The sequence below is a fragment of the Gynuella sp. genome (assembly GCF_050297175.1).
Lineage (GTDB): Bacteria > Pseudomonadota > Gammaproteobacteria > Pseudomonadales > Natronospirillaceae > Gynuella.
The window spans coordinates 1-57,671 of sequence record NZ_JBNKSF010000018.1 but is presented as its reverse complement, the minus strand read 5'-3'; the positions used below and the strand labels follow the sequence as shown (position 1 = coordinate 57,671).

Below are 57,671 nucleotides of genomic sequence, written 5' to 3'. Positions count from 1 at the left end.
CAGAGATACCACAACCACCAAACGGATTGATGCATTCGTCATTCACGGTCTGATCGTTAATGTGCATCAGCCCCACATGCAATTGATCCCCAATGGCTTTGGCACGACCGATATTCGCTGAAATCACAGCGCCGGCCAGGCCATACTCTGTGTTATTGGCGAGTTCAATGGCCTCAGCATCGGTATTGAATGTTGTAATACTCACCACCGGGCCAAAGATCTCTTCATCAAATGAACGCATGCCCGGCTTAACACCTGTCAACACCGTTGGTGCATAGAACAGCGCCTCATATTGGCCACCTGTTTCCAGTTTGGCACCTGCATTAACGGTATCCTGAACAATCTCATCGACTTTTTGTAATTGGTTTTTATTGATCAACGGTCCCAGTGCCACTTGACCACTGGTGGGATTTCCAACAGGCAGATGTTTGGCTTTTTCGACGATTTTGGCTGTTAATTCAGCAGCGATACTTTCCTGAACCAGAATGCGGCCGGAAGCCATGCAGATTTGTCCCTGGTGCATATATGCCCCCCAGGCAATGTTACTGGCCGCCAGATCCAGATCAGCATCTTCCAGAACAATCAGGGAGCTTTTACCGCCGAGCTCCAGAGCCACTTTTTTCAAATTGCGACCGCATGTCTCACCGACCCTCCGACCCGCTGCGGTGGACCCGGTAAAGGCAACCATACCAATTTCCGGAACTTCACATATAGCAGCACCGGCTTCAGCTGCGCCCGGCAAAACCTGATACAAACCTTTAGGCAGACCGGCATCTTCAAACGCCAGCGCCAGCAGATACCCACCCGTCAGCGGTGTTTGTGGATCAGGCTTGGTCACTACTGCATTCCCAGTGGCCAAGGCCGGAGCAATGGAACGAATAGAGAGAATTAATGGAAAGTTAAACGGCGATATCACTCCAACCACCCCGTGCGGAATCCGCCGCGCATAGGACATACGGTCCGGTGTCGAGGCTAATGTCAGTCCATCGGGCTGCAACGTCATGCCTGAAGCCAGTTGCAATAACAAAATGGCTTCGCGCATTTCATGCTGGCCCTTGGGAATAATACCGCCGGTTTCACGGGCAATCAGTTCAGCAAATTCATCAAAATGCCGCTGCAGATAATCGGCCGCCTTTAAAAAAATTGCTGCGCGTTCACGCGGCGGTACTTTAATCCACTCGCGTTGGGCCTTGGCGGCGTAGGTTGCCGCCGTCTGGATATCTTCTGCACCGGCCATCCCGGTTTCAGTCAAAATATCTCCAGTGGCTGGCTCATAGACCGGAATCGTTGCTGAGGCCGATACCCAGTCACCATTATAAAAAGCCCCTTTCCACGGAGCCGCGTTCAATATGGAGTTTGTCATTGTTGTTCTCCGTTCATTATGTCGATGGTTTAGTCATTTCGGCTTCCTGGGAGTCATGGCTGCGGCTGCTGTCTCATGCAGATTTGTTTCCGCAACACCATGTCGATAGCTGGCAAAGGTGTGTGGTTTTGACAGCCACCCTGCCTGAGCCTCGCCCCCTGAACGCCCGCTCATTATTTTTATTGTTTAGGCCTGTCTACACTCATTTCGTCGAACCTGTTATGGCTAAAAAGGCCCTAGGTTTCCGCCGCTACGGAATCACTCAGTTAGAGCAATCGTTATGCCCGGGAGGACAAAAAGTGCGAAAAATAGAAGCTAACCTATTGAAATTAAAGGGATAAAAAATACATCCAGTTATGTTTCAGCCCGATAAACTGGATCAAATCAGCAGCCGCTGTTAATCAAATGATGAACAATATCAATAAACCTGATATAAATTTCATCATATGCGAACATAAAAACAATACATCGCCGAGGATAAGACCATGGATTACCCTGACCGCATTTCGTTAGCCAGCATGTCCCGTCAATCTCAATCTGCCGCCAATGACACAGATTCGCAGCACATAAACATTCAACAACAACTGCAACAGACACCGACACTGGAGGACCTCACCGAATGCTTGAGGTTTTCACCGGGTGACGGACGTATCTGGCTGAATGATCAGCGCATGCAGTTAATACATACCTCGTCATTTGGCGTTTTACGCCGGGAAATCATTGAAGCCTTCGGTATAAAACGCGCACGCGGCATTATGACCCGCACCGGATACGCCTCCGGTGCCCGGGACGCAGAACTCATACGAAAACGCTGGCCAGGTGCCGAACTGACTTCAGTACTGATTGCCGGTACTCAACTACACGCGCTGGAAGGGGCCGTTCAGGTCGAAACACTGAACATCGATGTGGATGCCAAAAAAGGCCATTACGAAGGAGAATTCCTCTGGCACCACTGTACTGAAGACGAAGAACATATCGCAACTTACGGTATCGGTTCCGAACCCGCCTGCTGGTGGGAACTGGGATATGCCATGGGGTATGTCAGTGGACTGGTTGGCTCACTGGTGATCTTTCGGGAAGTGGAGTGTCGGGCAATGGGTCATAGCGTTTGCCGCATCATCGGTAAGACGGCAAAACATTGGGGCAACATCGATGAGGATATGGCTTACCTGAATGCGTCCGGTCCGCAGCCGCCTAAAGAACCACGACAGGAGATTTATCTGCCTTCAGATTCAGCACACGATCCGGTCATTAATGAGCCACAAATGATCGGTGCCTCTGCCGCATTTACTGCAGCCAGTCACAGTCTGAAAAAAGTCGCTCCGACTCAGGCAACGGTGCTGTTGTCCGGCGAATCCGGAGTCGGCAAAGAGCTATTTGCCACCATGCTGCATCGGATGAGTCCAAGAAGTCATCAGCCGTTTGTTGCATTTAATTGCGCCGCAATTCCCGAAAACCTGATCGAAGCAGAATTGTTTGGTGTTGAAAAAGGTGCTTACACCGGGGCAGTCCAGCAACGCGCCGGACGTTTTGAACGTGCAGATGGCGGTACACTTTTTCTGGATGAAATTGCCACCCTGAGCCTCGAAGGTCAGAGTAAATTACTGCGTGCGCTGCAGGAAAAAGAGATTGAACGGGTTGGCAGCTCCAAAGCCATTAAAGTGGATGTCAGAGTGGTTGCCGCAACCAATGTCGATTTACGGGAAGCCGTCGAGTGCGGTGAGTTCCGAAGTGATCTGTTCTATCGGTTAAACGTGTTTCCGATCCTACTACCTCCCCTTCGGGAACGACGAGATGACCTCCCACTACTGATCAACCATTTTTTTCACCATTACTGCCGGCTGCACGACAGAACACTCAGCGGCATTACCCAGAAAGCCACACAGGCATTATTGCACTACGACTTTCCCGGCAATATTCGCGAATTACAAAACATTATTGAACGCGGCGTCATTGATGCTGATAACGAAAACCCGGTCGATCTTCATAACCTGTTTCGTAACGAACCCATTCCCAAATCAGTCTTATATTCAGTCAACAGTGGTGGCGCTCTATCAAATACTCTCCAAAATAAAACAGAAACGTCAGAACTATCCTTCTCCAACCTGTTCACCGGGAAGGAATCCATCTCCATTGACGCACTAGAACAGCAAATTCTTCAGCAAGCCGTCAAAACCGCTGGGGGCAACCTGGCCGAAGCTGCTCGCCGGGTCGGACTTACCCGCGCCCAGTTAGCCTATCGGTTAAAAAAATCAGATAAGACATAATTGCTACATTCATGAGGCTATTTACCTACCATAGTCATATATCGACTACCGATTTATTGGCACCAAATAAAATAATCATGGAAACTTTGTTAAAAACCGTCTCCGTACACAGGCACTAGCTAAAACCCGATCTATCAAAAGTAGTGACCATAGTGTTAAAACTGTAAGTTTTTGTGAGTTGTTTGACAGCCTAAAAAGACAGACTATATTCAAAATCAGCTTTATCGGATGAATTTCGAGCAATGTCAGCAATTAGTTAGCACACTCTGTTTACTGAGCTTCAGACAGCAGGTGCCAGCTCCAATCCGAGTTAATTCAATTGCATTGTGAGAATAAGCCCATGAACATGATCAGCCCCCCTCAATTACCCCTCGAGAATGTCTGCCACTCTCGATTACAAACCAACCGGGACCCTTCCGGAAGCTAAGATCAACCAGCACTGCATGCAATTGCAGTGTCCGGTGCTATTCGCCGTTTCATAACTTAACAACTCATGTTCACTCTCTGGTTCAGAAGACGATGCCTTTTATTGCCTGATGATTAGTGGGATTTAATCTTTAAAACCGTTATTTCAAACAGGAAAACTTCTATGAGCACCCCACAACAAACTTCATTCAAGAACGATACGAATACAACCGTTACGCCGATCAGCGGTGCAAATACATCAGACACCAACCCCAAACAAGGGTACGAACAAACACTGACACAATTAACCTTCTCCGATAACTCCACCACGATGGCCGGAGGAAAAAGCGGGACCTTGAATCTCCCTGCGGATATGCCAATCGTTAACCTACTGGTCTCTCAGCCTTCGATTTTATTTCCTGTCATGTCGACCAGTGTCGGGCCGGATTACGAAGCAACAGGCGGTTGGCCAAAACCACTGACGCCTGTGAAAATTCCGAGTAATCAAACCACTGCCATGACGCAGGCATTAACGTTTCGTCAAAACATCATGGCAGCGCCGAGTTCCAAACTGGCGACAGATTTTCAGAATGCATTAACGCAAGCACAACAAGCCAAAACCGCTGACGACATGATCAGCCAGATGAATGACTTCTTCCAGTCTCAGGACTCGTACAAACTGGTCACTTACCCGGATTACACCGCAATTCAATCCTATCTGCAGGCATTTGCGCAGATGTGGGTGCAGAAAAATTCAGCCTCTGGTAACAATAGCGGCGCCACTTATTACGTATACAGCGCACCGGATGCCAGTCAAAAAGGAGCCAAATCAATAGGCACCATTCAGGCGAGCCGACGTTCCGATGCACCCGCCAACGCATCACTGACCGACTCGCTCTCCGGTTACACCATCACGCTAAAAAGCTCCGATGACAGCACCGTCAATCTGTCCTTTGAAGATGGTGCATTTTCCGACGGAGGGCCAATTCAACTCAGTGCAACATATGGCTATGCCGGGCGCTTTAATGGCAAAGTCAGTGATGTTCAACTCTGGCCGATCCTGGTCGGTACCATTCAGAGCAAGCAGGTGATTGCGATTCCACTGTCACCAGAATCCGACTGGTCAAAGTTCTGGTCCAACCTCACCTTTAGCAAAGTATTCGGCTACTTTATGGAAGCGATGGGCTTATGGATGGCGCTGGATTTTCTGAAAACCAAACTGTCTTCCAAAAAGGAAACGCTGGAAAAAGACAAAGCCGAAAACAAAGGTAGCGACCCTACCGACAAGCAAGTCCAGGATGCCGAAACGCAGGCCAATACCACCGCCGAAAATGAAGCTCAGACCAACAGCAGTCAGGGACAGGAAATTTCCGGCGATAGTTCATTTGATGTCCCGACAACCGAATCAGCCATGAATGAAGCCGTTAACAACACACGAACTGCCAGCCAAGACTCTCTAAACAGTATTGCCGAAGACAACACCAACGGCGCCATTAACCAAACCGGAGAAACGTTGGAGGAAATTGGCAAAATCGAAACCACACCGGCACTGGAAAAAGCTGGCAGTCAGTTAAATGATGCCGGCGAACCCATGCAAGCGGAGCCACCGGATATTTCCACTGCCACCACCAATATCACAGAAGCCAACCAAAACCTTTCCATCGCAACTGATGAACTGGGTAACCAAATCAGCGAAGAACAAAAACAACAGCTGGAAGATCAGATTAAAGCCAATGAAGAAGCCGCGGAAGATGCTAAAGATCAGGATGAGGAGAGCGAAGACGCCGGTAAAGGCGAAGACCCGGAAGGCGAAGGCGACCTACCGAAGTTTGAAGATTTCTGATCCAGTTCGACCTGTTATTGCAGTGTCACTTCAGGATGCTAATTCAGTGGTACCGCAACCAAAAACAAACACTCGGCGAGAGTAAAAAATTATGACAACAACAAATCATTTTACCGTCAACAACAAGCTGGACAAAGCCGTTATCGTCTATACCACAATGACCAATGTAAATCCGGATTCACCGAGCACCAATCCGGAAGACTACATTCCCACCTATACCAAAATGGGCACCGTCAGTAGCAATGGTTCACAGGAATTTTCAACCGATGAATCCATTGCCCGCGTCGTGGTGGTACGCGAATCGGATCAACTGCCGGTTAAAGTATCGGTTGCCGCTGAATGGGATCCCGGCAGCCAGACATTTTCGGTAGACAGCAGTGATGAGAAGATCGGTGAAAGTGCCTGGAGCTATTTTAAAATCTACAGTAGCCAGCCATATAACCCTATTTCACTGCAATTCAATGAACTGGTTTCAGACAATGCCAGTGACCCCAGTACACTGGATGATAAAACCGCGACATTTTTTAATAACAACGGCTATCCGGGTGTCGATTATGCCATCTTTACCTCGGTCACCTACTGGGCACAAAATCAGCTGTATGCCTTTCCCGGTACCTATTACTGCTATGAACCGGCCTCCAGCACCGAAGGTTTTATTGTACCGAAAACACAAACCGGTACGATTGTGATTGAAAATGGCACAGCCACCTATACACCCACCGGCGGTGCATCAGTCACCCTGAATTACTTCAACTCGCAACTGACCTCTCCCGGAGCCACCCCCAAGAGCGGTATTTATCTGACGTCAGTCATTCGTAACCTGGTGTGGGAAGGTAAAACCGAGAATGACATTACCTGGGCATTTGTAGGTTCATCGGGTGGGGATCAGATGATTGCACAGGATTATCAAAACCCTGCCCTGCCCTGGTACTCCATTGCATACGACATGGTATATGGCGTTTATTTCTCCGTTCAGCTTTACATGGCTATCAATGCTGCAGCGGATCTACTGAAAGCCGCTGGCAAAGGCGTGCAATGGATTGGTGAGAACGCTTCTAAAATGGCCAATAACGTGCGCGACTGGCTCAATAAAACCGGCGACAGTGCCGGGCCGGACAGCGCCATGGGCGACGATGCTGACCCGGTGAATGTTGACGTCGATACCGATACCGACATTGATATCGATGTTGATATCGATGTCGATATTGACGTGGACGTCGATGTGGATGTGGATATAGATATCGATGTGGACGTGGACTTTGGCGTCGTCGTTGATGTCGATGTCGATGTCGACATAGATGTGGACATCGACATTGATGAGCAGACAGACGTTGACATCGACGTCGATGTCGATGTCGACATTGATACTGACGTCGATATTCAACCCGGCGGCGTGTCAGGGCTGTTAAACAAAGTTGGCAGTTGGATCATGACCAAAGCGTTCCCGACTTTGATCGAAGGTGCCGCCATTTACGTGGCCTTCCAGACCGTCGATAAAGTCCTCGGTGCTTGGAAAAATCAGGATGAGAAAGACATGCAAAACCTGCAGCCCCGGCAAACAACCGGCCTGGGTGTGCTGATTAATTATATGTTTAACACCAGCGTTTCCATTAAAGAACGTTGGGATACCTTCGCCGACTATGTGTCTGAGTCCCAAGCCGATACCACCACCCTTGAAATGAACATTGCCACCATTCTGGGCACCGGCAATACCACCGCCGACAACGAATTGAACAGTTGGCGCTGGTCATCGGATGATGAACAGGCTGCTGTCAACGCCATGAAAGCAGGCGCCAATGATGCCGCCGCTTTTCAGAATCTTGGCAACTACCAGTACAAGGGCAAAGACCTGCCACTCAAAGTCGGTTGTGGCGTGGCGATGAAGTACCTCAAAGGAAAATAGCCGTTCACTGACTGCAAACAGGTACCGGTCAGCCAAAGCGCTGACCGGCGATCAACTCGACTGCCAATTGTAAGAGCGAATAAACTATGGAAACAGGACAACTTTATCAGCAACCGTTTCAGAATTTCCCTTCCCGCACAGAGCACGCTAACCGATGGCGCGAACTTGCCCAAGCCATTGCGGCCAAAGCCGATCAGATCAGCCATGATTCAGACGCAATCATCCGACCGGAGAAACCCGGAGAATTAACCATTCTGGGCTCCGGTATTGAAACCGTGGGTTTTACCTCAGCCGATGAAATCCGCATCCGCGAAGCCGACAAAGTATTCTACTGCGTGGCCGACCCGGCAACGGTGGTTTGGCTTAAGCGACTGCGCCCGGATGCCTACGACCTGTATGTGCTGTACGACGACACCAAAATTCGCTACACCACCTACATGCAGATGACCGAAGCCATGCTGCACTTTGTGCGTGAAGGGCAAAACGTGGTGGCCATTTTTTACGGGCATCCGGGGGTGTTTGTCCTTTCCACCCATCGCGCCGTACAGATCGGTCAACGCGAAGGCCATAAAGTCACCATGCGTGCCGGTATCAGCGCGCTCGATACCTTATGCGCAGACCTGGGTATCGATCCTAGCCAGCCCGGCATGCAAACATTTGAAGCCACTGACGCATTGATTCGAAAACGTCATCTGGACCCGGAGCTGCATCTGATTCTATGGCAGGTCGGTCTGGTGGGAGATCTGGGTTATCGTCGGGAAGGTTCGCTAAACAGTGGTTTTTCGGTATTGCTGGATTATCTCGAAGAAACCTACGGTCCGGATCATCAAGTCGTGAACTATATCGGCTCACGCTACCCCGGTGCCGACCCGGTACGCGACCATCATACCATCAGCAGTTTGCGCGACCCGAGCGTACAATCCACCATCACCGGTATTTCAACCTTCTATATTCCTCCCGCCAAGGTAGGTACATCCGATCCGGAAATGCTGCTTCGTCTTGGCCTGTTAAAACCCGGACAAAACATTCGCCATGCATCCTCACCCATGCGCGTCATTGATGAATACGGCCCCAAAGAACGCAAAGCGTTCAGCGACTTTGCGCGTTTTGATATTCCCACCGGTTATCACTGGCAGGAGGACACCGCCGCCGCACGATTTATTCTGGCCCTGCGTGAAGACGGAAAATTGCGTACACAATATTGCGAAAACCCGCGTGCCGCCATGTCGCAATGGGCTGGCGGACTCAATGAAAATGAACGCCGCCGATTATCCCTGCGCGAAGCCGGTGCTATGCAACTGGCGGCAAAAGGACTCCGGACCAAAGCATCTGCAGAATCTGTTCGCATGCTCCAGGAAGTGCTGACACGAGAACCCTCCGCCCGAGCGTTACTCAGAGCCATACGTGCAGCCACTGATCCACACGATGCCGCCAGACAATGGAGTGAATTTCACGGTTTTAACGTCGATTGGGCAGAAGTACCGACCGACCTGCATATTCTGTTACGCAAATCACTGTACCCCTGGACAGGTTGTTACCTGGCGAACGATCGGGAGCTGAGTATTGTCATTCACGGCCAACCCTCCAGTGCACAGGCCGACAGCATTTACGTCAATGGCGTTCGGGTTCAGGCCAGCTTTGCCAGCGGCGGTGTGATCCACTGGCAGGCCAGCCAAGAACAACACACATCCGGTATGCTGCATGTTGACCGCACAACACGAGGAACCCGTCGGCTCGTCGGTGCAGTCTGGACAGGCACCGAAAAACCCGGCACTGATGATCAACTGGTCGCTACCGAACATCACCTGCCACGTACCCTGCCCTTAGCCAGTCTGACCGGACACTACCGGACAAAATCAACCCTTGTTAGCATACAGCCGGACTTATCCTCGAAAACGCAACCCATAGCTATTCACATCAACAACAAACCCGCAGAACATTGCAGCGTGAACGCCACATCATTTAACGTGGATGGCATGGATATTTCCTTCCATGCCCGCGAGCCGGAACACACCATACCGGATTACTTTTATGGGACCTATCAGGTTCGTCTGGTGCAATCAGACAGCGCAACCATGGCCCGCATATCGCTGAGCCAGGACAGCTGCAAAATCAACGGTAAAACGGTTTCCATCAGCCAGAACAGCGACGGTGCGTTCTCCTGGAAAGACGGCCCGGCAACATTACGCATCGGCCAGATCAAGTTATTGATTGATCCGATCACACTCTCCGTGATGCTTTTCGGCACTGCCGGTCATACAGAGGATGACAAACGCATTGCCTTACGGGGCATGATTCCGGTCTCAGAAAATGCAGCCAACAACCGAAAATATCGACCTGAATATGGCCTGCCGGATTGGGCATGGCAGCACCTTATTGACCTACTGGCCAAAGCCAGTGAACAGGGTGGATTATTCTTATGGCACGGTTGGAATCGTTCAACCAACAACCTGAGACGTTTGCGTTCGGTACTGAAAACCCTGGGAGAATAATCATGACAGACGAAATTGTTGATAGACGGCAATTGACTGATCAAGCCGGACCGGTACCCAAACGCCCTTGGGTACTGTTGAGCTATGACACATCACGTTATCCGTTTGCCTATATTTTGCAACGTGACGTTTTTAAAGTGCCGAACCTTGGAAAACTTCACCAGTACGTACTCGCACATTATCGAAAGCACGGCGTCAAACGGAATCTAAACCCTGAAGACAACCTGACCTTAAGAGAACTGATGCAAGCACTGCCACAGGAATCAAATTTCTTCAAACTCTATCATGACTTTATGTTAAGAGTGCTGTCCCGATGGGTTGGTGCTTCGCTTTCCTACTCCGAAACACCCAAGATGCGGGTACATTTTCCACAAACGTCTTCGGTCAGTTCGTTTCACCACGACATTATCGTGACCAAACGCATTGATCAGGTAAACTTCTGGCTGCCGTTCAATACCGTAGACGACACCGCCACCCTCTGGCTGGAAAGTGACTACGGAGCGTGTGATTACCATCCGATCCGGGTTGAATACGGCCAGGTACTTATTTTCGACGGTGGTTATCTGGGTCACGGCACCAAGTTCAACGCAACCGAGACAACACGCACCAGCCTGGACATGCGCTTTTCCTACAAAGGATCATCAACACGCGCCGATGGTGTTCGACTCATGAACCGGATCGTGGATATAGCACAGGAGCTTCAAACCGAACAGGTGACTGAAGGCGTGATTTCTTAACTTATCGCGAGGGCATTGTAGAGAAGCCCGGACTATCCGTTACAAAAATATCAGACATATTTGAAACCTTTAGTGTTTTATTAACCCGGCAATCATTTTCGCCGGGTTAATAATGTAATGCGTAAACACAATTAAGTGTCAAACCTTTCATTGGCCTCAGACAATATGGGTCCAACAATCGGAATGTTTCACCAATGCCAGAATGGCCCAAATATCAAATGACAGATATCACAACGACTATTAAAAATTGATACTGCAGCAAGAAATCAAACACAGCTACGCTAATACTTTTGATTCTAACCACGCTCTGCATTTAAGACCACTTCCATCCAGATTTAAAAAACTGAAAACGGTGAAACGCCTTATCCAAGCCCTTCTCTGTCCATTACGACCTCAGAAGTGGTTGTGATTTGAAAACAAGCGTGCCTGCAAAAGACAAACAGTATATGAAGATTCTGAAAAAAACTAAAACGAATAAAAATTTACATAGACTTCGCAGATGTGGAACCGAATTAAATACGTCATCCAGAAAAAATTGATCTATTCTGTTTTAACACTGTACTACCTGACTTGGATAGAACGCGGACTTCTCTGAGGAATTTCGACCTCATAGCCATTGCCACTTAATCGTCTATATAAACACACATCGTCTCCTTATGACGATTTGCCAACAGTAGCTGAAACGTCTGATATGCTTAAACACATCTTCTAGAGAAAAAATAGGGTATTAATACGATAATGGATATAGATCTCTCCAACCCCCTAGACCTGCCGGTTGAATTTACAAAACGTCTTCACAGGATTGAAAACCACTGTAGAAGACATGAGTTCTCGGATGAGCTTGTTGAGTGTCGTGAAGTTTCGGCTTTGGTGCGGGATATTAATCAATACTGTAATGAGAACCGAATCATTGGTGTCCACTACACAAGGGCTTTACCGGAGAGCATTTTGGCTCAAGGGCTTCTTGTGCGAAATGGAGAAGAAATACGAAGGGAATTCTTGCAACAGCATGGCCACCGGTTTTCCGAGAAAGAGATTACGGAAATCAAAAAAAGGTGGAGTAGATATTTTAACCGAAACCAGAGCTCTGCAAGGGACGATCGGATTTTTTTTAACTTCACTGAAATAAAGCGTGGTGGAGGTGGTTCAGAGAATTTACTTAGTCTTTATGGCGGCGAGCAGGTGAGTATGTGTTTCAAGTTAGGCGAGGCGTTAAGTATCAGGCTTGGAGAAATCGGAAAGCCACTAGTTATACGGTGCGCACTATATCCAAATCAGATAAAAACCTTTATTGAACACCCATGGGGGAAAATACTAGTGTCGTCATTCCATGCAGTGATAAACCCTAATGCATGCAGAATTGACCAGGATGGATATCAGGAAGTGCCCGTGAAGCCAGAGGATGTAATCGAGGTGAGAGTACTAACAAATCGCGTCACTCGATAACAGGCCCCCACCCTAACCATTGAAATTCACTCCAACAACCGGCATTATCCGATACTGCATATTTATGAGCTTAGATTGGCGCCTACGTTCAATCTGTGACCTCAAAGATGGAGTCAATTATTATTGGCAGATTTCCTCTAACTGATACCGCTCCAAATACTGAGCAGGCATGAACTCCTTGTTCTCCAAAGACTTCAGCCATCACATCTAGGTGATTCCGCTTTTTGTTTTTTATTAGTGTGGATGTCCGGTTTTTCTGTCACCATTTTTCTGTCATACGGGTGTTTCTCCATCGGATAATCGGGTGTGTAAGGTTCAATCTCGTTGACTTAGTGAACTTGAGGCTTTGTAAATTACCCATATGAATGGTGGCATTGGTCATATGGTGACAAATACTGGGCTGCAGTTACAGGAGCTGATCATGCAATTTAAGGAGCCATAAGTAGAAACTAACAATAAACAAGCAATTGACGCGAAAAAGACCTCGCCAATGTTGCAAGTGTTTTGTCAAAAAGAGGTAAGAAATGAACAAGGGGTTATTGACGTTTTTCTGTGGGAAAATGGGTGCAGGCAAAACTACAAAGGCTCGTGAAGTCGCGCTAGAACGAAACGCTGTACTACTTTCAGAAGATGAGTGGCTTTCTTCTATTTATCCGAATAGCATCAAGACACTAGAAGATTACATTGAACGTGTTGGCCTGCTTAAACCTCAAATGAAAAAACTGGTTCAATCAATCTTGGCAACTGGAACTAACGTGGTAATGGACTTTCCGGCAAACACAATTCCCCAACGAGCATGGTTTAAAAGCATTTTTTCGGAGATGCAGGCTCCACATGAGCTAATTTACATCGATCAGCCAAATGAGATTTGCTTGGGGCAAATCGCAAAACGACGGATAGAACAACCACATAGAGCGGCAACAGATACAGACGAGATGTTTGAAGGTGTTACCCGGTATTTCGTTGCACCCACAGCTGAAGAAGGGTTCAACATAACCGTAATATCAACAAATGCGTAACAAAGCTGTGCACTGGAGCAGCAATCTATCGTTGTAGTTTATGCACTGCGCTTTCCGGTGACAGCTCATTAGGTGTAAATGATGACAAAGAAAATACACATACACCTGATAGCGATGGAATAAAGAGCGAGTTTTTGATTCCGGTCAAAACTAAATCTGGCTTTATGCTTGTAGGTGTAATAACGGGGAATCGATACAATCAAGGATTGGTTGTATACACCGAAAAAGAATTAACACCAAATATGCTTGAGGAAAAAGCAAAGAAAGCCGGTGTTGAAATTAGCGTGGGTCTATTTGAGGCATACTTATCTCAAATGCCGAATTTTAGAATTTCTAAAATGGTGGGTGTAAAGCATGGTTTGGAGTTCTGTCTAGAGTATGCATAAATCCACACTCAACAATCACATCGAAAACCCTTGCAACATTTTCGAGCGCGGCCATTTATGCAAAACGTGATCTCACGGATAAGTAATATAACCACGTCAAATGCTTTAGTTCAAACTTAGTTCCTCAAGTAACCTGCTACGCTCCCAGATCAGTCAGAACGATATTCTTGGTTGCTTTGGAGCTAGGGGCCTCTGAAAAATAGGAATGGTTTTGATGTAGGCGAGGAAGTATCACTCGCAACACCGCAATTTACGGGCGTAAATGAGGATGTGAGACTGGGGTTGACAATGTCCTGCGCGAAAATAGGCCATTTTTCAGAGGTTCCATAGATAAGAAGCAACGCCAAAGTTCAGCACAATGGTATTTATATTACGAGCTTCATAGCATTGAGAAACGGATGCGCTATGAAGAGTTGAGTCAAGCGGTACCGCTGAGCAATACACTTAACCCAAAAGGCCCGGCAATTTTTTCTCGTCTGGGAGTTTGTCTCATCCAGGTGCTGTAAGCGAAAGAGTTTTGGGAATCGCGTCAAATGCTTCTTCAACTCTGCGAATGAGCATGTCCCGGCCACCATGACCCCGAATACCTTGCGCTCCTGCTCCTCGACCGGCAACCCAATTACTGGCACCACAGCGCCACGCGCCGAGTACGAATTCGCCGAGCATGCGGAAACGGACATCCTCTCGGCTATCTATGCCGATTTTGTCTCCGAGAACATCGATCAACTGCCTTTGGGCTCGCAGCGAGGCAAGTTCCGAGTAGTCGTATAGAACGGAACTGCTTGCGTAAGCCACAATCTTTCGTGTTTGGAAGAAACGTCTGTCCCAGTCCTGGTCCATCGAGCGGAGCGTTGTCAGGAGCGTCTCTTTCAGGAAGGTGAGGAGCTGTCCCTGCACGTCGCGGTCGTGGACCTCATCGATATAAGCCTCCCAGAACTCGGCTTCGGTCGCTATGGCGACATCCTCTTTGGAAGCAAAGTAGCGGAAGAAGGTCCTCTTTGAGATATCCACGCGATCAACCAGTTCATCAAGTGTTGTCGCAGCAAAACCTTTTTCGGTAAAAAGCTCAAGAGCAGTGTTGGTGAGCGCACGTCGTGTGCGAAGTTTTTTTCGCTCCCGAAGTGGCAGACGCCGGTTGTCTGTGGTGTTAGTACTAGATTCCATGCCTCATATTAATCATATCGCACCCGAAGTGCAATTACACTTAGAAGCAAAAGCCTCTTTTTGACAAATGTCACTTAGTGGCATATTGTTCCGCCAAGCCCTGTCTCATCTATGGAGAAGTTCATGCCTGCAATGCCCATTATCGACGGAGAAGATACCTTGGAGGATCGGATCCACTACCGTGCAGCGCTGACGCTGTTGTTACTAGCCTCAACACTCGCAGTGATGGCTGGGTCGGCAATCGTGCCTGTCGTGGAACTCATGCGCAGTGACCTTGGGATAGATGCAACAGCGGCCGGCCTCATTCTCACAATGCATGGGCTGGTTATTGCCATCACCAGCCCGCTGGTGGGATGGATGATCGACCGATGGGGTGTTCGTGGGCCCATGGCTGCTGGCCTGCTGCTCTATGGGTTGGCTGGTGGTGCGGGAGTATTCGTATCCAACTATTCGGTACTCATTTTCAGCCGTGCAATTTTCGGCATCGGCGCGGCGTTCATTTTCGCCGGAACCACGGTGGCAATGCTATCGCTTTATCGCGGTGCAATCCGCGATCGTGTCATGGGCTGGCGCACCACAGCGACAAGCCTTGGCGGTGTCCTCTTTCCCATCATGGGCGGCGGACTGGCTACAGCTTTCTCATGGCATGCCACCTTCGGTCTCTATACCGTGGGTATACCATTAGGTCTTACAGCACTAGTTGTCATTCCAGGCTCTGGAAATGAACCAAGCCCAGATCACTACAAAGAATCAGTCCTCAGTTTGCTGCGACCAGCCCTTATCGCAGTTTATTTTCTCGTCCTTATACAGGCCGTCATGCTCTATGCATTGGCGATCTTTTTGCCACTGCGTTTGAGCGAACTTGGTCTGACGACTCCGGTACTAGTTTCAATCTACATGGCGATTATGGCGGCGGTGTCGAGTTTGGTTGGCGTCGTTTTTGGAAGGCTTGGCAAGCGCTTTTCTTACCTTACCCTCTTGCGATTGACTGCTTTGACGTGGGTTCTGGCCTTTTTGACTCTCGGCACATCCAGTGACTTTATCGTACTCGCCGCAGCAAGTGCCGTACTCGGTATCGGCAATGCATTGGCATTTTCCACCACTTCAGTCTTGATCGATGATTATGTGTCGGAATCCCTGCTTGGGCGTGCCATGGCCATGTTCAGCACATGTATGTTTCTCGGTCAATTTGTCTCGCCGCTTCTGTTAGGGCCACTGATGGAAGCAACTTCGATTACGACCGGCTATCTCGTTCTGTCCGGCTGCGCCACCCTTATCCTCGGGGTTCTGTTTGTTCTGCGCAACGAAGCCAATACAGCCCCGCGCACCGATGCAGGTTGAAAGCCCGCATATCTACAATGAAAACCAACAGGAAGGCATAACATGGTATTTACCCCCCCAAGACCAGATAATAATCCTCTGCTGGAAGAAGTACCCCTGAAGACGGGGATCCTCTGTCGAAATCGGGTCGCCCTTGCGGCTATGACTCATTATTCTTCTCCTGAAGATGGTTCGGTCAGCGATGCCGAACTTGATTACATTGAACGTCGCTCCGCTGGGCCGGGGTTGGTATTTACGGCCTGTGTTGCGGTCTCCCCAAACGGCAAGGCCTATGCCGGAGAACCTGCTGCGCATGATGACTCTCTGTTGCCCGGGCTGACTGCCTGGGCCGAAAGGATCAAAGGCGCAGGTGCAAAGGCAATTCTGCAACTCCATCATGGCGGCGGCGTTTGTCCCCCCACCTTAGTGCCGGATGGTGATGTTGTTTCCCCTAGCGGCATTGCTACGCCAGACCGCAGTATTGTGGTTCCGCGCGTACTTACCGACGCTGAAATCGGCAACATTATCGAGAGCTTTCGATCTGCAACAGAACGGGCAATTAAAGCCGGATTCGATGGCATCGAAATTCATGGCGGCTATGGTTATCTGCCTCAACAGTTTCTATCTCCATACACAAATCGGCGGACAGATCGTTGGGGCGGGAGCCGTGAAAAACGCCATGCGTTTCCGCTCGCACTTCTTAATACGGCACAGGAGGCCGCAAAGAAAAATGCCAAGCGTCCCTTTGCGGTCGGCTATCGCTTCACGCCGGAGGAAATCCTTGAGCCCGGTTTGACAATGGATGACGCACTGGCATTCGTGGAAGCATTGATCGCGCAAGGAACAGACTACATTGATGTACTTGTTAACGATTACCGGAGCCCGCCCCGCCGTGGCGACATGCCAAAGGATCAATCTCGTTTGTGTTTTCTTGCTGAAGCGGTTGCGGGCCGTGTTCCTCTGTTTGCGGGAGGGGAAATTCACACCGAGGCTGATGCGTTAGACGCGCTTCAAACCGGAATAGATTTCGTTACTCTTGGACGGGAGATGATCATCGACCCGGAATGGGTCCAGAAAATTACTGCAGGTGTGCCGGAGACCATCCGGACAAAACTCGAAGCCGGTCAAAGGCAGGCGCTTACAATCCCCAAGCCTTTCTGGGAAGTAATCTGGAAAACCCCCGGTTGGTTTCCTGGTGTCTCCTGATTGGAACCAAACGGTTACAACGAGCAAAGGCTTTTATTAAACCCGACAAGTAATGATGCCGATGAGAAGGTCTCCTCCTGCTTACTACATCGGTATCGTAATGTGCCGAACAAAAGGCATAACAGCTCAGGAGGAGTGCGAGATGAAACATGTCGTATTAGGGCAGGTCTGAATAGTTGATGTCGACAACACCTTGCTCATCAAATTTTCAGAATCCATCTGTTTTTTTAATTTAGAGTCTGTTTTTTCGTATAGGCTGGCATTGCCAATTCAATACGGGTTTAACAGGCATACGCCGCCTGTAATAACAGTTTTTTCCGTCATATAAACGTCTTTGTTGCCATAACCAGATTCACCAACGCACAGGATACAAATAAATGATGGGCATTCTTTGCCAAACCTTTGTACCGAACTCTGGTAACTCCAAACCGGCCTTTCATGACACCCAAAATGGGTTCGACTTTAGCACGCACGTTCAATTTGTTTCGGTTGTTGGGGCGCTATCACTCAGTGTTTACATCTTACAATTTTATTAAACATCATGTTGTTCACTGACAACAAAGCTAAGGAACCTCTGAAAAATGGCCTATTTTCGCGCAGGACGTTGTCAGCCCCCGTCTCACATCCTCATTTACGCCCGTAAACTGCGGTGTTGCGAGTGGTGCTTCCTCGCCTGCATCAACACTATTCCTATGTTTCAGAGGCCTCCTAACGAATGCAGCATTCACTTCATGCTGCATTCGTTTCAACTACCTTATACTTTCCAGATACGCACGCCAGCCTTTAAACCGGGTAATCTCCTGCGCGCCTTCAATACCGTAGGGCTCGCAAATAAATCCAGTTACCTGGGTGCCATCAGCGAGTTGAATTTTTCCAATGCCAAGTGGCGCGGGTATACCGGCGACAAAGCTGCCGAAGTTGTCTACCGGCATGGACCAGATTTCCACTTCAATGGCTTCACCACCAGTACCAGTATCCAGAATCAAGCCCGGACGGAACGGAGGTCCACCCGCCAGGGCGTACATGCGATAGACGGGCGCGGTGGTGGTTTTGGCTTTTAAGGTTGCGCCACGTTCGGTTAATTGCCAGTTCAGTGGCTGACCCTGCAGATGCGCGCCGCAGACCATCACATCAATGGTTTTTGGACTGCCCACCGGAGTTATATTGGTTGGTGCAGCCATCACCTCCAGTGTCCCTTTAGCCAACGGCAGCGTTTGTTGGATGCGGTTGGCGATGGACATCAACATGCGATCACTGAACGTTGGCCCTACCAGGGTGATGCCAAATGGCATGTCGTGATCCGTCATGACTGTTGGTACGGCGATGGAGGCCAGATCGATCAGGTTCATAAAGTTGGTATAGTAACCTAACTCACTGTTGCGTTTGATCGGCTCTTCCAACATCTCTGCGATGGTAAAATGACGTCCTGCTGTCGGCGTGAGCAGGCAGTCGATTTGGGCCATTTGCGCCAGGCAGATCTGTTTTAAATCCTGAATCCGGTATTGTGCTTTAAACAGGGCTGTGGCGGGTGGTTTACCGCCGGGGGCGATGATCTCGCGAACGACAGGGAAAATCGCATCTGGATTTTCATCAATTAATGGCTGGGTCGCCAGGTAGCGCTCCGACACCCAAGGACCTTCATAAAGCAACTGAGCGATTTCATCGAATGGTGCGTAGTCAATTTCCTGGAACTCAAAGCCCTGCTCTTTGAGTAAATTCAAAGTTTGCCAATAGGCTTTTTCGTAACCTTCGTCACCAAAGAATTTCAGTTGATGAGCTGGAATCACACCAACCTTTAACGGCCCGGTATGCAAGCCATAATGACGTGCCTGATTGGCAAATGGATTCTGGCGGCTATAACCATCTCTCTGATCAAAACCTTCTGCCGCTGCCAGAGCAATATTGGCATCATCGGTGTTGTAGGCAAAAATAGTGATGCAATCCAGGCTACGACACGCAGGCACCAATCCCGTCGCTGACAACAAACCAATACTGGGTTTCACACCCACAAGATTATTAAAACAGGCAGGAATGCGACCGGAGCCAGCAGTATCTGTACCTAAACTGAAACTGGCTAACCCAAGCGCCACGGCAACCGCCGAACCGGAACTGGAACCCCCACTGATATAGTCGTAATGAAATGCGTTATGGCACGCCCCAAGTGGCGAACGGGTACCATTTAAGCCGGTGGCGAACTGGTCTAAGTTGGTTTTACCAACCGGAATAGCCCCAGCATCAATCAACTGTTGAACCACTTGAGAGGATAGTTCCGGTGTATAAGCAAAGGCCTCGCAGCCTGCGGTGGTCGGAATACCCGCCAAGTCTATATTGTCTTTAATGGCAAACGGAATACCCCACAAAGGATGGCTATCGATGTCTTTATCCTTTAAGGCCTCCAACCACACAGCCTGCTCCGCTTCTGTTAACAGATGAATCCAGATGTTGTGATCGGCATACGCTTTGGCTCGTTCACGAATATCCGCCATCACACTGGCTGGCGTGGCACTGCCCGTCTGGTATGCTGCGCGCAGAGCGCTGAAACCCATATCGAGGGAGTTGTTAGTGCTGCTGTTTGTCATATTCACGCTCATGCTTTTTCCTCCAAAACAACAATGGCCTGGCCTGCGTTGACGCGGCTGCCGTCTTTGATTAACACATCCGATACCTTTCCGGCGGCAGGTGCGTAAATTGGAATTTCCATTTTCATGGATTCCAAAATCACCAACAGCTGCCCGGCTTCCACGGCATCACCCTGTTTTACCTGGCTTTGCCAGACACTGCCGGAAATCGGACTGTCAACAACTGTTGCGTCTTCGCTCCAGGTGATGTCGGTCGTTACCGCTTCTGTATCATCCATATCAAAGTGAAACTGCCCATTGGCATGCCAACGCGCCAGCTCTGCTTCAAAGGCTTTATTGCGATGGTGTTTAAATTCATTGATGCTGGTGTTGTTGTCAGTAATAAATGCGTTGTATTCCGATAAGGAAAAAGTGCTCTCTTCAATACGAATGGAATAGTTATCATGAGGAAAATCCTGGCGGATTTTCTCTAGCTCATCATGACTGACCGGGTAGAAACGAATCTGATCAAAAAAGCGTAACAACCAGGGCTGACTAAAGGCACTGGTTTGCCGGTAGCGATTCCACATTTGCAGGGTACGGCCGACAAACTGATAACCACCCGGCCCTTCCATACCGTACACACACAAATAAGAACCCCCGATGCCGACAGAGTTTTCCGCCGTCCAGGTTCGCGCCGGATTGTATTTGGTGGTGACCAGACGATGACGGGGATCGACAGGTGTCGCCACAGGTGCCCCGAGATACACATCCCCCAAACCCATCACCAGATAACTGGCACTGAACAAAATATCTTTCACATCGTCAATGCTGTCCAGACCGTTAATACGGCGAATAAACTCTAGATTACTCGGACACCAGGGCGCATTGGAACGGACTAATTGGGTGTACTTATCGATCGCTTCCTGACAGGCCTGATCATCCCAGGAAAGCGGTAAGTACACGATGCGGGAAGGTACTGTCAGCTCCGTCAGGTTTTCACTTAAGGCAGTTTCCGCTGTTTCCAGATGATCCAATAAGGTTTGATAATTCAGTCTCTGGCTATCGTAGTGAATCTGCAGGGAACGAATACCCGGTGTGAGTTCGCGCATGCCTGCTAATGAATGTTGCTCCAGCCATTGCATCAAAGCATGGGCCCGGAAACGCAAACGAATATCCAATATTTGTTCGCCATACTCCACCAGCAAAAAGTGATCCCCTGCTGCACGATAGACAATTTCGTCACCAAAATGATCCGCCGACAAGGTTTTCAAAATCGGCGTATCCACCTCACAAGGTGCGATGTCCTGGGTAAATGCCACCAGATTGGTTAAGGCATCATTTTGCGCTGCCTCAAGAGCGATTGCATCTTCCAAAGTCACTGGCAAAAAGCGCACTTTATCACCCGCCCGCAATTGCCCGAGCTTCCACAAATCTGCCGAAATCACAGTCGCCGGACACACAAAACCACCAAGAGATGGTCCGTCGGGTCCGAGAATAACCGGCATATCTCCGGTAAAGTCCACACTTCCAAACGCATAGGCATTGTCATGGATGTTAGACGGATGAAGCCCTGCTTCACCACCGTCCTGGCGTGCCCATTTGGGTTTCGGACCTATCAATCGCACACCGGTTCGGCTGGAGTTGTAATGAACCTCCCAGTGAGTATTGAAAAACATTTCAATGTCTTCCGGGGTGAAGAAATCCGCTGCACCGTGAGGGCCATAAATGACCCGCAATTCATGCTGATTGCCCAGTACCGGCACGAGTGTGTCTGGCAATGCCGTGCACGTATCTTCATGTGCAGCCGGCAAGGTATGCAGCACATCGCCGGTTTGGATAGCCCGGCCATTGTGGCCACCAAACTGCCCTAAGGTAAAAGTCGATTTCGAGCCCAGATAATCCGGGCAATCAAAACCACCGGCAACCGCCAGATAGGCGCGTGCTCCGTGTTCTTTGATGCGGCCAAGAGTTAAGGTATCACCGGCTTTGATACTCACCACCTGATTTTGTTCTATCACTCGCCCGTCAATTTTGGCATCAATCCTGGCACCACAAATGGCCACCCTTGTGTCAAAACTGAACGTCAAGACCGGCCCTTGCAGGGTTATTTCCATCGCAGCGGCTGATTCAGGATTATTAAGCAAACGATTCGCCAGACGAAAATGGAAATTATCGAACGGACCAGAGGGAGGCACGCCTACATTCCAATAATGCTGACGGCCCGGAAAATCCTGTAGCGTGGTTTGCGTACCACCACTGACAACATCAATACGCGCGGGCTGGTAAACAAACTCATTGAGGTAACGAGTGCTGACCTCACCACGTAATAACACCGGATCAGTGACCAGTGCTTTCAAGTAATCAAGATTGGTTTCTGTGCCATATAACACACAGTCATCCAATGCTGCTTTTAGCCGGACAAGCGCAGCCCCCCTTTCCCCTTGATGAACAATGATTTTGGCGAGCATCGGGTCAAAATAAGGCGAGACATCAATGCCGGTTTCCACCCAGGAATCAATACGAACAGCAGCATCGGCATCTTCTGCAGGCCACTGAACCTGACTCAATAAACCGGCACATGGCTGGAAATCCTTATAAGGATCTTCGGCATACACACGTACCTGTACCGCATGACCTTCCGGCTTTAACGCGACACGTTTACGATCCAATTCAGGGTCTTCCCCTGCGGCCAGCCGCACCATCCATTCCACCAGGTCTACTCCGTAAACCATTTCGGTGACACCATGTTCTACCTGAAGGCGGGTATTTACCTCCAGGAAATAGAATTTGTCGGTGTCCATGTCATAGATGAACTCTACCGTCCCTGCATTACGGTACTGAACCGATGACAATAATGACTCTGCGGTTTGATGAAGCTGTTTACGCACATCATCAGTTAAATTCGGTGCCGGGCATTCTTCGATGACTTTCTGGTTACGCCGCTGGCTGGAACAATCCCGTTCGCCCAAAGCCAATGCCCCACCCTTACCATCCGCAAAAATCTGAACTTCAATGTGACGGGCACGGGCAATAAATTTTTCCAGAAAAACGCCATCATCCGCAAAGTTATTGGCACCTAAGCGGCGTACGGAATCAAAACTGTCGCGCAGTGCTTTCTCATCCTGACATAAGTACATACCAATGCCACCGCCACCAGCCGTGCTTTTTAGCATCACCGGGTAACCAATTTCGCTGGCGGTTTGACAGGCACTGTCTAAATCGGTGAGCAGCTCTGAGCCCGGAGATAAGGGGACATTGGCTTGTTCTGCCAATTCCCGTGCCCGGTGCTTCAGACCAAACTCAAGCATTTGATCAGCGGTCGGACCGATAAATGCGATACCTTCTTCTTCGCAGCGACGCACAAAGGTCGCATTCTCACTTAAAAAACCGTAACCCGGATGGATGGCGTTGGCACCTGACTGTTTGGCGATATGAAGGATTTTTTCCATATCCAAATACGTCTCACTGGCACTGCCCTCACCCAATGAAAATGCTTCATCGGCGCGTTTAACGTGCAGGCTCTTGGCATCGGATTCGGCATATACCGCTACGGAGCCAATCTGCATTTTAGTCAGGGTACGAATAATTCGCGTCGCGATCGCGCCACGATTGGCAATTAATACCTTGTTAAACATGGTTCAACCTTGGCCGGGCCGTCCCGGAGAGAAATAAACGTCAGTGGTCGTCCACTGAGTTGACTAAGTAACCTCTGAGCTTTTTATTTATCCCACACCAATAGGTCAATCGGCGTTGGATTGTAGCCATTACAGGGGTTGTTTAATTGTGGGCAGTTGGAAATCAGTATGACGATATCCATTTTGGCGACCATTTCGACATATTTACCCGGTGCCGAAATACCGTCTTCAAAGGTCAAACCACCTGCTTCGGTAACAGGCACATTCATGAAAAAATTAATATTATGGCTGATATCCCGCTTCGATAAACCAAACTCCGGATGTTCGGCAATCGCCAGCATCCAGCTGTCGCGGCAGGCGTGCATACAGCGTTTTTCCAGGTCATAACGCACGGTATTACTTTCCGTGGCACAAGCACCACCCAAAGTATCGTGACGACCGCAGGTATCAGCAACGATTTCCAGCATCACGTGGTTTTGGTTGGAACGGATTTCAGACCCGGTGGTTAAATACACGTTGCCTTGTTCACGAAGGGTATCTGTTGCACTGTAGCGTTCAGCGGGATCATTGGCGTTATAAAACAGCGTGTCGGCCGCCTGATTACCCTCTAAATCAACAATACGAAACGTACTGCCTGCTTTCACAACACCGATAAAATAATCACCGGCATTGACGTGGTACACCGCGCTGGCATGTTCTGCTTTCAATCGGCTTTCCTGGATCATGATTGGGCCTCCTTAACGGTATCTATACTCTGATTGGACCCCAGGTAATAAAGTGCATTGTTGGCAAATCCACGTTGATTTTCAGGACGGGACATCTTACAGATATCATCCTCAGCCACGGGAGCGGCTTTTTCCAGCAGGATGGAAACCGGTTTTCTCGGGTATTCCGCCGCACTACTCAACGGATGCGGACATGTATGCAACATCACCAAAGTATCCATTTCAAAGCGCAGTGTTACATGAGAACCTGCCGGACTATTGCCTTGTACCAACGCCATATTTCCTTCAGCATCCGTCGTCACACAGCTGAACAGATTCAGATTTGCTGCGATATCAGCTTTGTTCAAACCGTATTTCGCCATTTCGACCAACATGGCATCGTGGCCGTTCTGCATCCAGTCGTTGCGATCGTTTTGATAATCTCGTTTGCCCCATTTGCGTTCAATGTGAGAGGCATGGCTATTACCACTCACGGTTTCATGCCAGCCAACAGAGTCTTCAATAATAGAGGCAAAAATGCGTCCCATATCAGAATATAGGCAATGACCTTTGGTCAGTTTAAACGTGTGCTGACATTTTAAAGTGTCTGGCGCGTTATAACGCTCCAGCAGGTTTTCAGGGTTGTAAAATACCATACCGACATTGGCATCACCCTCGATATCAGTCAGGGTCATTTGCATGCCACGACGTACTCGTAACGACCAATGGCTTGCAGCGGGGATAATGGTTTTATATTGATTCATAATGAATGGTCCTTAGTATTCTGATCCGCATTGGGGAGCGGCCTGATACGTTGATCGATTTCTTCATAAAGCGGCACTGGCATGTGGCCCACAGGCAGGTCATAGGTAATTGAAGCGCCATATGCATTGGGTGCGTGAGGGTCATGACGAAGCTTGTCAAATACCCATAATCGGGTGCCAAGATAAAACCCTTCTTTCAAGTCGTGGGTGACCATAAAAATAGTCAATTCATGCTTGCGCCAGAGATCCAATACCAGGGCATGCATGTCAGCCCGAATGCCTGGGTCCAACGCACCGAAAGGCTCATCCAACAGTAAAATCCGTGGTTTACAGATCAGCGCCTGGGCAATGGCAAGGCGCTGCCTCATACCGCCGGATAACTCGTGTGGGTAACGATTCAAAGCATGGCCAAGACCGACCTGCTCCAGCATTTCAGTGGCTTCCTGCTTTGCTACTTTTTTCTGTTTGCCAAACAAATATCCGGTGAGGGAGGATTTTTGGAATCCTTTCGCAGCAATGACGTTTTCTAATACCGTCATATGAGGGAATACAGAATATTGTTGGAACACGATGCCACGGTCTGACCCTGGTTCATTGGGAATCGGTTTGCCATCCAGCAGCAACTCACCTTTGGTGGCAGATTCGATACCCAGAATCATTTTTAAAAACGTGCTTTTACCGCAACCAGAAGCACCGACCAGAGTAATAAACTCGCCTTCCTGTACGCTCACATTCACGCGTTCAAGAATGATATCGTGGCCGTAACTTTTGCTGATGTTGGCAGCCTGAATAATCGGGGTGGCGTTTTTTTTGTTTCCATTGCGTGCTTGATTGCCATTGGAGACATTTGCATCGGCATGAATAGATCCGTTCATACACTGCCCTCCAGGCTCCAGGGAAAGAGTCGGCGATTCAATCGAACCAATAAAAAGTCGATCAAAAAAGCCAACAGAGTAATCCACGCCACATAAGGTAAAATGACATCCATCGACAGGTAACGACGCACCAGAAAAATGCGATACCCTAATCCCTCGGTTGAAGAAATCGCTTCTGCGGCAATCAAAAACAACCAGCCCGACCCTAAAGATAAACGCACTGCGTCAATCAGTTTCGGCATAATCTGTGGCAGCAGAACACGAATCAAAATCTGAGGGGTATTGGCCCCCAGAGTTTGCGCCTTAACCAACTGTTCAGAGGGAATTTCCTGGGTGCGGCGCTGAATATCCCGGGCGATAAACGGCGTAATCCCGATGGCTATCAAGGTCACTTTTGCGGCTTCGCCCAAACCAACCACAATAAATAAGATGGGCAACAGCGCCAAAGGCGGCACCAATGAAATCACCGTTAACAAAGGGGAAAAACTTGCAGTTACAACGGGTAAGGAACCCGTTAGCAAGCCAATCAACAGACCTAATACCGCCGCAATCAGAACACCGGTTCCCAAACGCATCAGACTGCTTAAGGTATCCTGCCAGAACACATAATCCCCCGTGCGACGGCTGGGTTCAAACGCCATACGATAGATAACCTCTCCCATCTGACTGAACGCAGGCAGCATTTTGTCGCTGGGGTTGACCGCCAGGCGGGCATCTGAGCTCACCATATAGATCACCAATAGCAAAACAAACGGCAGCATACCGATAAACACAGCACTGGTTCTGCCTGGTTTTAAATTAATCATTTTTTTCATGTTCAGCCCCGTAGCCTCATGCTTCTGCTTGAGCTTTTATATACAAAGCCAACAGAAGCCAGAGGCCAAATGCATGTTTCGGATTAATTACAACGTTCCGTCGGCAGCCATTTGCATGTAGGTAGAGTTGAACCGCAGCTTGATATTGTTTTTATCACCATACACACCTGTCGGCATTTCAATACCAACAGCACCGGCACTGGGTGCGCCATCGCCTAACAGGCCATGTTCAAACGAAAACTCTGCGACGTGCTTCATGGTGGTGTACAGCTCTTCACTGTTGATCAAATCAAGAGCGGATTGTGGGATGTAAAACATGTGTGTTTTGGCCAGTTGCGCATCATAACCGGCAAGATCCGTTTCTGCGGTCGCCGCCATATAAGAGCGAACTTCTTTGGCGCTGGCACTGTCACCCTGCATCTTATTCATGATTTCATACCAGGCTCCCACCAAGGCTTTGCCAAAAGCAGGATTTTCGTTAAGGGTGTTGGTATTTACGATCATGGTATCCAGAATTTCGCCGGGGATTTTTGATGAATCAAATACATCTGTTGTACTTGGCATCTGTAGAATTTCACTCACAATGGGGTTCCAGGTAACCGCCGCAGTCACTTCGCTGGTACCAAAAACAGAGGCCATATCCGCGTCAGCAGTGTTAACAACATTTACGTCTCTTTCACTCATTCCCACGGAATCCAGCGCACGGGCAAGCAAGTAATGGGACACACTAAACTGCACGAGATTAACATTTTGACCTTTGATATCTTTCAGGCTCTGCTTATCCTTCAAAATAACCGCATCGTTACCATCAGAATAATCGCCAACAATCAGGACAGTACTGTCCACGCCGCTGGCTGCTGGAATCGTTAACGCATCCATATTCGCCATGGTGCAGCCATCAAACTGACCTGCGGTGTATTGATTCATGGATTCAACATAATCATTGATTTGTACGACTTCGATATCGATACCGTATTTGTCGCCCCATTTTTTGATGATGCCCGAATGTTCAGCATACGCCCAGGGCATCCAGCCGGCATAAATAGACCAACAGACTTTAAAGTGATCGGTTGCCAGAACGTTGGCAGATAACAGAACAGAGCAAAGCAGAAGAGTTATTTTTCTTGCAGAGTTTTTCATTAAAGCCACCTTTACAGCTTGTTAGTTACACATGGAGTACCCTTGGCAAATATCGCCATGTGGTCTCCCGGGCTTTTTCCCCGCCGTGTAACCTTGAAACTATCAAGGTCGAAAGCTCTCGGACCAGACACTACAATCTTTATGTAGCCGGAACCCTAGCCTTCTATTGAATCAAATTGTGAAGCTCGACTTTCCAAGGGTACGAACTTAATTCCAAACAACGCACATACCATGCCAATCAATTGAGACTGCAGTATGGACGGGCACGACAGGAATGAATCACAAAAAAACGAAAAAAAGACAATGATTAAAATTGCCCCAATATGGGTCATGACAGAAAAATATACGACAGATTGGGTGCAATCGGCATGAAAAGACCAATCGTTTAGGGAATATAAACGTCGGACTCTTTTTACCTTTAGATACTCTTAGGGGGCCTCTGAAAAATAGGAATAGTTTTGAGCACCACTCGCAACACCGCAATTTACAGGCGTAAATGAGGATGTGAGACTGGGGCTGACAACGTCCTGCGCGAAAATAGGCAATTTTTCAGACGGTATGGACACCACCCTCCCAAAACCGGCATCTAAGTACCATAGTTGAAGTGTCATTATCAACTGATAGGAAGCGCGATGTCATGAAAGAGATTAACGTCATTGATTTGGATTTAGCAAAGAATATTTTTCAGGTATATGGCGTGAATCGACAGGGGGAAGGTACGATAAGCCGCAAACTGACCCGCACACAGATGCATCGATATTTTGCTCAGCTTTCCCCAATCTCATTGGTATGGAAGCGTGTAGCAATAGTTATTACTGGGCACGTGACTTGATGAACTTAGGTCATCAAGTCAAACGGATGAACCCGAAATGTGTAAAGTCTTATGTCAAAGGGAATAAAAATGACTGTCACGATGCCGAAGCGATTTGCGAAGCCGTTCAGCGGCCAACTATGCGCTTCGTTGAAGTGAAGTCACCCGAATCAGGTCGCGATTGCTCTGGCCAATAAGATGGCTCGCATTGCCTGGGTGATCCTGGCTCGAGAGGAACACTACCGTAGCGCAAACGCGTCGTAAACATAAAGGAGAAGCAGTCACACCAGACAATACTCATCCGGTTGCAGAAGCGATGAATGGCGAAACAGGTCGAACCGCAGCAGGTCAAACCCGAGGAACCTCTTGGCACATGATGCCGGTTTTCAAATAAGGCCCTGTTGGCAAACTCCATAGTGGCGGGCGTTATACCCATAGACAGGCCGAATGTAAGAGCGCAACCAAACCTATCAGCTACTTGTGGCTTGGCAAACCGGCGGTGTCCATGTAAGAGGTTCCTTGGGTATGGCAGGGCAAAAAATTATACTTTAGTACGACCAATACTGCCCAGAAGCCGCCGTATCTGTCACTATCATCGTTTCCCGTCGTCATATCCTAATGCAACATCCAAAGGATCATTAAATGAGTATTGAGTTCTTTTTAACTTCACTGATTGTTGTGCTGCTACCTGGCACAGGTGTTATTTATACCCTGGCTACCGGGCTGGGTCAGGGCGCAAAGGCCAGTATTATCGCGGCATTCGGTTGTACCCTGGGTATCGTTCCACACATGGTTGCCAGCATCGTGGGACTCGCGGCTATCCTGCACGCCAGCTCCCAGGTATTCGAGGTCATCAAACTACTTGGCGTTATTTATCTGTTTTATATGGCTTGGAACATATTGCGTGATGGCGGCATGATGACCGTCACTGAAGAGCGCAGTAAGCACAGCACACTGAAAATTATTCGCAACGCCATATTATTGAATTTCCTTAATCCAAAACTGTCACTGTTTTTTCTCGCCTTCCTGCCCCAGTTCATTCCAGCAGGCACTGCCAACCCAACACCTATGTTAGTAGTGCTGGCACTTATTTTTATGCTGCTGACTTTCATTGTTTTTATCGGATACGGTTTATGCGCCTCAATGGCGAGAGACTTGGTTATTTCCCGTCCCAACGTAATGCGCTGGTTCAGGAGAACCTTTGCCGGTGCATTTGCGTTACTGGGATTACGGCTGGCCTTAGGCGAATAAAACAGACTTAACCCGAAAAAGTTGATTTGGTTTTTACTGAGACTGTTATTAATTCTGTGTAACCGGATACCCAAAACTGTTGCGGAACAAAGTAGAATAGTTTTGGGTAATCCGGAAACCTCCCTCAATCGTTCTCTTCTTTCCATACAGGGATGCCATCAAACCACCAGGATGTCCACCCAATATCGCTCCTCGCGCCTAGATTTGAATGAAACTGGCTCTCAGCAGGCCGATGAAATTAGTGTAAACAGGCCCTGATAGCTGCTTCGTTTTTAACTTTGTATAACAACTCAAAGAAGCAGAATAAGCTTGTGGCGCATATTTGTCGGGTCGAGCCCGACAAATTATTAACCTTATTTTATCACTGCACTTTATCTAATGATAAAAATGATAATTCAGCATGAACACTAAATTGGGTGTCAAATTAATCTGACTTAAGGCCAATTGACTCTGATAGTGCCCTGATTAACTGACTATTTCTTATGACAGCCTATCATCGACAACGAGAGCCGCTGGCAATGTTGTTCAAAATCCAGATATAGATCTTGCAAACTAATATTGGCGAAATCATTCAATAAAATAGATTCAATTTTGGTCAGCGATTGACCCAGCGCCTTATTGACCGAAGCCTCAACTGCACAGGTTGGCGATGTATGATCGAAGCCAATAGCAAACAGTTGCGGAGACCCTATCAACTGATAAATGTCCAATAGGGTTATGTCTTTGGGGTCGCGTGTCAGCCGCCATCCTCCGCCGTGGCCCTTCTCTGACTTGACCACACCCGCTTTTCTCAATCCAGACAGTGTTCGTCTGACAACCACTGAGTTGGTATCAAGCATGACTCCGATTTGCTCTGATGTTAAAGCCCCTTCATATTTAATCATATGTAGCAATACATGCAGCACCCTAGATAATCGACTGTCTGTTCTCATACTAACCTGCAATTTTTAATGTATTCAATTATTGTAACTTTTAAAATTACATTTTGACAGAGTTTGAAAGTTACTTTAAGCTTATTTGTAACTTTTAAAGTTACTTAATAATGCCAATTACTTGTTGCCCGCTTAGAGGACGTTTAGATGATGAATGATATGACTTATTTAGAACCATTTTGGGCTTGCCTGATGATTGCCTTTGCAAGCAGTTGTATGTCCATAACGATTACACAAACGGAGCTATTTGCTTCCATGCGAACATGGATCGCTAAAAAAAACACCCTTTTAGGGCACCTATTCCATTGTTTTTATTGCTTATCGCATTGGATCGTTTTTGTATTCATTGCTCTTTATCGACCGACTTTAATTGATGGTTCCTATGTCTTGATAAATTTAGCGGTCACTGCCTTTGTTACTATTAGCCTGGCTACTCTGATCAGCGGGTTGATTTTTAATGTGTTTTTAAAAGGCCTAACAAAAGCACAGTTAGAACAAGAACTAAAGGGGTAACGAATTTTCCCTTTCCTACTATTTAACGGCTACTTTACTCCCCTATTTTTAGATTAAGAGACTTTATATGAGCACCCATTACGACAGTGCTAGTGTAAATAAACTGTTTGAGCCGCTGATGTTCACAAGAGGCCCCATGCTCAAAAACAGATTTTCACTTGCACCACTGACCAATACACAAAGCCATGAAGATGGTACTGCCTCCGAACAAGATCGTGCATTCCTGGCAAAAAGAGCCACTGGCGGTTTTGCTTTAGTCACCAGCTGCGCTGCCCACGTCGATACCAATGGTATCAGATTTACCGGGCAATTAGGGTGTTTTGATGATCGGCATATACCGGGCTTGAGTGACATCGCTCAAGATATTCGCAACTCGGGAGCCCTTTCGAGTCTGCAACTGCATCATGCGGGGAATAGAGCGCTGGATACAGTAACGGATAAGGTTGGTCCATCCTTGGACACTGAATCAAATACCCGGTCTATGAATGAAGACGAAATACAGGGCTTAATTGAGCAGTTTGCAGCCGCCGCGCTCCGAGCCGAAAAAGCAGGTTTTGATGGTGTTCAAATTCATGCTGGGCATGGTTATCTCATAGCGCAATTTATGTCTCCCATCCTTAACAAAAGACAGGACAAATGGGGTGAATCTTTTGAAAATAGAATGAGATTGCTATTTCTTATCATTGAAAAAATCCGGATGACCTGTGATAAAGACTTTCAAATAGGGGTTAGGATTTCACCTGAGCGCTTTGGTTTAGAATTAAGTGAAATGATTTTATTGGTTCAGCTTCTTGAGCAAGATCAAAAAATCGATTACATCGACTTATCTCTGTGGGATGTCAACAAAGAGCCCGAGCAACCTCAATACAAAGGAGAAAAGCTTATCTCCTATTTTACAAGCATTAAGCGGGAATATTTAAAAATTGGTGTTGCAGGCTCAATCATGACAGCTCGAACTGCCGCTCAATGTTTAGAACAAGGTGCAGATTTTGTCAGTATTGGCAGAGCAGGCATTTTAGCTCACGATTTTCCATTAAAATTAAAAACTAACTCCGACTACGTATCACCTAGCTTGCCCGTATCGAAAGCCTATTTACAGGGCCAATCAATAGGCCCTAATTTCATAAAATACTTGAGTGGCTTTACAGGTTTCGTTGAACAAGACTGAAAAAATAGAGCCCTGGTGAAACTAACGTTACAGGCAATTGGCGGACCACTAGGATATGAGTTTGACCCAGATTACCCTAAAGAAATCGAAAAATATGCGGGAGCAAGTAAATTATTGGGTTGGCCTCCTAAAGGTATTATTGGCCTGTATGCAATGTGTAATGGAAATAGAGACCACAAAGCTCTGGGTGAGATTAGGTTTGGTATTGCCAAATACTGTAAACAGTAGTATTGCATTTGGCCATGTACTGAGTAGATATACATCTGATCCAGAAATACTGGAAGATCCTGAAGCTTTTGAATATGATCATGAGTCAATCATTAGCCTTGAGCTATTTGAACGATGGTTAAAACATCCAGACTTTTGTATGGTGAATTAAAGCGTAACAAAATTCTGTTAGAGACAAACCTACACCACTCTCCGGTTTGTCTCAAAGCATGATGTTATTCTTCGCAATAATCTGAGAGGTAGATTCAACAAATGCAGGGTATTAAATATGTTTAATCACATTATGGTTGGTTCGAACGATATCGAAAGATCGAAGTATTTTTATGATGCGGTGCTTGGAATCCTTGGCGTAGGTGAGCCGATTATAAATAAAGCAGACTCAGGCCATACCCGACTCTTCTATCGTCACGACGATAATATTTTCTGCGTCACCGAACCAATAAACGACGAAGAAGCGACTCCCGCCAATGGCGGTACAATTGGTTTCAAGTGCAGTTCTCCAGAGCAGGTTAAGGAATTTCACGATATAGCGATTGCTCATGGGGGAATATCAATCGAAGATCCGCCTGGCTTACGCGAAAATAAATTAGCTGCAATGTATCTCTCTTATGTTCGTGATCCCGATGGCAATAAGCTATGTGCACTCTATCGTGTAAAGTAACTTTGTAGTGACATAGTTAGTTTGGCATATGCATTCGACAGCCATAAGCCGAATCTCAAGCGGACGCATAGCACGTGTGCTCCGCTCAGCAATACATTAACTGTACAGCAAAATCATGTGATCCTAATTTGTGGCAACCGCGACCTGATCTGACAGTTGCCAGTTTTCTGAGGTGTCTCTGTCAGATTAGCTTTACGTCAGATTCTTTTTCTGCCGAAACTGTTTCCCATCAAGCATGGTTTCCATTAGCGTTCTACCACAATAAATTTTTCTCTGATGAGTTCGATTATCGTTGTGATATACCTTCAACCAACCCACAATATAACTCGCTATAATGTCAACTGGTTTTCATTGTATGCACAACATTCGCCTCATTGCTTTGAACAATTGAATACCATCCAGTTTCGAAATCTCGACTCAGATTCAGTAGTCTTTCACTGCCGCCCATTAAGGACACGTTTCTGCCCATAATCAACTTCCCAAGACTAGACTCGATTTTAGCTTCTGATAAGTCAACACGAACCCCACGGAGATTGACCCCATTCCATTTGGGGTCGACTAATGTTTTTATGTCGTTCAGAGTGAATTTTTGTACTCCATTCTGATATAAGTACTCAAGTAACATTGTTAACATCTCGCTGTATGGATGTAATAGAAACTCAGTTTGAAATTCAAACTTCCTAATATCAGCAGGACTAATTTTGTCTTCCACAGAAAACTCACCTAAAGGTATTCTGCGAGATTCGAGCAGTCTGTTTCCTTTAACGAGTGTTTTCCAATTAGTTCGAAGTAGTTTTTTGTACTCTTTTGAAAGTGGTTTGCATGGTGTCAAGAGATCGCCGAAAGTTTGACCAGACACCAAAATAAAGTCCATACTTGCACCCCATTCCAATAAGAGTTCTACATATTCATTAACCTGTCGCCTGCTATTGAAATCACCCTGACTATGAAAAGGACTGATTGCATGAACTAAAGCGGACGCACCGTAGCTATCAGTTTTATTAGGGTCTGCACCTTTTTCAAGTAGCCACTTAGCCTGTTGAACGTTCGTGTAGATAGCTGTTCGCATTAATGGTGTGAGGCCTGAATATCGAGTGCTCTGATGGATAGATTCACCCTTATCAAGTAGCTTCTGGCCAATATGCAATGCCATCTCTGTCAGATAGTCTTTTCTACGTTTATCAACGAAACAATAAAAGGCAGGAATGGTGACAGTAGATTCATGCCGTCCAACGAACGGGTCAACACCAACTAACCAGTTGGCAGTTGCGAATGCTTCAAATTCAGTTGCCAAGCCAGTTAAGCACCTTCCCCTACTAATCGGATATTCGAGTTCTTTACCTTTCAAGAGAGTAAAGTATGGATCTAGATAGGAGTACCGTTTATCAAATGTTTTTAAAGTATCTAAAGCTGCTTCAAGTAATACAACAGATGCAAACCAAACAGGAGTTCCATTCAGAGGAAGGGGCTCAGGAACCAAAACATTGAGATCAAAACTTGCAGTCATGTATTCTTTTAAAAAAGATCCATACTGAGCTGCATACATTCTTTTTTCTGTAATTTTGGTTGCATATCTGATTTCGCGATACAGTGAATCAAACCGTTCAACCAATATATTGAAAGCCTTTTGCTCCGATTTATCAACAATACTATCTGTCTCAGCCATAGGGATTCCTTACTAGAGTAGCCACTCCCGAATTACCTTCCCACTCACCACGAAAGTAGATTCATGGAGGTATGTTTCATTTATCAATCATTTCCAGTCGAGGTCTCGCAATCTTTTTAAGTTACGTTTAGTAGCGGGCCTAAGGCGAACAACGCCGAGTTGAGTGAAGCAGTCCTCAGCCCGAAGGGTTATGGCTAATAAGGCCGCACTTTGCGTTGGTCAACGTTCGCTTAGAATGACGAAGCTTCACGTTAACCGTCGGAATGCCGCATCACTTAATTGCGGCCTTTAGCCACTAACAGGTTCGACAAAATGAGTGTAGACAAGCCCTAGTATCATTTTATTTTCATGCGCGATCCCTATTGCTCGCGCTAAATCAGAATGGTCCTTTGCCTTTCCCTGAAAGAACGATGATGATTTAGGGAATATCCTGTTTATTCGGAAACAAAACATGGCAGGACATCTTGTTCGAAATAGGGTTTTTGATTCACCCAAAACATATACTTCAGTTTCAGAAAATCCTTCGCAAATGCATGAAGCATGGGCACTAAGTTCTCACGCTCATCAACGACTTCATTTGAGCCTGTTTGCCCGATATAATTTCCGTCTTGCACTGCAATCCCGAGCGGTACATGATATGAGTATTCATGCATCATGGCCAAAGCGTGGTTGAGCTGTGCTTTCCGTTGAATCATTAAATCGGGTGCTCCCAACCCCACTCCAATCTGCTCGCCATATTGATAAACCGCACGCAAGTACCCTTTATCTTCCCATGGCAACCACTCTCCTGGCATAAAATTCGCGTACTGCATGGTTGTTGAGTGAGGAAAAGCTTTTTTAAGAGCCAGCATGTTGGTTTTGAGAGATTCAACATACCGGACCGGCGTAAACGAAGGATCAAACTCCTGAGATACCCCAATGGCCGACTCCTGCAGGTTTATGCCCTCAATTTTTCCGTCAAAAGCAGCACCCAGCGCTGTCAGCAACTGCGCGAACCTCGCCTGAACGGCAGGACTCCAACGTTTTGCAACCCACCCTTCAGGGTCACCACTATCGGTTCTTTGTAGGATGGCTCCGCCATCATATTCCGCCGTCAATAAATAGCCTGGAACAGCCTTATACTTTGGATCAAACGTGGCATCCTGAAGCTGGAGAAACAGTCGCTTCCCATGGGCGGCAAGATAGTCGTAGTCTTCCTGGATGATCGAAAAATCATAGTGCCCTTTAGATGGCTCAAGCTGCGCCCATGAATACATGATTTGCGCTCCTTCGAATCGCGCGTTCTTCAGGAGCGGATGATTATGGATTGCTCCCCGATCCCGTGAAAAATACACAAAGTGGTGAATATCATCCTGAACAACAGGACAGGTTGCATCGAGAAACTCTGTGTAGGCTTCCGCATAGCGTTCGCTGGGATTCTCCCACTCAGCCCTGGTAGTAAGACTTAGAACAGTACAGATTATGGACAACGCGATACACTTCATCTTATCTCTCCAATGAATACCTATTAGGAAGTAAAAGAATGTCCCTTTCCCACCGAAACTCAAACATAGTGCACTTGGGTTTATGGGCAATCACATGCCAGGAAACCGCCACGACCAACGTCCAGGGTAGAGATGCTGCTTAAGGCCAAACAGTACGGCATTTAAAACCGGACTACTGGGCAATTCGGTCAAAGATTACTCCATGTCGCATATATTATCGTTAATAGTGTTTGGGAGCCTCTGAAAACTGGCCTATTTTCGCGCAGAACGTTGTCAGTCCCAGTCTCACATCCTCATTTACACCCGTAAATTGCGCTGTTGCGAATGCTGTTTCCTCGCCTGCATCAAAACCATTCCGTATTTTTCAGAGGTCCCTTTGATTTTTCGGCAGCAATTCCGCTTCCTGTCACCGGCTTTTAAATAAAACCGATAGGCATTTGCGAGTGTTTCCAGCTTCTTCACTCTTGTAGTCAGAGTAACAATCATGCATTCATCACGGTTGAATATCATTATGTTATTTTGTCACTGTCCAGCAATACTAAACAAAGGCGACACTGCTATTTTGAGACCCTTCTGGCTCAGACAATGTTCTATATCGTCCTGTACGTGTTTTGCGACACTTTGACTGACGCCTGATGGTGATTACCATCAAATAATACTCGACGCACGGCCATTTGTTGGATGAGGTATTGTTCTTCTGTCTAACCCGAATATTTCATCAAATCCAAAATATGAATATGCTATCGGCAATTTTCGATACCCAATCTAGTTTCGTGGGGGATTTCATAAAAAAATCGTCTGGATTTTTTGGATAACCCGAGTTCCGAACACAACTCCCCCACCCGCCCAGAGTTGATCCTTGTACCGGGCGCTGCGTGCTCCTTCCAGCAAACGACTGTTCTGACCCATACTGATGAGGTAATCCACCTGATGACGATCACACCAGCCCGGAATCATCGGAGAGCAGAATCCAGCATCGCCTTGCAGAACAATGTTCACCCTTGCCAGACCTGCGCAGCCGTTTGGGGTACTGATTATTTCTGACCTATTGGATCATCGAATGGCAGCCCGGTGAAACGAACATGACAACTCTCGTATTAGGTGCCAGCGGTGCTACCGGCCAATTAGTGGCACAACAACTATTGGCACAAGGAGAAGCAGTAATCGCTTTGGTACGCTCCAAAGCTCGACTCACAACTTCGGACACCAGGCCTGAACAGCTGAAGATCATCGAAACAAACATCACCCAACTGAGTGCAGCGGATTATTTACGCTCTTGCGTCGGGCAAAATAACCCATATATGAACTGGGTGGTGGTGCGTCCGGATACGCTAATGGATGACGCGGGCGCAACCGAATACGAGGAGCCATCACCTGTACGCAGTCCCATTTTCGACTCGGGTAAAATCAGCCGCATAAATGTCAGTCATTTTATAATGCGACTGGTGAAGGAAGAGTCCGCTTGGCAGCATTGGCAAGGGCAATCCCCAGTGTTATATAACCGGTGCGGGGCCAGTTGATAGCCCGGCAACTGTTTTTACTTGAACATGGGTGATTGTCACCCCAGAGAAGGTCGTCCAGCTATGGAAAAACACGGTGCATTACTCGCCCTTAGAAGAGCGATTGGAAGCCAATGCCAGCTATCCGAGGCGACGTTTGAACGTTTTTCCGCAGAAACCTCTATCATGCAATTGGCTAAAAGTGAGGTGTTGTTGGCAGCCCAACAACCTCAGGGGAAGTTCTGGTTTGTGGTAGAAGGGCTATTGCGTAATTTCTATATCACAGATAACGGAAAAGAGTTTAACAAGAGCTTTATTTCCGCTCCGGGCTTTTGTGGTTCCATGGCCGAAATTCTGCAGGATCAGCCTAATCGCTTTGCCATCGCTGCGCTGGAAAATAGCACGGTATTGGCCATTCCAATTCAGACGCTACAAACATTACGTGCAACGGAGCCAGCTATTATGTTTTTCGAGTTGGCGATGGCGCAACAACTGGCGTTGAAAAAAGAGTTACGTGAAGCAGAACTACTACTGGATGATGCCAGCACACGTTACCGTCACTTCTGTGAAGAATATCCATACCTGCTGGAGCGCATTCCCGCTTATCATATTGCTTCTTATTTAGGTATTTCTGAAGTCGCGTTATCACGAATTAAGCGAAATCTTAACCGAGTTTAAGGTACTTATTAGGGAGTAAGGCGAAGATGTCGCTGTCAATCACAGCGAGGTCTTATGATGAAATCCCAAACTATTCTGATTACCGGAGCCAGTCACGGTATTGGTCGTGAGCTTGCTATTCTGCTTGCCAGGCAGAACAAGGTCATTGCCCTTGGTCGCGACCGTCAAGCACTAACGGATCTACAAAATTTATATGGCATAATCCCGCTGGTCGCGGACTTAGAAAACAGCGCCCAGGTCAACAACGTCATTAACACAGTCAACGCGCGTTGGCAGGAGCTATCCGTACTGATCAACAACGCAGGTATTCAACAGCCACTGCAGTTATCAAAAATGGACTCTTCTGCTGCAATCACCAAAGAAATGCAAATCAACTTCCTCGCACCGACAATACTGATAGCAGGGTTGTTGCCGTTACTCCAGCAACAATACTCAGCGCGGGTCATTAACATCACCTCCATTCTGGCTCTATCACCCAAACAGAGCACACCAATTTACAACGCCAGTAAAGCGGCGCTACACAACCTGACTCAGTCACTGCGCCAGCAATTAGCCAATACAACGGTCAGGGTGACAGAAGTGATACCGCCCGTCACGCAAACAGGACTGTCCAGCGCCGACACAAAAAATGCTCCCTCTGCGGCTTGGGTGGCTGAGCAAATCCTCAAAGGGCTGGAAAAACAACAGAATCAAATTGCCATAGGACAGGCGCGACTTGGTCTTTGGCTCCATCGCTGGGCCCCGGCTCTGCTGCGTGCCAAATTGTTAAACAGTTAAACCGGTTTTCACAATGGAAGTGACCTTAGGGCCTGTCTACCACGGGAGATACTGACTATGTTTATTGCCATTCGACCATCAGGCGACAGATCAATTGTTGCATGGAAAAAAAACATGTGATTGGAGATACCGGTATGGAGGCATGGCAAAACGAGAGGCGCATAGGGACTGATCTGTGGATAGGATGATTTGCAGTACGACCCGGCACACGACAGACCAAGGAAGAAGACAGTCAGGAAGGTTGGATCGAAACCATTACGGCACAGATCAGAGCCAAAGTGGAACACAGCTTTTTCTATATCAAGTGGATGTTTGGTTATAGCAACATTCGTTATCATCTTAAACAAATAACACGAAGAGGCTGTATTTGTTGTGTATCTTTGCCAACTTAATGAAGCCGAAATCGTTGTTGACATAAGATCAGTGTGCCTGGAGTTAAGGTTTTGGCCTTGATTTCAGGCATGTTGATCACAGAAAAGGACAAATATGCACCCAATTAAAGTTTGTTCTGAATTAAGTTAATGATTAATCATGCTTTGGGGTAAAAATCATATATTCCCTAGAAATAAGCTGGTATTGAGCCATTAAACACAAAAGTGTCGCTTGAAATATACATACAATCAGACCCCTCAATACTCGTAAAACCAAGCCGACTATAAAACTGGGGGTCAATATCGCAATGCAAAAATATGGCTTTGCCGTTGTGATTAATGAACAACTCCGTTTTCATCAAATTGAGCAAATGGGATGCATAACCTTTATAACGAATATTATTGGGAGTTGCTACTGAGCCGATACCAAAACAACCCTCTTTGAGATCAAACAAACCTTGATAAACAATGAGAGACGATAAAATTTGTTCATTTTCAACGAGCACATACCAAGTGCCAGCCTGATACTTTTCGCTACTACGACAATCAGTTAAATACTCCTCATAAGAAAGACCATCATTCCACACATCAAAGCCAATAGCATAAATAGTGTCTAGCTCATGAGCTTTCGCTTCTCTTAAGTACATCTTTATAAACTTCCTGCATTACCCAACAAATATGGTACGAATGTTCTGCGCACCCAGCTCAGTCAATAAGACCTTGAGCGGCTTCATGGGCAGGCTGTTACGACCACCGACATTGATGCCACGAAAGAGTGCTATCCAAGTTGGCATATGCTGCTCTTATGAACCTGGGCTCTGTTCCAGTGAGGCCGCTTACCTCACGTTCAAACGTAATCCGTATATCCATACCAAGCTGAGGTTTACTATGGGTGTCCTGTTTATCAATGGGTGTCCTGTTTATCACTGTTCCCGTCCATCACGGTTCCTGGACACCGACACCTTACGCAAGTACCCGACACCCAATTGAATCAGGTGCTGAGTAAAGTCATCCTGGCGCTCTATTGGCATAGCTCCCGTCAGCATCATTTGAACAGGCCCGATCAGAGCGCCATTAAAGATTGAGGCCACTAAATCAGGTTCATCGAACCGCGCATCAGAGCAGCTGCGCAACAGGTTACCAATGGCTTGGTTACCCCGTTCGTATGCCCGAGCCACTATGGAATCGGTTTCTTCGTCCGAAGGCAGCATATAGAGCGCACGGGATACGTCTGGACGTTGCATCTTTACGGCGACAAATGCTGAGGTTACCCCCTGCCCTATGGTTTCGAGCGGCTTGCCACTGAGTTCATCACAAACAGTTTCAATCGCCTGAACAATTTTATCCAGATGCTGATTCAAAACTGCCAGCAGAAGAGCGTGTTTGTTCGGATAGTATTGATAAATAGACCCGACAGACACCCCGGCCCGCTCCGCTACCCGGGCAGTAGTCAGATACGAGAGGCCCTGGGCAACCAAAACCTGAATAGTAGCTTCAAGAATGACCTGAACTGTCGCCAAAGATCGCACTTGAATAGGTGATTTCCTGGGCTTTTTCTCAACTTTAGTAACCATATTAGAACGCGACTAACAAAACTGAAGGATTCGTCACATACTAGCGGCTGAAACAATATTAGGGAATCCGATTATGAAAAAGACTGCATTGATAACCGGTGCCACATCTGGATTGGGCCTGGCTTTGGTTAAACAACTGGTTCGCCAAAATGACATCCATTTCATCCTGCCCGTGCGCGATATGGAGCGAGGACAGCGAGTAACGAACTCATTTTCTGACGCACAAAAAGAACGAGTCAGCCTATTAGAAATGGACCTATCAAGTTTAGCGAGTGTTCGAACGGCCGCTGACTCGCTGGACTCCCCAATTGACATCGTTATGTGTAACGCTGGGGTACAATCTGCCACGAAAACCATCTACACCCAGGATAAACTTGAACGAACATTTGCAGTGAATCATCTGGCTCACTTTGTGCTGCTGCAAAAAATCGAGCACCTTATTACAGCCGAGGCGATTATTGGCTGGGTCGGCAGTGGAACTCATCATCCTGAATTAGCTAAAACATTTGGTTTTACAGGAGCGCACTATAGAGACCCAGAACTGCTCGCCAAGGGAATGTACGAAAGTGATTCCAATACAAGACAATCGAGCCGAGATGCGTATGCAACATCCAAAGGCTTGAACATTCTTATGGCCCGATACCTATCTTCGCGCAGTTCATCACGCACTTACTTTTCTTTTGATCCAGGCTTAATGCCGGGTACAGGATTGATTCGTGAAGGAAGCACAGGTTTGAGGCTGGCATGGAAATACTATTTGCCCGTTGTCGCCAAATTTATGAAAGGCACCAGTACGCCGAAAAGGTCAGCAGCAATGCTGGCGCGAATACTGTTAAAGGACAAAAACATCGCTTCCGGCGATTATGTGGAATACACAGGTCATGCGCGCGAACCATTTAAACCGCAAGATGAAACATCTTATTGTCAACGTCTCTACGACTACAGCGCGGCTTTGCTTTAATACTGTGTTGAGTAACTTTGTAGATTGGATGTTAATGAGGGCTACCACCGATTTATTTTAACCGACGGCCTTTCTGGCACATCTTAACTGGTCTCGTTATTTACATGCTCCTCAACAAATGGCCAGTGTAATGCTGCCCCCAAATAATGATCGCAAAGCGTGGCTTACACAGCGTTTGTCTTTGGGTCGCGCATTAACCTCGGTGAAAAATCGCCAGCCATTATCAACACCGGTAAATGCGCATGAAGCATTTCAGGGTGCCTCTTGAACGAAGCACAGCATCCATCACCGAAGTTACCAAGGTGTGTTAGCTAACTGTATGCAGCGGCCAACACTGCAACCATATAATTGAGCGCACGTGTAACCAATAACCTAAGAGGCCTCTGAAAAACAGGAATAGTTTTGATGCAGGCGAGGAAGCACCACTCGCAACACCGCAATTTACGAGTGTAAATGAAGATGTGAGACAGGGGCTGACAACGTCCTGCGCGAAATAGACCAGCTTTCAGAGGTTCCCTAAAAAAAAGCCTCCCGTAAGGGAGGCTGTAATGACAAGTATTACATAGGTTGGCGCATTACATTAACGGTTTAAATAGTTCATCAACCACGTCATTGCTGGTCGCGGGTTGCCGTTATTTTGGATAAGTCCTGTTCCATCTCGCCAGGTCGAGCCGACCACATATCCCCAAAGCGTAATACCGGCGACGCTAGGATGGTTGTAGAACAAAGGAAACTGCTGCTGCATCACAGCAAGCTGCTCTTGGTCATTCGTTTTTTCTATATCGTACTCCGATATATAAATAGGTAATCCCAAGGCGGCGATTTGATTGAGCTTGCTGGATAAGTCGCTGGTACTCCAATCAGCCAAACCGTGCGATTGCAAACCGATAGCATCGACAACACCAGCATTCACTGCCGGGCGAGCCATTTGAATAAACTCGTTGGTATTCCAGCTGAGGACGTTGTAGTCGTTTAAAATCAGAGTCGCATTGGGACAATATTTTGCGGCCAGCTCAAACGAACGGATTATCCAATCGTTACCAAACGCTTTCTTAGCATAACCTGCAGGTGCATGCCCCGGTGTCGCCTCGTTGACCACATCGATGAATTGCGTGTCTGGATAACGATTACAGTAGTCACGAATCCACTCTTCGATTTCTGCTCTTAATTCACTGGCAGATAATGCGTCACCCGAACAGTTTGAGCCGATCCAACCTGGACACTGGCTACCCCAAACCAGGGTATGTGCCTTAACGGGAATGTTATTGGCACGAGCATATTCGTAGATTCGATCCAACGGTGCCCAGTTGTACTGGTCGCGGTTACCTTCAACGGAACCCCACTTACCTTCGTTTTCGGGAGTGATTTGATCCCAGTACTGCGAAAAGTCGGAGCGTACTTGGCCACGGGTGGTGATGTTACCAACAAATACACCCGTGGGATCAATGACGGTATCGTCGAGCGCACCATCTGGCGAATACACAGCGAAACCCGCGAGTGTGCCATTATCAATCAACGTTTCCAGACTAATGGTAAGCTCGCCATCCGCGACATGCACATTGTCAACCGATAGGGTATAGGCTTTGTCATGACCGACTTCACTGTATAAATCGATGGCATTTACCACTGCCTGGCCTTCGACGAGTATGTTAAAGGCGCGCTGACCAACTTGTTCGTGATAGATTTCAGCAAGCTGTAGTTTGAGCGAGTAGTTGCCTTCGGTGACCGGAATTCGGTACGAATACTGACCGTAACGCTCACTTTGGAAAACCGCATCATCGTTGGTGCCGCTAATGGCATCATTGGTACTATTAGTCGAGCCTCCGCTGGCATAACGATCGGCCTGGTAAGTGACACCGTCTAACGAGGTACTCTGACCACCTGCATTGATGGCAACAATCAGACGCGAACCATCACCGCCTATAAACCCAAATCCGATCGAACCATTGCAGTGAAGCATTTCACTGTAACTTCCTCCACCGCACTCGCCGTCATAGGCTCCAGTATTATCTGCCTGATCCTCTGCCTGGAAAATGTTGCCATTGATGCTGACATAATCCACCTGAACATCACGATCTCCTCCGTCATCGTTAGTAAATGCAACGCGCAGCTCTCCCATTGCAGCAGTGTTCACTGTGTAGTCCTGCATACTAGTGCTGGCTATCCATGTCTGAATGGTATTGCCACCGATCTCGAGGTTGACGCTTTCATCGCCGACCACGCCTCGCATACGCACAATAATGGTGTTTTCACCCGACGAAGAGGAAGAACCAGAACCGTCCGAACCGGAGGAAGAGTCGGAACCGTCCGAACCGGAAGAAGAGTCGGAACCGTCCGAACCGGAAGAAGAATCGGAACCGCCCGAACCGGAGGAAGAATCGGAATCGCCCGAACCGGAGGAAGAATCAGAACCACCCGAGCCGGAAGAGCCGCCACTCATCTGGTCGCAATCGCCAATCAACGACCATGATGAATCACTGCCAGGCAAGGTGTTGGTGTACCAATTCGCTTGATACAGCTTGTTCTGGTAAACCATCTGATCACCGGCGTTAGCGTGATTATTGGCACCACCAGACCAGTCACTAGCCGTCCAATTGGGGTAAACATTGATGCCGTCGCAGCTGTCGCCCGAGGAGTCAGAATCGTCCGAGGAGTCGGAGCCATCCGAAGAACTGATCTCGATATCACCTGCGGCCGTTAATAGGGTGATAAAGTCCAGTTTGGCACCATCTTCGCGACGTTCGATACGTAATGTGTGGCTGCCTGCCGTGAGATTATCAAAAGTTGTCAGTGTTAAAGTGTTCCAGCCACTGGTTTGGGTATTGTTTTGAGTTGTCCAAGTACCATCATCCAGTTTGAAATAAAACGAATCGTCGTTGGCATTTGCCATGTTAGCGCGTATCTGGAACTGGACAGCGGTCGACTGCGATAAACTAAAGGGGATTAACACCTGGCCACTTGCATTATCTGATGCGGAATCCAGCAATTGATCACCGTTATTTGGCCAAACGATGTACTGCGATCCGGAGGCTGCAGCATCTGATGACACGGAAAACGGCGCAAAGCCATCCTGGCTCGAAAGGCTTTCCAGTTCGACCTGAACGGAGGAACCCTCAGAACCAAATCCCTGCCCATCAATCGTCACTCGGTAACCATAAAAAGGATCAAAAACACTAACAGGTACGGTGAGCGAACCGTTAACCACAGTTTCCACCGATTGCGCGACAGTAACCGGCCCGGAAACGGGCGTATCTTTATTTGACCATGCCACATATTCGACAGTAACGTCGACAACATCACCAAAGCTGGCGGGGATATTGTTGAATACGACATTCGCAGTACCGGTGAAGTTACCACCGAGACAGATGCTGGCGTAACCGGCCGAGGTATCCAGGTTGGCAAAGCCATCCAGACCATCGCCATTCTGACGAGGCGGCGTAACACTCAGCATGTTGCCTGTCATATCTCCATACCACTTGTATAGCCACCAACCGCCGCCACGCTGGTTATTTGGGGTTAGCAGACTGCCTAGCCTGCCCGGCAGATTGGTGAACCACCAAGAGATATTCGCGGACTCCACCCGATTACGCTCAAACTTTGCGATAAACGGTACGGAAACCCCAGGCGCGCCCTCATATTCGTGCGTGTCGTGGGAATACTCATTGATGCTGATTGGACGGGGCGTAATGCCCAAAGCACGTTCCCGGGCGCGGTAGTCGGCAATATTTGCCGTGATATTGTCTGAACCTCCCAGTTCGTGCCAACTGATAACATCGGGAAGGCAGTTGTTCGCGACGCAATACTCAAGAAACGTCTGAATGTATGAAGCATGGTACCACGCTGCTGACGGCCCGATAATGCGTTCACCGGGGTCCTGGCTGCGAATCAGGTCGTAGGTGGGTTTCCACAGTGATGAATTGAAGTTTCCGTTCGAATCACTCCAGGTAATATTGGGTTCATTAAAAATTTCATAACCATAGAAGTTGTCTCTCCCGGAAGCACGCTTGTCAGCGATGACTGAGCGAACTCCCGAAGACCAATGTGACCAGCCTGACCACCGATAAGGCCAACCTGGCAGTATATCCGCCAACCGGACGGTCACCTCAGCAGTGGTGTTGGCCAAGCGCTGAGCAACAGGGATGGCTGCACCAATCGGCTGTTGGTATCCTGACCCACTTCTGGCTGGTTGCGTATACATTCTGGGATTAAGCGGCGCAACAAGGCCATTGATGTCTGTGGGTAAACTCTCGGTGATACCGTAAAGCGCACCAGACGCGGCCTGGGTGACGGGACCAATCGGATCAGACATGTCGACAATGAGTGTTTCACTTAGTGCGTGAACACTCGCACCAAATAACAACAATGCACCACACAAAGCCGAAAATCGTTTTTTGATCATCGTTTTGAATCCTTGATTAGGTTTGAGATAAGTGCCGACATTCTTGTGAAATGGCGTGTTTCATAAGAAAAACATGCCGGGCGATGTTTCTTTATTATTATGATTGAGCGCAGACTCGCCCAGTCCATGCTCACATTGAGAAAGCGATTATTTAAGGCGCTGGAGAATAAAAAAATAAACAAACAAAGTTTAAATGCTTGTAATCCAAATCGTTAAATACTTTTTTTAAATCGTTAAAGTTTGTGAAAGGGCAGCGCGCCAATAATTGAATTCCTCGCCTGCTGCGGCCCAAAGGTATTACCACCTTCAGAGGGCCACATTTTGCGCATGGATTACTCACCACTATGTCTCGGGGGCTCTAAAGCTGTTAAGCCTGAAAGTTTTTGGTGCACAACCGTATTCCTTTTTAAACAACACGTTGAAGTAAGTCACATTGGCAAAACCGACCCCAAGAGCGATTTGTTTGACGCTAAGATGTTCTTCCTCGATGAGTAATCGCGCGGCCTCCGCTAACCGAAGTTTATTAACGTACGCGGTAAAAGTGAGACCCAGTTCTGCTTTTAGGAGTTTATTAATTTTTGTGCGGGTTGTTCCCAGAGTGACCGCAGTACTTTCAATGTTGATCTCCGGATTGATGTACTCAACAGCAATATGGGAAAGGAGCGCCGATTTGGGATCGTCAGATTGCTGCTTGATCGATAACTTCTGATAAGCAATGAGGGGCCGATTGGTATTAATTTGTTCTTTTGCCCGGCGTATTTTTTCCTGCACATACAGCCTCATAAAAAAATATGCCAAGGCCAGCCAGGCAACCACGGTGATCGCGACACTACACCAAAAATAGCTATAATTCTCCGAAACGAGTACCAAGTCGGATATTTCAATTCTTGAGCGACTTCCTCTTGGACTCTGGAGAGAGTTGTTGATCGAAAAACCGTGCGCTCTTCGCAAATCTGCCGTGCGGTCTGTGTACGCCAGACCATAACGCTCAAGCCACCAGTCAGCAGAATCCAGATCAGTTAATTCGAACGATATTTTGCTGCTTTGCTTATTACAGGTTAGAAAATCCAGGTTAACTCGATAGGTTTCTGGTTTGGCAAGCTTTGTAACATTGTCGACATAGGTATACAGCGCAAACACAAGAATATTCTTGGGCTCACATTTGACGCGAAAACTTACCCTGGAATAAACACTTAGGTCGACCAAATCACTAACATCTTGTGGGTCGGAAAGGTTGACAATAAAAGAGGTATAGGGGTAACGCTCCTCAGTAGAAACCAAGAAATCGAAGGTTATGGGCTGCGACGTTTCTCCGCTATTTAATACAAAAACTTTGTCGCCTTGTTGCTGATCAGGAGGCTCAATCCCGTAAAACCAATTGATATCACTATTCTCTCCCGGCAAAAAAGCGGTTTCATGGGTGGAAGCCAACCATCCTGCATATAGCAGAATAACGGACAGAACAATGAGAACAGAAACACAAAGTAATGCTTTGCGATAAAATAATGCCATTCTTTTGATATTCTTTTTATTTGTTTATGAATGTCTGATATATAAAAAGCAAGCTAATCGAAAACAGTAGAGAGATCTTGCTTCCTCGTACCATGCCCCTACCCTGGGTGCCTGAAGCCACACAATATGGCATCAAAGCCGAGTCACTGTGCAACTCAGTCAAAGGTTACCCCATGTGGCTATATATTATCCGTTAATAGCGTTTGATTTTTCAGCAGCGATTCCGCTACCTATCGTCGGCATTTAAATAAAACCGATAACCACTTCTTCGATTATTGTTGTTTTATCGCTGACCAGTGATCCCAGACAACACACCAGCGAGAGAAATGTCACCGTTAAAACATCTCGAATCCGGCGTTATCCTTATGCGCCTCCTACACAAAATACTCCCAGCCGGCTGATACTCTATCGTGCCAAGTGCTCGAAGTATAATCAGATACCAGGGTTCTGAAGTTGTCCTATCATACGAACAGATGAAACGCACTAGCCCGGCTATTAGAATCCAAGCACTAGACGACCCCATCCCTGATTGGGGTCAGCCTAACAGAGACAGAGGGATCATAAAAAGGGGCTAAGGAGCACAGCACTGGTGATGCCGCATCACCCGAATGGCGATAGGCACTACCGCCACCGTGATTTTGAGGCGTATATGGGCATAGGCGTTTATTTTTTACATTAACCTGCCCAACAGAGTTTTACCATCTACCGATAGACTCACCACCGGGCGAATGATGAGCCGGAAGAAGTGAGAGTTCCTTGCCGGCTACCTTAAGGTCAGCAGACCTGCCCCCTTCCTGGCTGAAATCATCGCTGGCTTTTGTGTTCGGTATCCGAAGATTCAACTAAGCTGTGATAACCAACTAAACTCGATGGAAGGCTTGCTAGAAGGATTCGACCAGGCGTTACGTTTTTGGCCGAGGGCCATTGGTCGATTCTGGTTGGGTCGCCAGTGAAGTCCTGCGTTGAACAAGTTGTGTGATGGCCTCACCACAACCTTTTGAAAATCAGCTATTGCCACACGCACTGGATGAACTGAGTAAAGTCTCCTGCATTACAACCCTATCGGTACTACAAGGCATGCCCTGGATTTAAAGGGGACCAAACCATTCGTGCAATCCAGCTACAAGTTCAACAGCGGTCACATGGCCAAATCCGCCGCACTGAAAGGACTTGGTTTTACCATATTGCCCCTTCACGTATGTCAGGCAGATATAGACAGTGACTCTTTCATCAAAATTGGCCTTAACTGCGAACCAGACAATCTTGTGTTATACGCGCTGTACCCGGGGACAAAATACCCACTGGCAAAAGTAAAAGCATTTATAGAGCACCTGCAAATAAGTCTCACTGATCTGTTTTCAGATGGCAGTTAGTCCGCGTGACCGCTTCCTGTATATAATGCTGACAATATTCCTAACCACCTCAAACCTTCTCGTTAAAGGACCGAAAAGCATCGCTTTTTGGGGCCGATGGAAGCCCAAGGGTCAAAGCGAATTTCATTGCCTTGGTAACACTCTGCACTAAAACTCTTCACTGAATTCCGGAAGACCGAGCTCAGATTTTAATTGACAAAATCTAACCTCAGAAAATGGGCCCTACGTGATTTCATCTCCATTAAGATATTTCACTTAACGCCCGCATTTGCGACTGGTTTGGAGCGCAGCGGAAACCAATCCGACAACATGCGCTTGTTAAATTTAAAAACCCTCATGATGCGACGATAACCATTCACGGTGCTGCTCCTTTAGACGATCTCTTTCCTCTGTTGATACGAACACTACGTCAGCGCCACCATCATAGGGGTGAAAAACGATGCCTTTGCTTGGGCTGATAATCATAATATTGCCCACTTCATCGTTGGCCACCATATGAAAAAGGCTATTAAACTCACTGCCAGTGAACTCGACCTCTGACACATGAAGATGCCAATAGGATTCGTAATCGTCGTCATCTTCGTGTTGTTCCAGTGTGCACCAAGGTTCACTGGCTGAAAATAGCTTTAAGAGTTCTGGCTCTGGTTGCGAGGGTACCCTTTCCTCAGAGTACTCTGGTAATACAACGAGGACCTTACTTCCAGTGCCGCACAACTCCTGAAGAACGATATTGTACCTACGCAAAACCTCCAAATATTCATCTTCATTTTCTGGATATCGCTTCGACCCAGGCAACGAGTGAAAGCGTACCCATCGGCTTTTATACTCATGTTTTAAGTTATGAGCTTCAGGAGCGAAATTATCAAATTCGCTATTCCAGAATTTGGCAAGTTCTTCAATCATGGTGAAGTTTAACGCCTAAAACTGCGGACACGACAGTGGTTCGCAGCTTTGTATTGTTAGAATTGGCATGAGCGGGAAACTGCTGAGCTTTAAATCACAAATGCCACCGGACTTAGCCAATTCCTGATCATTTGGCACCCAACGACTGGCGTTGAATGCCACCTGATTTTACCTGTGTGCAGTCGCGGATTTGTCGGTACCACAGAATGCTCACTTACAAAGTGAGGAAAAAATTCTAACGCCTGTCCAAGTCCGATTGATAGCACTTGTTAGGCATTTTTTTTTGCCAGTTAGCCACATAATTTTTGTATACCACAGCCAAAGCTTTATTAAAGCTCGCTTCGTTTTCCGAAGCTGAATTTAAAGCTGACACAATATACGAATACTCAGATATTTTGTTACTGCGAATACAATTTTGAATATCTTTTGCCACCTTACTTTGTACTGCACTTAAGTAGTCTGAGTTATCAATATAAACGGCAAAATTCACCAACAATGCGATAGCCGCACCGAATGCTAAAAAGCTATTAGATTCTGATTCCTGAAGGACGACTAACGGGTCGAAATCAAACTCAGTAGCTATTGGGTCTCCGAAATTACCGCCATAATCGATAATTTCATTGAGCATATTTTCTATCTGTGCGTTCAAATCCATTTTAGCTCCTAACGTTCGGAGCAGTTGCGCGTGCTTTTTCGCGTCGACTGCCTGCGTTTGTTATGTGATTGCCACTATCTCTGATAGCAATCCACGTTCATTAAATATCGTAAGAGCCTTTGCGCAGCAACTTGAGAAAGCAATCCAATCAACATCTGTTTGTTTCGTATCAAGTGATATGCGTTTCCATACCTCTGAAACTGTTCTCAGCGCTACGATTTCCTTACGTGAAAATGTCGGAGGTACAAAGGAACCAATATTATTGCCTCCTACCCAATCTTCCCACATCTCAAGATTCGAAATTGCTGTTTCAAATTCTGATGAGTCACTATACCAATCAAGTAACTCGATTATGCGATTTCTAACTCTTTGGAGGACCAGATTATCTGCCATAAATATTCACATAACGTCAACATAAGCCGCAAGCGTTAGCGAGTCGGTGTTGATGGTTTTGTCAAACGTGACTTGAACCATGTAGTGAGTGCTTTTAGATCTACATCAAGGCCACTGATATTCGGTTCAAGGATTAGAGTATCTACAAAAGATACTAACTCGCCTGCCCTTTTATTTCTTTAGCTATTGAAAAGTCTTTTATTTTCTTTTCAGACTTTATATCTACAAACAATTTTTCAAGAAAGCCTACAAGGTCCGATGGCGTTTTACATACATCACGAACTTTAACAAAGACTAGGGAATCTTTGATTTCTTGGGTGTGATTAGAATAACTGTTTTCAATGAAGTAGCTCGGATGAACAGTGGTTATCATTATCGCAGGTAGAAGTTCTTCTGGATCGATACCATTAATACCCTGCCAAGATAAAACCTCCGAAGCAAAGTGACTATCAGGCAACCCCCGGACCATGACTGCATCATTTTTGGCGCAAACGAAGCTATTCGATCTGTATTTTTGTTCAAGGCTTCATTAATAGGCTCTTCCAGCAGTAATAATCCAACACATATAAATATGTATTTCCGCTCTTCGGATAGAGGTAGATCTGATATTGAACTTACATGTAGGCCCATCATGGCTCCTTGCGTTCAACGTCGCTAATCAGCCGCGCCGCTTTTTGCGTCGGCTGCATTAGCCTTGTTAAGGGAATTATATCAATCTAGCCCCACCATCAATCACCACAGACAGCCCTGTTGTATAAGAACTTTCCATTAAATAAATATATGCTTCAGCTACTTCTTCGGGTGAAGCGATTTTTCCAGAAGGGAACTGTTGAGCATATTTCTCCACTTCTGGAGGTTTTGGAGCGACAAAACCAGGGCTTACAGAATTTACTCTCATTGGCGCCAGTTCTACCGCCAACAACCGGCAGAATGCCTCCGTAGCACTATTGATAATAGACATAGTTGAAGAGTTCTTGAAGATCTTTTCGCCAGCAATGCCGGTGGTCATAACAATGCTGCCATTTTGACTAATCTGACATTGTGCCTTCTGGATGAGCTGGTATTGGCCCCAAAATTTTGTTTCAAATGCTTCTTTCGCCTGTTTGATATCGGTTTCGGCAAAAGGGACCGGGGTTATCTCTGGCCTTGCGGTAATGACAAGATGATCGATATCTCCGATTTTTTTCAATGCTTTTTCTGTTTCGTTTTCGGATGTCGCATCAAATGAATATGTCTCAATGTCATGGCCAACAGTAGCTGCTAAATCATTATATTTTTCTGCCGCATTTCTGGAAGCTATAATAATTTCCCCCCCTGCCTTACATGCCTGTTTTGCAACAGCGAGGCCAATGCCGGAGCTGCCTCCAACAATAAGTATTCTTTTATTTTTTAATGATTCTTTCATTATTTTTTTTACCCCTTAACGCTGCGCTAAACGGCGAGCGAGAGCGAGTCCGGTGAAGGCCACGCTTTTTGTGGCCGTAACGAATTAAATGGCTTTGTTATACGCTTTCATCATCTGGGCCATACATATCAAAATCGATTTCAATTCCTCGTCGCCCCAAAGCCAAAAGGGACTCAGACGAGATTGAAATCCCCTCCATCGCAGACTCCATAAACAGACCGCAGAACAGATCAATGCTGTATTTTTCCCTTAACGAGGTCCAAACATCTATGTTCCTGGTCACCAGCGCCAACAACTCAGCAATTTGTTCATCCAGATTGCCTGGTGATCTATCGGTGGCTTTGAGGCGCCACATTCCTGACTTAGCAATGCGGGGTTTGCTTTGCTTGGTCCAAGCGAAAGGCTGGCCCTTAACCTTCTTTGTCGTCGGGTCACAACCAAGCAGAGCGCTCACCTCATCAGGCACTAACTCGTCACCAATAATTCTTAAGCTGACACGAGACCTAGATAGCGTCGCCATTTTTCCCTACCTATAACGCTCACCACATAGGCGAGCAACTTGTTGCGAATCCAAGGCACGGACTGCCGTTTGTACTGGTGCTTGATATCTTTTAACGTCACTTCAAGCGCTCAGTATTATTTAGTATCTCAGACTGGTGATCATTCAAAGATTTACCCATAAAAACAACAGATACATGTTCTTTTGCTTCAGTATGAGTCATGTTAAAAATTGACATACACTCTTTCGTTGCCGCTACAGGAGAACAGCCTCTGCCTGTTTTTTCTTTAAAAATTCAACCACATTCATATCAGTATGGTATTCCCACATTTCATCGAAGAATAATATCCACATGTAGGCTTTGCCTGATTCCGGTACGCGTTCGCTTTCCTCTGTCCTTACAAAACCATCATCGTTTAGAAACGTTGGCCAGATACAGCATATTCCCTCTTCATTTATACCTTCACTCTCATAGCGAAGATCTGACCTGTATCCCTGAAATGGTGTTTTTTATCACCCTCCTTCGTCTGGAGTAAAAAACCGGTACTCAACCAAAAAATCGGGATACCTTCCATTTCTTTCTTGATAAGGTTTCCACATTTCGAAATCTCGTAGGAAAACTAACGACCCTGGTTTGGGGCGAGTGAACGAGTCCAGCACCCTGCCGCGATAACGGTGATTTTAGGCGCAACCAACACTGGCTTGTTAAGCCATTTTCGTTTGTAAATAATCTATCACCTGATCTGCATTTCTGTCCGGTGGGAACACCGGATAAAAAACTTTTGTTATTAGTCCCCTATTTGCAATGAGAGTAACCCTTTTAGCAAGGATCACACCTTCTACCCTAAAAGTAGGTAAATTCAAAGCACGTATTAATTGTAGGTTTTCATCGCTGACTAATTCAAATGGCAAATGAAGTCTGGTCTTTGCTTCTATTTGGTATTGTTGACTCTGAACACTTAAACCGAAAACTTCTGTGCCTAATGCCTTAAGTTCGTTGTAATGATTTCTAAATGAACAAGACTGCGGGGTACATCCTCTAGCCCCTGGTATTTGCTCCCAGCCAGTGGGCTGGGATTTATCCGGCCGTCCAGTCTTAGGATAGATGTAGATTACAACTGAATCTAAAGAAGATAAATCTACTAATTCTCCTGAAGTAGCCAATAACTGAAAACTAGGTAGCGAAAGATTCAATAAGTGATCACAAGCGCCATCGTCTTCAGGAACTGGAAGGTTAATTGGTAAATCTTCTAAGTTTTCCATAAAACCTCCTGTAGTACTTAACGCCGCCAACAGCGGCCGAGCGTTAGCGAGGTCCAGCCCATGCGCTTTTGGCATGGGCGATTGTGCTTGGCTTTGTTAGGCAACCGCTTGCAGTACAAGCCAACCTCCAGCAACGATAAATGCAACGTGTTGTATGAGCATGCCTATACCTCGAAAGAGAGGTGTAGACGTGTAGAGCATTCCACCTGCGTGCAACAGCCTACTGATGAGAAAGGCACCAGCAAGACCGAGCACGAGTGTTTTTCCCCCTCCACCGTACTCAACGAGACCAAGTGCAATAAGCGCCGCGGGAGCGTACTCAATGAAATTGCCATGTGCCCTGATCTTACGGCGCAGAGTTTCATCCCCACCGTCACCAAATGTGAGGCCGCCAGAAATGCCACCGACCTTTGCGCGGCCTATCGAGATTTGAAGACTCAACGGCACCATAAGTAACGTGAAGATGCCCGCTAATAAGGAAGTGATTGGTAAGGTCATGCTGATTATCCTTTCGCCTAAAACTGCGGACACGACAGTGGTCCGCAGCTTTGTATTGTTAGAATTGGCATGACCGGGGAACTTCTGAGCTTTAAATCACAAATGCCACCGGACTTAGCCAATTTCTGATTACCTAGCACTCAACGACCGACTGAAGTTGAATGCCACCTGATTTTACCTGTGTGCAGTCGCGGACTTGTCGGTGCCACAGAATACTCACTTACAAAGTGAGGAAACAATTCTAACGCTTTTCTTCACCGGCGAAAAATCGCGCAGCGGTTTTGAGTCCTTTTCCGGCTGGGCGAAGCCTAGGACTTATAGGGCAAAATGGTGCAAGAATTTGTTATGTGTTGTTGAACTAAGTACTTAGTCTTGGAACTCCCAAGGTATTTCCTTTTTGAAAATTTGAATACATTCTTCCATTAGTTCAAGAGAAATAGTTTCCTTAAATACAGTTATCGTTCGAGTCTTTTCTGAGTCGTCTCGGAAAATCTCAACCACCTCCTCATCGTTCCGATATATTTCAACACCTATACCATCTCTAGAACTAACATCACTAGCAATGACAACTCTATCTTTTGGTTCACGCATCACTCTTCCTTTCTACACATAACGCTCGGCTCACCGAGCAAATTTTTAATGGCGGCTTTTGTGCGTATTTTTTTTGCACAAAAGGTGACAGCGGAAATTTGTCCGGTGCAGCCGTTTGTTAAGTTTGCTTATAGTTCATAAGGAGTAAGCTTATTACGTACCCATTTTTCAATGGTCTTGAGCATTACCCTTTGGATACCCATCTAGATCTGCACTAAAACAAGTTAGATCGTATAGCGAGATATGATCATTTCTGGTGTATGACAAAAAAAGATGGCAGCGTATCCTGTTGATTGATCCGGCAAGATCAACAACCAACAGGAGTACACCACCATGAGCAATAGTAATGTCGTAGCACTACAGAAACCAGCTTTGTCTGACCCACTTCAAGAAGTTTTGAAGGAAGGTGCGAGGCAATTATTGGAACAAGCCGTTCGTGCTGAGTTGAGCGAACTGCTTGAGAAGTACAGCTCTTTAAAAACGGAAGATGGCAAAGCAGCTGTGGTTCGCAATGGCTACTTGCCTGAGCGCACCATTCAAACGGGTTTGGGTGATATTCCGGTAAAGGTGCCCAAGGTACGAGATCGATCTGGGCAAGGCATCAAGTTTAACAGCAAACTGATTCCGCCTTATCTGAAGAAGACTAAGGCCATCGAGGAGTTCCTGCCTTGGCTCTACCTACGAGGGATCTCGACTGGAGACTTCTCAGAAGCGTTGGGTAACTTATTAGGTCCCGATGCTCCCGGGCTGTCAGCTGCAACGATCAGTCGGTTGAAGAAAGATTGGATTTTCGATTATCAGCAATGGCAGAAACGGGATCTCTCGAAGAAGCGGTACGTCTACATCTGGGCAGACGGCGTTTATACGCACGTAAGACAAGACAGTAAGCTCTGTCTGTTGGTGATGATTGGCTCGACAGAAGACGGTAAGAAAGAGCTTGTCGGGCTGATGGACGGCTACCGTGAATCGATTGATAGCTGGACAGAGCTGATGCTTGGGTTGCAGGCTCAGGGCTTGAAGCAATCGCCCAAACTGGTCATTGGCGATGGCGCTATGGGCTTGTGGGGAGCGGTGAATGAACAATGGCCGCAAGCGAAACATCAACGATGCTGGGTACACAAGATGGTGAATGTGTTGAATAAAATGCCCAAATCCATGCAGCCCAAAGTCAAAGTCGATTTACAGAATATTTGGATGGCCGAAAGTAAAAATGCAGCGAACAAAGCATTCGATCTTTGTCTGAAAAAGTATCAGGCGAAGTATCCGAAAGCGATGGAAACATTGGAAAAAGATCGAGACTCGATGCTGGCGTTTTACGATTTTCCAGCCGAGCACTGGGGTCACATACGCACGACCAACCCAATCGAATCAGTCTTTGCTACGGTTCGTCATCGGGGTAAACGAACGAAGAATTGTGGCAGTCGGGAAACCACTTTGAGCATGACATTCAAGTTAATAGAAACCGCACAAAAGCGCTGGCGGAAACTCAGAGGCTACCGATTGTTAGCGGATGTCATTCTAGGTGTGAAATTTAAAGACGGTGAACGAGTAACTGAAGAAA

50 protein-coding genes, 1 pseudogene and 1 riboswitch (1 of these 52 running past the window's edge) are annotated in these 57,671 nt (G+C 47.0%); of the genes and pseudogenes, 23 read left to right on the top strand and 28 right to left on the bottom strand.

The window, feature by feature from the left end; genetic code table 11:
• A protein-coding gene (locus ACQY6I_RS07215; RefSeq protein WP_428240800.1) for a benzaldehyde dehydrogenase crosses the window boundary here: on the bottom strand, positions 1 to 1,363 show its 5' portion. 98 nt of this gene lie to the left of the window's left edge; 1,363 of the gene's 1,461 nt are visible here — the first part of the coding sequence; it begins with the start codon at positions 1,361 to 1,363; its stop codon lies off the left edge, out of view.
• Between ACQY6I_RS07215 and ACQY6I_RS07210 the strand changes: the two genes are divergently transcribed.
• From ACQY6I_RS07210 to ACQY6I_RS07170, 9 genes are all read left to right on the top strand, one after another.
• On the top strand, positions 1,363 to 1,704 hold the full coding sequence (locus tag ACQY6I_RS07210) for a hypothetical protein (protein WP_428240799.1): 342 nt from the start codon (positions 1,363 to 1,365) through the stop codon (positions 1,702 to 1,704). The genes ACQY6I_RS07215 and ACQY6I_RS07210 overlap by 1 nt on opposite strands.
• Before the next feature lie 144 nt (positions 1,705 to 1,848).
• Complete coding sequence (locus tag ACQY6I_RS07205) at positions 1,849 to 3,630, top strand: sigma 54-interacting transcriptional regulator (RefSeq protein WP_428240798.1); 1,782 nt, start codon at positions 1,849 to 1,851, stop codon at positions 3,628 to 3,630.
• 589 nt (positions 3,631 to 4,219) lie between these two features.
• On the top strand, positions 4,220 to 5,878 hold the full coding sequence (locus ACQY6I_RS07200; RefSeq protein ID WP_428240797.1) for a hypothetical protein: 1,659 nt from the start codon (positions 4,220 to 4,222) through the stop codon (positions 5,876 to 5,878).
• 91 nt (positions 5,879 to 5,969) lie between these two features.
• On the top strand, positions 5,970 to 7,781 hold the full coding sequence (locus ACQY6I_RS07195; protein ID WP_428240796.1) for a hypothetical protein: 1,812 nt from the start codon (positions 5,970 to 5,972) through the stop codon (positions 7,779 to 7,781).
• Positions 7,782 to 7,867: 86 nt separating this feature from the next.
• Entirely contained in the window at positions 7,868 to 10,273 is a 2,406-nt protein-coding gene (locus ACQY6I_RS07190) for an SAM-dependent methyltransferase (RefSeq protein WP_428240795.1), read from the top strand.
• 2 nt (positions 10,274 to 10,275) lie between these two features.
• Complete coding sequence (locus tag ACQY6I_RS07185; RefSeq protein WP_428240794.1) at positions 10,276 to 11,010, top strand: streptomycin biosynthesis enzyme StrG; 735 nt, start codon at positions 10,276 to 10,278, stop codon at positions 11,008 to 11,010.
• Positions 11,011 to 11,748: 738 nt separating this feature from the next.
• Positions 11,749 to 12,456, top strand: coding sequence for a hypothetical protein (locus ACQY6I_RS07180; RefSeq protein WP_428240793.1), 708 nt, complete (start codon positions 11,749 to 11,751; stop codon positions 12,454 to 12,456).
• A gap of 524 nt (positions 12,457 to 12,980) precedes the next feature.
• The gene (locus tag ACQY6I_RS07175) at positions 12,981 to 13,475 is read left to right on the top strand and encodes an AAA family ATPase (RefSeq protein ID WP_428240792.1); all 495 of its coding nucleotides are present in this window, start codon (positions 12,981 to 12,983) and stop codon (positions 13,473 to 13,475) included.
• A 134-nt stretch (positions 13,476 to 13,609) separates the two neighbouring features.
• Positions 13,610 to 13,861: a hypothetical protein gene (locus tag ACQY6I_RS07170; protein ID WP_428240791.1), complete on the top strand. Its 252-nt coding sequence runs from the start codon at positions 13,610 to 13,612 to the stop codon at positions 13,859 to 13,861.
• A 489-nt stretch (positions 13,862 to 14,350) separates the two neighbouring features.
• Here the strand turns inward: ACQY6I_RS07170 and ACQY6I_RS07165 are convergent, their stop codons facing one another.
• A complete protein-coding gene (locus tag ACQY6I_RS07165) occupies positions 14,351 to 15,025 on the bottom strand; it encodes a TetR/AcrR family transcriptional regulator (RefSeq protein WP_428240790.1) in 675 nt (224 codons plus the stop codon).
• Positions 15,026 to 15,148: 123 nt separating this feature from the next.
• Here ACQY6I_RS07165 and ACQY6I_RS07160 point away from each other — a divergent pair, with 123 nt between their 5' ends.
• Together ACQY6I_RS07160 and ACQY6I_RS07155 are read left to right on the top strand one after the other, a co-directional pair.
• Complete coding sequence (locus ACQY6I_RS07160) at positions 15,149 to 16,366, top strand: MFS transporter (protein ID WP_428240789.1); 1,218 nt, start codon at positions 15,149 to 15,151, stop codon at positions 16,364 to 16,366.
• Between the two features lie 42 nt (positions 16,367 to 16,408).
• Positions 16,409 to 17,551 (top strand): NADH-dependent flavin oxidoreductase, encoded by a 1,143-nt coding sequence (locus ACQY6I_RS07155; RefSeq protein ID WP_428240788.1) that lies wholly within the window; start codon positions 16,409 to 16,411, stop codon positions 17,549 to 17,551.
• Between the two features lie 320 nt (positions 17,552 to 17,871).
• On the opposite strand, the gene ACQY6I_RS07150 is transcribed toward ACQY6I_RS07155, so the two are convergent.
• The 8 genes from ACQY6I_RS07150 to ACQY6I_RS07115 all read right to left on the bottom strand — a co-directional run bounded on the left by ACQY6I_RS07150 (position 17,872) and on the right by ACQY6I_RS07115 (position 28,045).
• Positions 17,872 to 18,024: a transposase gene (locus tag ACQY6I_RS07150; RefSeq protein WP_428240787.1), complete on the bottom strand. Its 153-nt coding sequence runs from the start codon at positions 18,022 to 18,024 to the stop codon at positions 17,872 to 17,874.
• A 276-nt stretch (positions 18,025 to 18,300) separates the two neighbouring features.
• Positions 18,301 to 20,142, bottom strand: a complete 1,842-nt coding sequence (gene atzF / locus ACQY6I_RS07145) for an allophanate hydrolase (RefSeq protein WP_428240786.1) — start codon at positions 20,140 to 20,142, stop codon at positions 18,301 to 18,303.
• Positions 20,139 to 23,747 (bottom strand): urea carboxylase, encoded by a 3,609-nt coding sequence (gene uca / locus ACQY6I_RS07140; RefSeq protein WP_428240785.1) that lies wholly within the window; start codon positions 23,745 to 23,747, stop codon positions 20,139 to 20,141. The genes atzF and uca overlap by 4 nt, the downstream gene beginning before the upstream one ends.
• An 83-nt stretch (positions 23,748 to 23,830) precedes the next feature.
• Complete coding sequence (locus ACQY6I_RS07135) at positions 23,831 to 24,472, bottom strand: urea amidolyase associated protein UAAP2 (protein ID WP_428240784.1); 642 nt, start codon at positions 24,470 to 24,472, stop codon at positions 23,831 to 23,833.
• Positions 24,469 to 25,215 carry an urea amidolyase associated protein UAAP1 gene (locus tag ACQY6I_RS07130; RefSeq protein WP_428240783.1) on the bottom strand — a complete coding sequence of 249 codons (747 nt, stop codon included), beginning with the start codon at positions 25,213 to 25,215 and terminating at the stop codon, positions 24,469 to 24,471. The genes ACQY6I_RS07135 and ACQY6I_RS07130 overlap by 4 nt, the downstream gene beginning before the upstream one ends.
• On the bottom strand, positions 25,212 to 26,090 hold the full coding sequence (locus ACQY6I_RS07125; RefSeq protein ID WP_428240782.1) for an ABC transporter ATP-binding protein: 879 nt from the start codon (positions 26,088 to 26,090) through the stop codon (positions 25,212 to 25,214). Before ACQY6I_RS07125 ends, ACQY6I_RS07130 begins: the two co-directional genes overlap by 4 nt.
• Entirely contained in the window at positions 26,087 to 26,905 is an 819-nt protein-coding gene (locus tag ACQY6I_RS07120; protein ID WP_428240781.1) for an ABC transporter permease, read from the bottom strand. Before ACQY6I_RS07120 ends, ACQY6I_RS07125 begins: the two co-directional genes overlap by 4 nt.
• Positions 26,906 to 26,992: 87 nt before the next feature.
• The gene (locus tag ACQY6I_RS07115; protein WP_428240780.1) at positions 26,993 to 28,045 is read right to left on the bottom strand and encodes a putative urea ABC transporter substrate-binding protein; all 1,053 of its coding nucleotides are present in this window, start codon (positions 28,043 to 28,045) and stop codon (positions 26,993 to 26,995) included.
• Between the two features lie 62 nt (positions 28,046 to 28,107).
• Positions 28,108 to 28,215, bottom strand: a riboswitch (guanidine-I (ykkC/yxkD leader).
• A gap of 563 nt (positions 28,216 to 28,778) precedes the next feature.
• On the opposite strand from ACQY6I_RS07115, the pseudogene ACQY6I_RS07110 reads away from it, so the two are divergent.
• Positions 28,779 to 29,020 (top strand): annotated as a pseudogene (locus tag ACQY6I_RS07110) (IS110 family transposase); the annotation flags it as partial.
• Between the two features lie 478 nt (positions 29,021 to 29,498).
• Positions 29,499 to 30,107, top strand: coding sequence for a LysE family translocator (locus tag ACQY6I_RS07105; protein WP_428240779.1), 609 nt, complete (start codon positions 29,499 to 29,501; stop codon positions 30,105 to 30,107).
• Between the two features lie 473 nt (positions 30,108 to 30,580).
• Here the strand turns inward: ACQY6I_RS07105 and ACQY6I_RS07100 are convergent, their stop codons facing one another.
• On the bottom strand, positions 30,581 to 31,039 hold the full coding sequence (locus ACQY6I_RS07100; protein WP_428240778.1) for an Rrf2 family transcriptional regulator: 459 nt from the start codon (positions 31,037 to 31,039) through the stop codon (positions 30,581 to 30,583).
• Positions 31,040 to 31,186: 147 nt separating this feature from the next.
• On the opposite strand from ACQY6I_RS07100, the gene ACQY6I_RS07095 reads away from it, so the two are divergent.
• From ACQY6I_RS07095 to ACQY6I_RS07080, 4 genes are all read left to right on the top strand, one after another.
• Positions 31,187 to 31,552 (top strand): hypothetical protein, encoded by a 366-nt coding sequence (locus ACQY6I_RS07095; protein WP_428240777.1) that lies wholly within the window; start codon positions 31,187 to 31,189, stop codon positions 31,550 to 31,552.
• Positions 31,553 to 31,619: 67 nt separating this feature from the next.
• The gene (locus ACQY6I_RS07090) at positions 31,620 to 32,720 is read left to right on the top strand and encodes an NADH:flavin oxidoreductase (protein WP_428240776.1); all 1,101 of its coding nucleotides are present in this window, start codon (positions 31,620 to 31,622) and stop codon (positions 32,718 to 32,720) included.
• Between the two features lie 15 nt (positions 32,721 to 32,735).
• A complete protein-coding gene (locus ACQY6I_RS07085; RefSeq protein WP_428240775.1) occupies positions 32,736 to 32,948 on the top strand; it encodes a DUF6368 family protein in 213 nt (70 codons plus the stop codon).
• A 268-nt stretch (positions 32,949 to 33,216) separates the two neighbouring features.
• Positions 33,217 to 33,609 (top strand): VOC family protein, encoded by a 393-nt coding sequence (locus tag ACQY6I_RS07080; RefSeq protein WP_428240774.1) that lies wholly within the window; start codon positions 33,217 to 33,219, stop codon positions 33,607 to 33,609.
• Between the two features lie 337 nt (positions 33,610 to 33,946).
• On the opposite strand, the gene ACQY6I_RS07075 is transcribed toward ACQY6I_RS07080, so the two are convergent.
• The 3 genes from ACQY6I_RS07075 to ACQY6I_RS07065 form a co-directional block, all read right to left on the bottom strand.
• Positions 33,947 to 35,275 carry an ankyrin repeat domain-containing protein gene (locus ACQY6I_RS07075; RefSeq protein WP_428240773.1) on the bottom strand — a complete coding sequence of 443 codons (1,329 nt, stop codon included), beginning with the start codon at positions 35,273 to 35,275 and terminating at the stop codon, positions 33,947 to 33,949.
• A 434-nt stretch (positions 35,276 to 35,709) separates the two neighbouring features.
• A complete protein-coding gene (locus ACQY6I_RS07070) occupies positions 35,710 to 36,822 on the bottom strand; it encodes a hypothetical protein (protein ID WP_428240772.1) in 1,113 nt (370 codons plus the stop codon).
• Positions 36,823 to 37,542: 720 nt separating this feature from the next.
• Positions 37,543 to 37,758, bottom strand: a complete 216-nt coding sequence (locus tag ACQY6I_RS07065) for a hypothetical protein (RefSeq protein WP_428240771.1) — start codon at positions 37,756 to 37,758, stop codon at positions 37,543 to 37,545.
• Positions 37,759 to 37,841: 83 nt separating this feature from the next.
• Between ACQY6I_RS07065 and ACQY6I_RS07060 the strand changes: the two genes are divergently transcribed.
• The 3 genes from ACQY6I_RS07060 to ACQY6I_RS07050 all read left to right on the top strand — a co-directional run bounded on the left by ACQY6I_RS07060 (position 37,842) and on the right by ACQY6I_RS07050 (position 39,713).
• On the top strand, positions 37,842 to 38,279 hold the full coding sequence (locus tag ACQY6I_RS07060; protein WP_428240770.1) for an NAD(P)H-binding protein: 438 nt from the start codon (positions 37,842 to 37,844) through the stop codon (positions 38,277 to 38,279).
• 63 nt (positions 38,280 to 38,342) lie between these two features.
• A complete protein-coding gene (locus tag ACQY6I_RS07055) occupies positions 38,343 to 38,936 on the top strand; it encodes a Crp/Fnr family transcriptional regulator (RefSeq protein WP_428240769.1) in 594 nt (197 codons plus the stop codon).
• Positions 38,937 to 38,990: 54 nt separating this feature from the next.
• The gene (locus tag ACQY6I_RS07050) at positions 38,991 to 39,713 is read left to right on the top strand and encodes an SDR family NAD(P)-dependent oxidoreductase (RefSeq protein ID WP_428240768.1); all 723 of its coding nucleotides are present in this window, start codon (positions 38,991 to 38,993) and stop codon (positions 39,711 to 39,713) included.
• A gap of 559 nt (positions 39,714 to 40,272) precedes the next feature.
• On the opposite strand, the gene ACQY6I_RS07045 is transcribed toward ACQY6I_RS07050, so the two are convergent.
• From ACQY6I_RS07045 to ACQY6I_RS07035, 3 genes are all read right to left on the bottom strand, one after another.
• Complete coding sequence (locus ACQY6I_RS07045; RefSeq protein ID WP_428240767.1) at positions 40,273 to 40,731, bottom strand: GNAT family N-acetyltransferase; 459 nt, start codon at positions 40,729 to 40,731, stop codon at positions 40,273 to 40,275.
• An 18-nt stretch (positions 40,732 to 40,749) separates the two neighbouring features.
• Complete coding sequence (locus ACQY6I_RS07040) at positions 40,750 to 40,878, bottom strand: DUF1697 domain-containing protein (RefSeq protein ID WP_428240766.1); 129 nt, start codon at positions 40,876 to 40,878, stop codon at positions 40,750 to 40,752.
• 129 nt (positions 40,879 to 41,007) lie between these two features.
• Positions 41,008 to 41,604: a TetR/AcrR family transcriptional regulator gene (locus tag ACQY6I_RS07035; protein ID WP_428240765.1), complete on the bottom strand. Its 597-nt coding sequence runs from the start codon at positions 41,602 to 41,604 to the stop codon at positions 41,008 to 41,010.
• Positions 41,605 to 41,731: 127 nt separating this feature from the next.
• Between ACQY6I_RS07035 and ACQY6I_RS07030 the strand changes: the two genes are divergently transcribed.
• Complete coding sequence (locus tag ACQY6I_RS07030) at positions 41,732 to 42,619, top strand: SDR family NAD(P)-dependent oxidoreductase (RefSeq protein ID WP_428240764.1); 888 nt, start codon at positions 41,732 to 41,734, stop codon at positions 42,617 to 42,619.
• A gap of 580 nt (positions 42,620 to 43,199) precedes the next feature.
• Here the strand turns inward: ACQY6I_RS07030 and ACQY6I_RS07025 are convergent.
• On the bottom strand, positions 43,200 to 47,018 hold the full coding sequence (locus ACQY6I_RS07025) for an endo-1,4-beta-xylanase (protein ID WP_428240763.1): 3,819 nt from the start codon (positions 47,016 to 47,018) through the stop codon (positions 43,200 to 43,202).
• Between the two features lie 342 nt (positions 47,019 to 47,360).
• Positions 47,361 to 48,530, bottom strand: coding sequence for a helix-turn-helix domain-containing protein (locus tag ACQY6I_RS07020; RefSeq protein ID WP_428240762.1), 1,170 nt, complete (start codon positions 48,528 to 48,530; stop codon positions 47,361 to 47,363).
• Positions 48,531 to 49,576: 1,046 nt separating this feature from the next.
• Between ACQY6I_RS07020 and ACQY6I_RS07015 the strand changes: the two genes are divergently transcribed.
• On the top strand, positions 49,577 to 49,903 hold the full coding sequence (locus tag ACQY6I_RS07015; protein WP_428240811.1) for a LysR substrate-binding domain-containing protein: 327 nt from the start codon (positions 49,577 to 49,579) through the stop codon (positions 49,901 to 49,903).
• Positions 49,904 to 50,227: 324 nt separating this feature from the next.
• Here ACQY6I_RS07015 and ACQY6I_RS07010 read toward each other — a convergent pair whose 3' ends face one another.
• From ACQY6I_RS07010 to ACQY6I_RS06970, 9 genes are all read right to left on the bottom strand, one after another.
• Positions 50,228 to 50,806, bottom strand: a complete 579-nt coding sequence (locus tag ACQY6I_RS07010; RefSeq protein WP_428240761.1) for a DUF3885 domain-containing protein — start codon at positions 50,804 to 50,806, stop codon at positions 50,228 to 50,230.
• Positions 50,807 to 51,041: 235 nt separating this feature from the next.
• On the bottom strand, positions 51,042 to 51,461 hold the full coding sequence (locus ACQY6I_RS07005; RefSeq protein WP_428240760.1) for a hypothetical protein: 420 nt from the start codon (positions 51,459 to 51,461) through the stop codon (positions 51,042 to 51,044).
• A gap of 60 nt (positions 51,462 to 51,521) precedes the next feature.
• Entirely contained in the window at positions 51,522 to 51,854 is a 333-nt protein-coding gene (locus ACQY6I_RS07000) for a hypothetical protein (protein WP_428240759.1), read from the bottom strand.
• Between the two features lie 154 nt (positions 51,855 to 52,008).
• Positions 52,009 to 52,323 (bottom strand): hypothetical protein, encoded by a 315-nt coding sequence (locus ACQY6I_RS06995; RefSeq protein WP_428240758.1) that lies wholly within the window; start codon positions 52,321 to 52,323, stop codon positions 52,009 to 52,011.
• Between the two features lie 237 nt (positions 52,324 to 52,560).
• Entirely contained in the window at positions 52,561 to 53,259 is a 699-nt protein-coding gene (locus ACQY6I_RS06990) for an SDR family oxidoreductase (RefSeq protein ID WP_428240757.1), read from the bottom strand.
• A gap of 97 nt (positions 53,260 to 53,356) precedes the next feature.
• Complete coding sequence (locus ACQY6I_RS06985) at positions 53,357 to 53,779, bottom strand: DUF4279 domain-containing protein (RefSeq protein ID WP_428240756.1); 423 nt, start codon at positions 53,777 to 53,779, stop codon at positions 53,357 to 53,359.
• A 684-nt stretch (positions 53,780 to 54,463) separates the two neighbouring features.
• Positions 54,464 to 55,021, bottom strand: a complete 558-nt coding sequence (locus tag ACQY6I_RS06980) for a peroxiredoxin (protein ID WP_428240755.1) — start codon at positions 55,019 to 55,021, stop codon at positions 54,464 to 54,466.
• A gap of 96 nt (positions 55,022 to 55,117) precedes the next feature.
• On the bottom strand, positions 55,118 to 55,519 hold the full coding sequence (locus ACQY6I_RS06975) for an MAPEG family protein (protein WP_428240754.1): 402 nt from the start codon (positions 55,517 to 55,519) through the stop codon (positions 55,118 to 55,120).
• A gap of 366 nt (positions 55,520 to 55,885) precedes the next feature.
• On the bottom strand, positions 55,886 to 56,110 hold the full coding sequence (locus tag ACQY6I_RS06970) for a hypothetical protein (RefSeq protein WP_428240753.1): 225 nt from the start codon (positions 56,108 to 56,110) through the stop codon (positions 55,886 to 55,888).
• A 333-nt stretch (positions 56,111 to 56,443) separates the two neighbouring features.
• On the opposite strand from ACQY6I_RS06970, the gene ACQY6I_RS06965 reads away from it, so the two are divergent.
• Positions 56,444 to 57,671, top strand: a 1,228-nt coding sequence (locus ACQY6I_RS06965) for an IS256 family transposase (protein WP_428240752.1), incomplete at its 3' end; no start/stop codon positions are given.

What these genes read in the sequence shown, in the direction of transcription:
- ACQY6I_RS07205 (WP_428240798.1), top strand. Translation starts at nt 1,849, where the DNA reads ATGGATTACCCTGACCGCATTTCGTTAGCCAGCATGTCCCGTCAATCT.
- ACQY6I_RS07200 (WP_428240797.1), top strand. Translation starts at nt 4,220, where the DNA reads ATGAGCACCCCACAACAAACTTCATTCAAGAACGATACGAATACAACC.
- ACQY6I_RS07195 (WP_428240796.1), top strand. Translation starts at nt 5,970, where the DNA reads ATGACAACAACAAATCATTTTACCGTCAACAACAAGCTGGACAAAGCC.
- ACQY6I_RS07190 (WP_428240795.1), top strand. Translation starts at nt 7,868, where the DNA reads ATGGAAACAGGACAACTTTATCAGCAACCGTTTCAGAATTTCCCTTCC.
- ACQY6I_RS07185 (WP_428240794.1), top strand. Translation starts at nt 10,276, where the DNA reads ATGACAGACGAAATTGTTGATAGACGGCAATTGACTGATCAAGCCGGA.
- ACQY6I_RS07180 (WP_428240793.1), top strand. Translation starts at nt 11,749, where the DNA reads ATGGATATAGATCTCTCCAACCCCCTAGACCTGCCGGTTGAATTTACA.
- ACQY6I_RS07175 (WP_428240792.1), top strand. Translation starts at nt 12,981, where the DNA reads ATGAACAAGGGGTTATTGACGTTTTTCTGTGGGAAAATGGGTGCAGGC.
- ACQY6I_RS07165 (WP_428240790.1), bottom strand. Translation starts at nt 15,025, where the DNA reads ATGGAATCTAGTACTAACACCACAGACAACCGGCGTCTGCCACTTCGG.
- ACQY6I_RS07160 (WP_428240789.1), top strand. Translation starts at nt 15,149, where the DNA reads ATGCCTGCAATGCCCATTATCGACGGAGAAGATACCTTGGAGGATCGG.
- ACQY6I_RS07155 (WP_428240788.1), top strand. Translation starts at nt 16,409, where the DNA reads ATGGTATTTACCCCCCCAAGACCAGATAATAATCCTCTGCTGGAAGAA.
- atzF (WP_428240786.1), bottom strand. Translation starts at nt 20,142, where the DNA reads ATGAGCGTGAATATGACAAACAGCAGCACTAACAACTCCCTCGATATG.
- uca (WP_428240785.1), bottom strand. Translation starts at nt 23,747, where the DNA reads ATGTTTAACAAGGTATTAATTGCCAATCGTGGCGCGATCGCGACGCGA.
- ACQY6I_RS07135 (WP_428240784.1), bottom strand. Translation starts at nt 24,472, where the DNA reads ATGATCCAGGAAAGCCGATTGAAAGCAGAACATGCCAGCGCGGTGTAC.
- ACQY6I_RS07130 (WP_428240783.1), bottom strand. Translation starts at nt 25,215, where the DNA reads ATGAATCAATATAAAACCATTATCCCCGCTGCAAGCCATTGGTCGTTA.
- ACQY6I_RS07125 (WP_428240782.1), bottom strand. Translation starts at nt 26,090, where the DNA reads ATGAACGGATCTATTCATGCCGATGCAAATGTCTCCAATGGCAATCAA.
- ACQY6I_RS07120 (WP_428240781.1), bottom strand. Translation starts at nt 26,905, where the DNA reads ATGAAAAAAATGATTAATTTAAAACCAGGCAGAACCAGTGCTGTGTTT.
- ACQY6I_RS07115 (WP_428240780.1), bottom strand. Translation starts at nt 28,045, where the DNA reads ATGAAAAACTCTGCAAGAAAAATAACTCTTCTGCTTTGCTCTGTTCTG.
- ACQY6I_RS07105 (WP_428240779.1), top strand. Translation starts at nt 29,499, where the DNA reads ATGAGTATTGAGTTCTTTTTAACTTCACTGATTGTTGTGCTGCTACCT.
- ACQY6I_RS07100 (WP_428240778.1), bottom strand. Translation starts at nt 31,039, where the DNA reads ATGAGAACAGACAGTCGATTATCTAGGGTGCTGCATGTATTGCTACAT.
- ACQY6I_RS07095 (WP_428240777.1), top strand. Translation starts at nt 31,187, where the DNA reads ATGATGAATGATATGACTTATTTAGAACCATTTTGGGCTTGCCTGATG.
- ACQY6I_RS07090 (WP_428240776.1), top strand. Translation starts at nt 31,620, where the DNA reads ATGAGCACCCATTACGACAGTGCTAGTGTAAATAAACTGTTTGAGCCG.
- ACQY6I_RS07080 (WP_428240774.1), top strand. Translation starts at nt 33,217, where the DNA reads ATGTTTAATCACATTATGGTTGGTTCGAACGATATCGAAAGATCGAAG.
- ACQY6I_RS07075 (WP_428240773.1), bottom strand. Translation starts at nt 35,275, where the DNA reads ATGGCTGAGACAGATAGTATTGTTGATAAATCGGAGCAAAAGGCTTTC.
- ACQY6I_RS07060 (WP_428240770.1), top strand. Translation starts at nt 37,842, where the DNA reads ATGACAACTCTCGTATTAGGTGCCAGCGGTGCTACCGGCCAATTAGTG.
- ACQY6I_RS07055 (WP_428240769.1), top strand. Translation starts at nt 38,343, where the DNA reads ATGGAAAAACACGGTGCATTACTCGCCCTTAGAAGAGCGATTGGAAGC.
- ACQY6I_RS07050 (WP_428240768.1), top strand. Translation starts at nt 38,991, where the DNA reads ATGATGAAATCCCAAACTATTCTGATTACCGGAGCCAGTCACGGTATT.
- ACQY6I_RS07045 (WP_428240767.1), bottom strand. Translation starts at nt 40,731, where the DNA reads ATGTACTTAAGAGAAGCGAAAGCTCATGAGCTAGACACTATTTATGCT.
- ACQY6I_RS07040 (WP_428240766.1), bottom strand. Translation starts at nt 40,878, where the DNA reads ATGCCAACTTGGATAGCACTCTTTCGTGGCATCAATGTCGGTGGTCGT.
- ACQY6I_RS07030 (WP_428240764.1), top strand. Translation starts at nt 41,732, where the DNA reads ATGAAAAAGACTGCATTGATAACCGGTGCCACATCTGGATTGGGCCTG.
- ACQY6I_RS07025 (WP_428240763.1), bottom strand. Translation starts at nt 47,018, where the DNA reads ATGATCAAAAAACGATTTTCGGCTTTGTGTGGTGCATTGTTGTTATTT.
- ACQY6I_RS07020 (WP_428240762.1), bottom strand. Translation starts at nt 48,530, where the DNA reads ATGGCATTATTTTATCGCAAAGCATTACTTTGTGTTTCTGTTCTCATT.
- ACQY6I_RS07010 (WP_428240761.1), bottom strand. Translation starts at nt 50,806, where the DNA reads ATGATTGAAGAACTTGCCAAATTCTGGAATAGCGAATTTGATAATTTC.
- ACQY6I_RS07005 (WP_428240760.1), bottom strand. Translation starts at nt 51,461, where the DNA reads ATGGATTTGAACGCACAGATAGAAAATATGCTCAATGAAATTATCGAT.
- ACQY6I_RS07000 (WP_428240759.1), bottom strand. Translation starts at nt 51,854, where the DNA reads ATGGCAGATAATCTGGTCCTCCAAAGAGTTAGAAATCGCATAATCGAG.
- ACQY6I_RS06995 (WP_428240758.1), bottom strand. Translation starts at nt 52,323, where the DNA reads ATGGTCCGGGGGTTGCCTGATAGTCACTTTGCTTCGGAGGTTTTATCT.
- ACQY6I_RS06990 (WP_428240757.1), bottom strand. Translation starts at nt 53,259, where the DNA reads ATGAAAGAATCATTAAAAAATAAAAGAATACTTATTGTTGGAGGCAGC.
- ACQY6I_RS06985 (WP_428240756.1), bottom strand. Translation starts at nt 53,779, where the DNA reads ATGGCGACGCTATCTAGGTCTCGTGTCAGCTTAAGAATTATTGGTGAC.
- ACQY6I_RS06980 (WP_428240755.1), bottom strand. Translation starts at nt 55,021, where the DNA reads ATGGAAAACTTAGAAGATTTACCAATTAACCTTCCAGTTCCTGAAGAC.
- ACQY6I_RS06975 (WP_428240754.1), bottom strand. Translation starts at nt 55,519, where the DNA reads ATGACCTTACCAATCACTTCCTTATTAGCGGGCATCTTCACGTTACTT.
- ACQY6I_RS06970 (WP_428240753.1), bottom strand. Translation starts at nt 56,110, where the DNA reads ATGCGTGAACCAAAAGATAGAGTTGTCATTGCTAGTGATGTTAGTTCT.